Origin of the sequence: Corynebacterium sp. HMSC065D07 (genome assembly GCF_001810695.1) — a bacterium.
GTDB classification, from domain to species: Bacteria; Actinomycetota; Actinomycetes; order Mycobacteriales; family Mycobacteriaceae; genus Corynebacterium; species Corynebacterium hesseae.
The window spans coordinates 1-55,996 of sequence record NZ_KV802452.1 but is presented as its reverse complement, the minus strand read 5'-3'; the positions used below and the strand labels follow the sequence as shown (position 1 = coordinate 55,996).

General features: G+C 61.5%; 50 protein-coding genes and 5 tRNA genes (1 of these 55 cut by a window edge). 35 read left to right on the top strand and 20 right to left on the bottom strand.

The annotated features are described in order from the left end of the window. On the top strand, positions 1–753 hold the 3' portion of the coding sequence (locus tag HMPREF2760_RS06935) for a pyruvate dehydrogenase (protein WP_070546757.1). Its footprint begins 993 nt before the window's first position; only the last 753 of its 1,746 coding nucleotides appear in the window; the start codon falls outside the window, past its left edge; it ends in the stop codon at positions 751–753. 66 nt (positions 754–819) lie between these two features. On the opposite strand, the gene HMPREF2760_RS06930 is transcribed toward HMPREF2760_RS06935, so the two are convergent. Then, a complete protein-coding gene (locus HMPREF2760_RS06930; protein WP_070596935.1) occupies positions 820–2,109 on the bottom strand; it encodes an MFS transporter in 1,290 nt (429 codons plus the stop codon). 80 nt (positions 2,110–2,189) lie between these two features. Between HMPREF2760_RS06930 and HMPREF2760_RS06925 the strand changes: the two genes are divergently transcribed. The 3 genes from HMPREF2760_RS06925 (at position 2,190) to HMPREF2760_RS06915 (ending at position 5,263) form a co-directional block, all read left to right on the top strand. Continuing rightward, positions 2,190–2,963: a MerR family transcriptional regulator gene (locus HMPREF2760_RS06925; protein ID WP_070596934.1), complete on the top strand. Its 774-nt coding sequence runs from the start codon at positions 2,190–2,192 to the stop codon at positions 2,961–2,963. A 132-nt stretch (positions 2,964–3,095) separates the two neighbouring features. Continuing rightward, entirely contained in the window at positions 3,096–3,800 is a 705-nt protein-coding gene (locus tag HMPREF2760_RS06920; RefSeq protein ID WP_046649284.1) for a response regulator transcription factor, read from the top strand. An 11-nt stretch (positions 3,801–3,811) separates the two neighbouring features. Beyond that, on the top strand, positions 3,812–5,263 hold the full coding sequence (locus HMPREF2760_RS06915; RefSeq protein WP_070596933.1) for a sensor histidine kinase: 1,452 nt from the start codon (positions 3,812–3,814) through the stop codon (positions 5,261–5,263). Positions 5,264–5,287: 24 nt separating this feature from the next. Here HMPREF2760_RS06915 and HMPREF2760_RS06910 read toward each other — a convergent pair whose 3' ends face one another. Next, the gene (locus HMPREF2760_RS06910) at positions 5,288–5,716 is read right to left on the bottom strand and encodes an HIT family protein (protein ID WP_046649286.1); all 429 of its coding nucleotides are present in this window, start codon (positions 5,714–5,716) and stop codon (positions 5,288–5,290) included. A 34-nt stretch (positions 5,717–5,750) separates the two neighbouring features. Between HMPREF2760_RS06910 and purD the strand changes: the two genes are divergently transcribed. Together purD and purB are read left to right on the top strand one after the other, a co-directional pair. Next, entirely contained in the window at positions 5,751–7,025 is a 1,275-nt protein-coding gene (gene purD, locus HMPREF2760_RS06905) for a phosphoribosylamine--glycine ligase (protein WP_070596932.1), read from the top strand. Positions 7,026–7,064: 39 nt separating this feature from the next. After that, a complete protein-coding gene (gene purB, locus HMPREF2760_RS06900; RefSeq protein ID WP_070596931.1) occupies positions 7,065–8,504 on the top strand; it encodes an adenylosuccinate lyase in 1,440 nt (479 codons plus the stop codon). Between the two features lie 195 nt (positions 8,505–8,699). Here purB and HMPREF2760_RS06895 read toward each other — a convergent pair whose 3' ends face one another. Further along, on the bottom strand, positions 8,700–9,968 hold the full coding sequence (locus HMPREF2760_RS06895) for a hypothetical protein (RefSeq protein WP_070596930.1): 1,269 nt from the start codon (positions 9,966–9,968) through the stop codon (positions 8,700–8,702). After that, complete coding sequence (locus tag HMPREF2760_RS06890) at positions 9,968–10,774, bottom strand: serine/threonine protein kinase (RefSeq protein WP_070596929.1); 807 nt, start codon at positions 10,772–10,774, stop codon at positions 9,968–9,970. Before HMPREF2760_RS06890 ends, HMPREF2760_RS06895 begins: the two co-directional genes overlap by 1 nt. Positions 10,775–10,838: 64 nt before the next feature. Between HMPREF2760_RS06890 and HMPREF2760_RS06885 the strand changes: the two genes are divergently transcribed. From HMPREF2760_RS06885 to HMPREF2760_RS06875, 3 genes are all read left to right on the top strand, one after another. Next, entirely contained in the window at positions 10,839–11,696 is an 858-nt protein-coding gene (locus tag HMPREF2760_RS06885) for a phosphoribosylaminoimidazolesuccinocarboxamide synthase (RefSeq protein WP_070596928.1), read from the top strand. A gap of 9 nt (positions 11,697–11,705) precedes the next feature. Beyond that, positions 11,706–13,814, top strand: a complete 2,109-nt coding sequence (locus HMPREF2760_RS06880; RefSeq protein WP_070596927.1) for a S9 family peptidase — start codon at positions 11,706–11,708, stop codon at positions 13,812–13,814. 106 nt (positions 13,815–13,920) lie between these two features. Continuing rightward, positions 13,921–14,607: a DUF2334 domain-containing protein gene (locus HMPREF2760_RS06875; RefSeq protein WP_070562266.1), complete on the top strand. Its 687-nt coding sequence runs from the start codon at positions 13,921–13,923 to the stop codon at positions 14,605–14,607. Positions 14,608–15,313: 706 nt separating this feature from the next. On the opposite strand, the gene HMPREF2760_RS06870 is transcribed toward HMPREF2760_RS06875, so the two are convergent. Together HMPREF2760_RS06870 and HMPREF2760_RS06865 are read right to left on the bottom strand one after the other, a co-directional pair. Then, the gene (locus HMPREF2760_RS06870; RefSeq protein WP_070562262.1) at positions 15,314–15,730 is read right to left on the bottom strand and encodes a hypothetical protein; all 417 of its coding nucleotides are present in this window, start codon (positions 15,728–15,730) and stop codon (positions 15,314–15,316) included. Positions 15,731–16,137: 407 nt separating this feature from the next. Further along, positions 16,138–18,966 carry an ExeM/NucH family extracellular endonuclease gene (locus HMPREF2760_RS06865; RefSeq protein WP_070596926.1) on the bottom strand — a complete coding sequence of 943 codons (2,829 nt, stop codon included), beginning with the start codon at positions 18,964–18,966 and terminating at the stop codon, positions 16,138–16,140. A 230-nt stretch (positions 18,967–19,196) separates the two neighbouring features. Here HMPREF2760_RS06865 and purS point away from each other — a divergent pair, with 230 nt between their 5' ends. The 4 genes from purS to HMPREF2760_RS06845 all read left to right on the top strand — a co-directional run bounded on the left by purS (position 19,197) and on the right by HMPREF2760_RS06845 (position 23,229). Further along, the gene (gene purS, locus HMPREF2760_RS06860; protein ID WP_070522888.1) at positions 19,197–19,427 is read left to right on the top strand and encodes a phosphoribosylformylglycinamidine synthase subunit PurS; all 231 of its coding nucleotides are present in this window, start codon (positions 19,197–19,199) and stop codon (positions 19,425–19,427) included. Further along, positions 19,427–20,089, top strand: a complete 663-nt coding sequence (purQ, locus tag HMPREF2760_RS06855) for a phosphoribosylformylglycinamidine synthase subunit PurQ (protein WP_070532362.1) — start codon at positions 19,427–19,429, stop codon at positions 20,087–20,089. The genes purS and purQ overlap by 1 nt, the downstream gene beginning before the upstream one ends. 27 nt (positions 20,090–20,116) lie before the next feature. Continuing rightward, the gene (gene purL, locus HMPREF2760_RS06850) at positions 20,117–22,414 is read left to right on the top strand and encodes a phosphoribosylformylglycinamidine synthase subunit PurL (RefSeq protein ID WP_070596925.1); all 2,298 of its coding nucleotides are present in this window, start codon (positions 20,117–20,119) and stop codon (positions 22,412–22,414) included. Between the two features lie 128 nt (positions 22,415–22,542). Then, on the top strand, positions 22,543–23,229 hold the full coding sequence (locus HMPREF2760_RS06845; protein ID WP_070562247.1) for a DUF3800 domain-containing protein: 687 nt from the start codon (positions 22,543–22,545) through the stop codon (positions 23,227–23,229). 189 nt (positions 23,230–23,418) lie between these two features. On the opposite strand, the gene HMPREF2760_RS06840 is transcribed toward HMPREF2760_RS06845, so the two are convergent. Continuing rightward, the gene (locus HMPREF2760_RS06840; protein ID WP_070522900.1) at positions 23,419–24,456 is read right to left on the bottom strand and encodes an alpha/beta hydrolase; all 1,038 of its coding nucleotides are present in this window, start codon (positions 24,454–24,456) and stop codon (positions 23,419–23,421) included. 290 nt (positions 24,457–24,746) lie between these two features. On the opposite strand from HMPREF2760_RS06840, the gene HMPREF2760_RS06835 reads away from it, so the two are divergent. Continuing rightward, complete coding sequence (locus tag HMPREF2760_RS06835) at positions 24,747–25,400, top strand: PAQR family membrane homeostasis protein TrhA (RefSeq protein ID WP_196189552.1); 654 nt, start codon at positions 24,747–24,749, stop codon at positions 25,398–25,400. A 43-nt stretch (positions 25,401–25,443) separates the two neighbouring features. On the opposite strand, the gene HMPREF2760_RS06830 is transcribed toward HMPREF2760_RS06835, so the two are convergent. From HMPREF2760_RS06830 to HMPREF2760_RS06820, 3 genes are all read right to left on the bottom strand, one after another. Then, positions 25,444–26,085, bottom strand: a complete 642-nt coding sequence (locus HMPREF2760_RS06830) for a DUF6891 domain-containing protein (RefSeq protein WP_070522903.1) — start codon at positions 26,083–26,085, stop codon at positions 25,444–25,446. Between the two features lie 95 nt (positions 26,086–26,180). Next, positions 26,181–28,265 (bottom strand): acyl-CoA dehydrogenase family protein, encoded by a 2,085-nt coding sequence (locus HMPREF2760_RS06825; RefSeq protein WP_070522906.1) that lies wholly within the window; start codon positions 28,263–28,265, stop codon positions 26,181–26,183. A 26-nt stretch (positions 28,266–28,291) separates the two neighbouring features. After that, a complete protein-coding gene (locus tag HMPREF2760_RS06820; RefSeq protein ID WP_070522909.1) occupies positions 28,292–29,590 on the bottom strand; it encodes an acetyl-CoA C-acetyltransferase in 1,299 nt (432 codons plus the stop codon). Between the two features lie 187 nt (positions 29,591–29,777). Here HMPREF2760_RS06820 and HMPREF2760_RS06815 point away from each other — a divergent pair, with 187 nt between their 5' ends. Both HMPREF2760_RS06815 and HMPREF2760_RS06810 read left to right on the top strand, forming a co-directional pair. Further along, positions 29,778–31,118, top strand: coding sequence for a 3-oxoacyl-ACP reductase (locus HMPREF2760_RS06815; RefSeq protein WP_070522912.1), 1,341 nt, complete (start codon positions 29,778–29,780; stop codon positions 31,116–31,118). Further along, on the top strand, positions 31,119–32,048 hold the full coding sequence (locus HMPREF2760_RS06810) for a MaoC/PaaZ C-terminal domain-containing protein (protein ID WP_070522915.1): 930 nt from the start codon (positions 31,119–31,121) through the stop codon (positions 32,046–32,048). A gap of 38 nt (positions 32,049–32,086) precedes the next feature. On the opposite strand, the gene HMPREF2760_RS06805 is transcribed toward HMPREF2760_RS06810, so the two are convergent. Then, a complete protein-coding gene (locus HMPREF2760_RS06805) occupies positions 32,087–33,121 on the bottom strand; it encodes an acyl-CoA thioesterase (RefSeq protein ID WP_070522918.1) in 1,035 nt (344 codons plus the stop codon). A gap of 33 nt (positions 33,122–33,154) precedes the next feature. Between HMPREF2760_RS06805 and HMPREF2760_RS06800 the strand changes: the two genes are divergently transcribed. The 3 genes from HMPREF2760_RS06800 to purM are packed head-to-tail and all read left to right on the top strand — an operon-like array spanning position 33,155 to position 36,154. Further along, positions 33,155–33,559, top strand: coding sequence for a sterol carrier family protein (locus HMPREF2760_RS06800; RefSeq protein ID WP_070522921.1), 405 nt, complete (start codon positions 33,155–33,157; stop codon positions 33,557–33,559). 34 nt (positions 33,560–33,593) lie between these two features. Further along, positions 33,594–35,087 carry an amidophosphoribosyltransferase gene (gene purF, locus HMPREF2760_RS06795; RefSeq protein WP_198530965.1) on the top strand — a complete coding sequence of 498 codons (1,494 nt, stop codon included), beginning with the start codon at positions 33,594–33,596 and terminating at the stop codon, positions 35,085–35,087. 14 nt (positions 35,088–35,101) lie between these two features. Next, complete coding sequence (purM, locus tag HMPREF2760_RS06790; RefSeq protein ID WP_070522927.1) at positions 35,102–36,154, top strand: phosphoribosylformylglycinamidine cyclo-ligase; 1,053 nt, start codon at positions 35,102–35,104, stop codon at positions 36,152–36,154. 107 nt (positions 36,155–36,261) lie between these two features. On the opposite strand, the gene HMPREF2760_RS06785 is transcribed toward purM, so the two are convergent. Then, positions 36,262–36,489, bottom strand: a complete 228-nt coding sequence (locus HMPREF2760_RS06785; protein WP_070522931.1) for a DUF3073 domain-containing protein — start codon at positions 36,487–36,489, stop codon at positions 36,262–36,264. A 186-nt stretch (positions 36,490–36,675) separates the two neighbouring features. Further along, positions 36,676–37,737: a CAF17-like 4Fe-4S cluster assembly/insertion protein YgfZ gene (locus tag HMPREF2760_RS06780; protein WP_070522935.1), complete on the bottom strand. Its 1,062-nt coding sequence runs from the start codon at positions 37,735–37,737 to the stop codon at positions 36,676–36,678. Positions 37,738–37,767: 30 nt separating this feature from the next. On the opposite strand from HMPREF2760_RS06780, the gene HMPREF2760_RS06775 reads away from it, so the two are divergent. After that, on the top strand, positions 37,768–38,655 hold the full coding sequence (locus tag HMPREF2760_RS06775; RefSeq protein WP_070522936.1) for an aminodeoxychorismate lyase: 888 nt from the start codon (positions 37,768–37,770) through the stop codon (positions 38,653–38,655). A gap of 17 nt (positions 38,656–38,672) precedes the next feature. Here HMPREF2760_RS06775 and HMPREF2760_RS06770 read toward each other — a convergent pair whose 3' ends face one another. After that, positions 38,673–39,347: a heme-binding beta-barrel domain-containing protein gene (locus tag HMPREF2760_RS06770; RefSeq protein WP_070522940.1), complete on the bottom strand. Its 675-nt coding sequence runs from the start codon at positions 39,345–39,347 to the stop codon at positions 38,673–38,675. Between the two features lie 63 nt (positions 39,348–39,410). Here HMPREF2760_RS06770 and HMPREF2760_RS06765 point away from each other — a divergent pair, with 63 nt between their 5' ends. Further along, the gene (locus tag HMPREF2760_RS06765) at positions 39,411–40,451 is read left to right on the top strand and encodes a diacylglycerol/lipid kinase family protein (protein WP_070522944.1); all 1,041 of its coding nucleotides are present in this window, start codon (positions 39,411–39,413) and stop codon (positions 40,449–40,451) included. A 67-nt stretch (positions 40,452–40,518) separates the two neighbouring features. Here HMPREF2760_RS06765 and HMPREF2760_RS06760 read toward each other — a convergent pair whose 3' ends face one another. Continuing rightward, on the bottom strand, positions 40,519–41,364 hold the full coding sequence (locus HMPREF2760_RS06760; protein WP_070522947.1) for an LmeA family phospholipid-binding protein: 846 nt from the start codon (positions 41,362–41,364) through the stop codon (positions 40,519–40,521). 33 nt (positions 41,365–41,397) lie between these two features. Between HMPREF2760_RS06760 and mshD the strand changes: the two genes are divergently transcribed. The 5 genes from mshD to pstB all read left to right on the top strand — a co-directional run bounded on the left by mshD (position 41,398) and on the right by pstB (position 46,551). Next, positions 41,398–42,312, top strand: a complete 915-nt coding sequence (gene mshD, locus HMPREF2760_RS06755; protein WP_070522950.1) for a mycothiol synthase — start codon at positions 41,398–41,400, stop codon at positions 42,310–42,312. 186 nt (positions 42,313–42,498) lie between these two features. Further along, entirely contained in the window at positions 42,499–43,608 is a 1,110-nt protein-coding gene (gene pstS / locus HMPREF2760_RS06750; protein ID WP_070522954.1) for a phosphate ABC transporter substrate-binding protein PstS, read from the top strand. A 149-nt stretch (positions 43,609–43,757) separates the two neighbouring features. Further along, complete coding sequence (gene pstC / locus HMPREF2760_RS06745; RefSeq protein ID WP_070522957.1) at positions 43,758–44,807, top strand: phosphate ABC transporter permease subunit PstC; 1,050 nt, start codon at positions 43,758–43,760, stop codon at positions 44,805–44,807. A gap of 13 nt (positions 44,808–44,820) precedes the next feature. After that, on the top strand, positions 44,821–45,738 hold the full coding sequence (gene pstA, locus HMPREF2760_RS06740; RefSeq protein ID WP_070522961.1) for a phosphate ABC transporter permease PstA: 918 nt from the start codon (positions 44,821–44,823) through the stop codon (positions 45,736–45,738). A 39-nt stretch (positions 45,739–45,777) separates the two neighbouring features. Continuing rightward, positions 45,778–46,551, top strand: coding sequence for a phosphate ABC transporter ATP-binding protein PstB (pstB, locus tag HMPREF2760_RS06735; RefSeq protein WP_070522964.1), 774 nt, complete (start codon positions 45,778–45,780; stop codon positions 46,549–46,551). Positions 46,552–46,669: 118 nt separating this feature from the next. Here pstB and phoU read toward each other — a convergent pair whose 3' ends face one another. Then, a complete protein-coding gene (gene phoU / locus HMPREF2760_RS06730; protein ID WP_070522967.1) occupies positions 46,670–47,398 on the bottom strand; it encodes a phosphate signaling complex protein PhoU in 729 nt (242 codons plus the stop codon). A 66-nt stretch (positions 47,399–47,464) separates the two neighbouring features. Next, the gene (gene dusB, locus HMPREF2760_RS06725) at positions 47,465–48,610 is read right to left on the bottom strand and encodes a tRNA dihydrouridine synthase DusB (RefSeq protein WP_070522970.1); all 1,146 of its coding nucleotides are present in this window, start codon (positions 48,608–48,610) and stop codon (positions 47,465–47,467) included. A gap of 176 nt (positions 48,611–48,786) precedes the next feature. Between dusB and HMPREF2760_RS06720 the strand changes: the two genes are divergently transcribed. Continuing rightward, positions 48,787–50,289 (top strand): acetyl-CoA hydrolase/transferase family protein, encoded by a 1,503-nt coding sequence (locus HMPREF2760_RS06720; protein WP_070522973.1) that lies wholly within the window; start codon positions 48,787–48,789, stop codon positions 50,287–50,289. 90 nt (positions 50,290–50,379) lie between these two features. After that, a tRNA-Lys gene (locus HMPREF2760_RS06715) sits at positions 50,380–50,452 on the top strand. A gap of 66 nt (positions 50,453–50,518) precedes the next feature. Here HMPREF2760_RS06715 and HMPREF2760_RS06710 read toward each other — a convergent pair. Beyond that, positions 50,519–50,851, bottom strand: coding sequence for a metal-sensitive transcriptional regulator (locus HMPREF2760_RS06710; protein ID WP_070532400.1), 333 nt, complete (start codon positions 50,849–50,851; stop codon positions 50,519–50,521). 83 nt (positions 50,852–50,934) lie between these two features. Between HMPREF2760_RS06710 and HMPREF2760_RS06705 the strand changes: the two genes are divergently transcribed. The 5 genes from HMPREF2760_RS06705 (at position 50,935) to HMPREF2760_RS06685 (ending at position 51,894) form a co-directional block, all read left to right on the top strand. Further along, positions 50,935–51,010 (top strand) — tRNA-Glu (locus HMPREF2760_RS06705). 34 nt (positions 51,011–51,044) lie between these two features. Continuing rightward, positions 51,045–51,121: transfer RNA gene (locus HMPREF2760_RS06700), tRNA-Asp, on the top strand. A gap of 251 nt (positions 51,122–51,372) precedes the next feature. Beyond that, positions 51,373–51,446 (top strand) — tRNA-Asp (locus HMPREF2760_RS06695). Between the two features lie 20 nt (positions 51,447–51,466). Next, a tRNA-Phe gene (locus HMPREF2760_RS06690) sits at positions 51,467–51,539 on the top strand. Between the two features lie 52 nt (positions 51,540–51,591). Continuing rightward, positions 51,592–51,894: a GNAT family N-acetyltransferase gene (locus tag HMPREF2760_RS06685; protein ID WP_070522980.1), complete on the top strand. Its 303-nt coding sequence runs from the start codon at positions 51,592–51,594 to the stop codon at positions 51,892–51,894. Positions 51,895–51,906: 12 nt separating this feature from the next. Here the strand turns inward: HMPREF2760_RS06685 and epsC are convergent, their stop codons facing one another. Together epsC and cysK are read right to left on the bottom strand one after the other, a co-directional pair. Then, the gene (epsC, locus tag HMPREF2760_RS06680; protein ID WP_070522984.1) at positions 51,907–52,470 is read right to left on the bottom strand and encodes a serine O-acetyltransferase EpsC; all 564 of its coding nucleotides are present in this window, start codon (positions 52,468–52,470) and stop codon (positions 51,907–51,909) included. A gap of 120 nt (positions 52,471–52,590) precedes the next feature. Next, a complete protein-coding gene (cysK, locus tag HMPREF2760_RS06675; protein ID WP_070563979.1) occupies positions 52,591–53,526 on the bottom strand; it encodes a cysteine synthase A in 936 nt (311 codons plus the stop codon). Positions 53,527–53,782: 256 nt separating this feature from the next. On the opposite strand from cysK, the gene ramA reads away from it, so the two are divergent. After that, entirely contained in the window at positions 53,783–54,622 is an 840-nt protein-coding gene (gene ramA / locus HMPREF2760_RS06670; RefSeq protein ID WP_070522991.1) for an acetate metabolism transcriptional regulator RamA, read from the top strand. A 21-nt stretch (positions 54,623–54,643) separates the two neighbouring features. Further along, a complete protein-coding gene (gene murA / locus HMPREF2760_RS06665; protein WP_070523021.1) occupies positions 54,644–55,912 on the top strand; it encodes a UDP-N-acetylglucosamine 1-carboxyvinyltransferase in 1,269 nt (422 codons plus the stop codon). Positions 55,913–55,996 lie beyond the last annotated feature (84 nt).

Here is a 55,996-nt window from a genome sequence, read left to right as displayed (position 1 = left end):
GACAAGATGCTCAAGAAGCACTACGACAAGCTGCATCACGTCGTTGAGGCCTACACCTCCGGCGTCGAGAAGCACACGCCGATCCACCCGGAGTACATCGCCGACCTCATTGACCAGCAGGCCGATGAAGACGCCATCTTCACCGTCGATACCGGTATGTGCAACGTGTGGGGCGCGCGCTACATTACTGCGAACGGTAAGCGCGAGCAGATCGGTTCCTTCCGCCACGGCACCATGGCCAACGCCCTGCCGATGGCCATCGGTGCGCAGGCGGCGCACCCGGACCGCCAGGTCATCACCTTCTCCGGCGACGGCGGGCTGTCCATGCTCATGGGCGAGCTGCTCACGGTGAAGCTGCACAACCTGCCGGTGAAGATGTTCGTGTTCAACAACTCTTCCCTCGGCATGGTCAAGCTGGAGATGCTGGTCCAGGGCCTGCCGGAGCATGAGACCGACCACGAGCACGTCAACTACGCCAAAATTGCGGAGGGTGCGGGCATCAAGCACTTCCGCATCGAGGATCCGAAGGACGCGCCGCGCCTCATCAAGGAGGCCTTGGCCTACGACGGGCCTGCGCTTATCGACGTCGTCACGGACCCCAACGCCCTCTCCTTGCCGCCGACGCTGACCTTTGAGCAGCTGCTCGGATTCTCTAAGGCGGCAACCCGCACCGTCTTCGGCGGTGGCGTGGGCCAGATGCTCTCCATGGCGAAGTCCAACCTGCGCAACATTCCGCGCCCGCAGGACTTTTAATGTGTCGGCGTTAAGCGCCGCACATTAAAAGGGACCTACACCCTGCGGTTCCACCCCGCGAAAGCGTTATGCCTTCGCGGGGTCTTTGACTGGGATGAGGACCAGCGCGCCAACGAGCAAGACTAGCCCGATGGCGAGCACGCCTCCCCGGTCGCCCTGGCCCAACAGTGAGACGAAGACACCGAAGAGGAAGGGCGTCAACCACGCCACGGCCCGCCCGGTCGTGGCGTAGAGGCCAAACATCTCGCCTTCGCGCCCCGGCGGGGCCACACGCGCCAAGAAGCCGCGGGCGGAGGCCTGGGCCGGTCCGACGCAGAGACACAGGATGAGCCCGCAGATCCAGAAGGCCGTCGGCCCCTGCGCCACGAACATGATGCCGGCCATGAGCGTCAAGATGGCCAGGCAGGTGAGAATGATGGCTTTGGGCCCCACGTGGTCGTCGATAAGCCCGCCCGCCACCGCGCCCAGCGCGGCCGCAACGTTGGCGGCAACACCGAAGATGAGGACGTCGCCAGGCGAAAGTCCATAGACGGATACGCCCAGCACGGCGCCGAAGCTAAACACCGCGGACAGGCCATCGCGGAAGATGGCAGAAGCGAAGAGGAAGGCAAAGGCATTGCGGTCCTCCCGCCACAGCGTGTGCACCGTCCGCCACAGCTCGCGGTAAGACTCCGCCACACCGCCCGCCGCTTCACCCGACGGGGCAATCTCCGGCACGCGCAGCAACACGGGGATGGCAGACAGTCCAAACCACGCCGCCGAAAGCAGCGCCACGAGTCGAATATTCCAGCCGCCCTCCGTGGATAGTCCTAGGCCGCCGCCCTCGCCGGAGACGAAGCCGAAGTAGCAGATGAGCAGCAGCACGATGCCACCGAAATAGCCTGCCGACCAGCCCAGACCAGATACCCGGCCCACTTTGTCCTCGGTGGCCACCTGGTTGAGTTGGGCAAAGTAGTTGACCTCCGCGAATTGGATGGTCACCGAACCTACCGCTAGGCCGATGAGGCCGAGCCAGAAATACACTGGCGCGTCGTTGCGGATGAAGAACAGGCTGGCCATGACCAGGAAGGTCAGCAGCGACCAGAAACCCAGCGCGCGCCGCCGCGTGCCCAACCGGTCCGAGCGCTTCCCCATCACGGGGGTCACCGCAAAGATCACCAGGCCCGCCACCGTCATGGACCACGACAGCCACTGCGCCGGGGTGAACTGCGAGTCAATCTGCTGTCCCACCGAATCGGTGAGATAGACCGAGAAAATAAACGTCACGAGCACTGCGTTGAAGGCGGCCGAACCCCAATCCCACAGGGCCCAAGCAGCCACGGTGAGGCGGTCAGTGCGTTTCGAGGCGTGCGTCATGCTTCATTATCGTAGGCAAAAACACCTGCCGAGTGGATGGAGTTGCACTTAACGCGACGTCAACTTTTAGGCTCAACGACATGCGTAACGACTACAGCATCGGCGATGTGGCCGGCATTTTGAAAGTCACCACCCGCACCCTGCGGCACTGGGATGACATCGGCCTGCTTAGCCCCCAGTGGCGCACCGGGGGCGATCACCGCCTCTACACCGAAGATGACGTGCAACGCGGGATGGACATCCTGATTTATCGCAGCGTCGGGATTGAGCTGAAAGACATCGCAGTGCTTCTCGACGCCCCTTCCGCAGCCACCCTGGCCCGCCTCCGCGCCCAACACGAGGCCTTGCAGAAGCGGCGAGCCGACGTCGACGCCATGTTGTACGCAGTGGAAAGACCAATTGAGGAGACTGAAATGGATAAGAACCTAAGCCCCAGCCAAAAAGTGCGGAACCTGGGTGACGCATGGCCCCAACTGCAGGAAGAAGCCCACGAGAAGTGGGGCGACAGCAAAGAATGGGCGGCCAGTGCGGCCGTCGTGGAATCGATGGGGAAGAAGGACTGGGAGGGATTCTCCGTGGACCATGAGAACTTTGCGTCCGAGCTAGAGGAGGCCGCGGACGCAGGACTTGAACCGGGCGGCGAGGAGGCGAAGGAGATCGTCGACAAGCACCGCGCCCTCATCGCCCAGTGGTACCCGGTGTCGAGGTCCAAGCAGGTGATCCTGGCGCGCATGTATTGCGAGGACCCGCGGTTTAACGAGACCTACCGCGGTAACGCCGACTATTTACGCCAGCTGATTGAGGCGCAAGCCCAGGCGGAAGGGGTGGATCTGGACAATCTCGCCTGGGACTAGTCGGTTCACAGCGCACGTACAGACTCCGCTCAGTACCCTTGGAAGCCAGAGTGCAATACTTCTCACCTTGAATGAGATATCCCTGGCGCCACCAGGCGTTAAGAGAAGCGGAGAAAGGACCAAAGCGGGACCATGGATGATTCGAAGGACGTCAAGGTACTTGTCGTCGATGACGAGCCCAATATCGTTGAGTTGCTCACCGTCTCCCTAAAGTTTCAAGGTTTCGACGTACACAGCGCCAACTCCGGCAACGAGGCCCTGCGCATCGCGCGTGAGATCAATCCAGACGCTTACATCATGGACGTCATGATGCCGGGCATGGATGGTTTTGAGTTGCTGGGCAAGCTGCGCGCGGAGGGCCTCGACGGCCCCGTGCTCTACCTGACCGCCAAGGACAGCGTGGACCAGCGCATCCATGGCTTGACCATTGGCGCGGATGATTACGTCACCAAGCCCTTCAGCCTGGAAGAGGTCATCACCCGCCTGCGCGTGATTCTGCGCCGCGGTAACGCGGTGGATGACCAGGACGGCGACGCCACCATGACCTATGCCGACCTCACCCTCAACGATGACACCCACGAGGTCACCAAGGCAGGGGAGATCGTGGAGCTTTCGCCCACTGAGTTCAACCTGCTGCGCTACCTCATGCAGAACCGCGAGGTCGTGCTGTCCAAGTCTAAGATCCTGGATAATGTCTGGCACTACGACTTCGGCGGCGACGGCAACGTGGTGGAGTCTTATATTTCTTACCTACGCCGCAAAATTGATACCGGCGATACCCCGCTTATTCACACCGTCCGCGGTGTCGGTTACGTGCTGCGCATGCCGCGCTCGTAGGCTCATCCACTATGAGCGAACCCACCGCGAATATTCAGGCCCCACAATCCGGGGTGACGCTGGTGCGGGATAAAGCCCCGCGCCGGCGTATGCAGCGCCCGAAAGCGCTGCCCCTGCGCACGTGGCTACTTGTCCTCATGGTGCTGGTCTCGGGACTTGGCCTGGCCATGTCCTCCCTGGCGGTGTCGTCGATCATGCGTAACGTGCTCTACACCCGAGTGGACACCGAGCTTAACGACGCCCATAGTTCCTGGGCCAGCAACCTTGACGAGTCCTTTTATATGCCGCAGGACGGAAGCCGCCGACCCCCGACGGACTATGTGGCGCTGGCGTACTATCCCGATGGTTCCGTGGTGACCACGCGGCCGATGGCCGCGTTGCCCGATGCGCGCAACGTGATCGTCGGCGGGGAACCCACCACCGTGCGCTCGATTCAGGGCGAGACCGAATGGCGGGCCGTGGCCAAGCTCCAACGGGATGGTTCCGTGGTGGTCGTCGCCAAAGACATGACGACGGAGAACTCCATCCTGAAGGGGTTGGCGATTGTCCAGGTGATCATCGCGGCCTTGGTCATGCTGATCATCGCGGTGGTGGGCATGTGGCTGATCCACCGGGCGCTGCGGCCGCTGCGGGTGGTCGAGAAGACGGCTTCGCAAATCGCAGCGGGCAATTTGGACAAGCGCGTGCCGGAGTGGCCGCTGCACACTGAAGTGGGGCAGCTGGCCGGAGCGCTCAACGTCATGCTGGGGCAGCTGCAGAATTCCGTTGTCGATGCGCAGGAAAAAGAACAGCAAATGCGCCGCTTCGTCGGCGATGCCTCCCACGAGCTGCGCACGCCGCTGACCAGCCTGCGCGGCTACACGGAGCTGTACCGCTCGGGGGCTACCCAGGACGCGGAGTTTGTCTTCAGCAAGATCGATGCCGAGTCTAAGCGGATGTCGTTGCTCGTGGAGGATCTGCTGGCCCTGACGCGCGCGGAGGGCTCACGCCTGGACATGCGCGAGGTTGACATGCTGGAACTTGTGCTGTCAGTGGGTTCCTCGGCGCGGGCGGCTTTTGCGGGCCGCACCATCAACGTCAACAACGAGGCCTCCGGGATTCCAATGGTCAACGGAGACCCGGATCGCCTACACCAGGTATTGCTTAACCTGGTGTCCAACGGTATCCGCCACGGCGGCGAGGAGGCGTCGGTGACGCTGACCTTGCGCGACGACGAGGAGCACGTGCTTATCGACGTTGCCGATGACGGCAAGGGCATCTCCCCCGAAGACGCGGCCCATATCTTTGAGCGCTTCTACCGTGCAGACACCTCGCGCACCCGCGATACGGGTGGCTCGGGTTTGGGCTTGGCCATCGTGAAATCACTCGTCGAGCAGCACGGCGGTTCAATCTCCGTGGATTCGGAGCTGGGCAGCGGAGCGGTCTTCACTATCTGCCTGCCCAAGGCGGCAGCTAGTGCCTAGCTGCCGAAAGGTAGCAGTCAGCTCTTAGCTGTCGCGGCGGCCATCCTCGTCCGTGCCGAGGTGCTGGCGGATGCGCGCGGCGGCCTCGTCCATGGCGGCGGGGTCGGTGGCGTCGGCAGCGAAGGCCTTGGCGAAGTCGTAGTCTTCCATCTTCTCGGTGGGGAAGAGGTGGATGTGGGTATGGGGAACGTCGAAGCCAGCGATGATGTAGCCGGTGCGTGGGGTGTCGAAGGCCGTCTTGATGGCGCCACCGATCTCTAGAGCGATCTCGTTGAGGTGTGCCCAGGTTTCTGAATCGAGGTCAGTCCACTTATCGACCTCTTCGACCGGCACCACCAAGGTGTGGCCATAACGCAGCGGCTCGATGGACAAAAACGCCACGCACTTCTCGTCGCGGTACACAAAGCGAGCAGGCAGCTCGCCCTCGATGATCTTTGTAAATACGGAAGACATGGCCCCTAGGCTACCGCCAGTTAAGATAGACGGCATGCGCATTCTCGTTATCGGCTCGGGCGGCCGCGAACACGCCCTGCTCACCGGCCTGAAAGCTGACCCTTCTGTTACCGATCTGCACATTGCCCCCGGTTCCCCGGCGCATAAGATGCAGGCCACCGTCCACCCGGAGTATTCCCAGGTGGACGATCCTGCACGCATGACGGAGCTGGCAGTGGACATCGCAGCGGACCTCGTCGTCATTGGACCGGAGGTGCCGCTGGTGAAAGGCGTGGCGGATGCACTGCGTGAGCGCGGCATCGCGGTCTTCGGGCCGTCGGCAAGCGCGGCACAGATCGAAGGTTCCAAGGCCTTTGCTAAGGACGTGATGGCGGCCGCCGGCGTGCGCACCGCCCGCGCGGAGCAGCTCGCCCCCGGCACCAGCGATGAGGACATCGAGGCCGCCCTCGATCGTTTCGGCCCGCACTTCGTGGTTAAGGACGACGGCTTGGCCGGCGGCAAGGGCGTCGTGGTGACCGAGTCCCGCGACGCGGCCCGCGCGCACGTTGATGCGGTTCACGCCGTGGGCAACCCGGTGCTGCTCGAGTCCTTCCTCGACGGCCCGGAGGTCTCCCTGTTCTGCTTGGTGGACGGCGAGACCGTCGTCCCGCTGCTCCCAGCGCAGGACCACAAGCGCGCCTACGACAACGATGAGGGCCCCAACACCGGCGGCATGGGCGCCTACACCCCGCTGCCGTGGCTGCCTGCCGACGGCGTCCAGCGCATCGTCGACGAAGTCTGCGTCCCCGTGGCTAAGGAAATGGTCAAGCGTGGCACCCCGTACTCTGGCTTGCTGTACGCCGGCCTGGCGTGGGGCAAGGAAGGCCCAGCCGTGGTGGAATTCAATGCCCGCTTCGGTGACCCGGAAACGCAGGCGGTGCTCGCTTTGCTGAAGTCTCCGCTCGGAGAGGTCCTGAATGCCACCGCTACCGGACAGCTAGCGGAGCTGGCGCCGCTGGAGTGGGAAGACGGCTATGCCGTCACCGTGGTGCTGGCCGCCGAGGGCTACCCGGCTTCGCCGCGCAAGGGCGATCCGATTGCCTCGCCGGATCTTGATGATCCCACCCGGGTTCTGCACGCCGGTACCACCACGGGGGAGGGAGGCTACGTCTCCAACGGTGGTCGCGTCCTCAACGTTCTCGGCCGTGGTGCCACCCTCGCTGATGCCCGCGCAGCCGCCTACGAGGTTCTCGGCGGCATCGAGCTGGAAGGCGGCTTCTTCCGCACGGACATTGCACTGCCGGCGGAGAAGGGTCAGATTAGCATCTAATCCCCTGATAATGCCTCCTTTGGGGTGCGGCGTGGAATAATGAGCGACGTGGCTGAAAAGAAGAACATTTCCAACGTCCTGTCCGCTCGATACGCCTCCCCAGAGATGGCTGAAATCTGGTCCCCGGAACACAAGATCATCCTGGAGCGCCAGCTGTGGATTGCGGTGATGACGGCGCAGAAGGATCTTGGCGTCGACATCCCTGCCTCGGCTATCGCCGCTTACGAGGCGCAGGTTGAGAACGTCAACCTCGCCTCCATCGCGGAGCGTGAGCGCGTTACGCGCCACGACGTCAAGGCGCGCATCGAGGAGTTCAACGCCCTAGCCGGCTGCGAGCACATCCACAAGGGCATGACCTCGCGTGACCTGACGGAGAACGTGGAGCAGCTGCAGATTCTGCGTTCTTTGGAGCTGGTGCGCGATAAGGCCATCGCGGTGGTCTCGCGCATTGGTGAGCGCGCGGCGCAGTATCAGACGCTGGTCATGGCGGGTCGTTCCCACAACGTCGCTGCCCAGGCCACGACCCTGGGCAAGCGTTTCGCCTCCGCTGCCGACGAGCTCCTGCTGGGCATCGAGCGCGTGGAATCGCTGCTGAGCCGCTATCCGCTGCGCGGCATCAAGGGTCCGATGGGCACCTCGCAGGACATGCTCGACCTCATGGGCGGATCCGAAGACAAGCTCGCCGCGTTGGAGACCCGCATTGCGGATCACCTGGGATTCTCCCGAGTCTTCAACTCGGTGGGCCAGGTCTACCCGCGCTCCCTCGACTTTGATGCTGTTTCCGCGCTGGTGGAGCTGGGCGCTGGGCCTTCCTCGCTGGCAACGACCATTCGCCTCATGGCTGGCAACGAAACCGTGACGGAAGGCTTCAAGGAGGGCCAGGTTGGTTCCTCCGCGATGCCGCACAAGATGAATGCCCGCTCTTGCGAGCGCGTCGGTGGCTTCCAGGTCATCCTGCGCGGCTACCTGACGATGGTGGCGGACCTGTCCGGCCAGCAGTGGAACGAGGGCGACGTGTTCTGTTCGGTGGTACGCCGCGTGGCGCTGCCCGACGCCTTCTTCGCTATCGACGGCATGTTTGAAACCTTCCTCACCGTGCTCGACGAGTTCGGCGCTTTCCCGGCCATGATTGACCGCGAGCTGGAGCGCTACCTGCCGTTCCTCGCCACCACCCGCATCCTCATGGCGGCGGTGCGCGCGGGCGTAGGCCGCGAGACCGCGCACGAGGTCATCAAGGAAAATGCTGTCGCCGTGGCGCTCAACATGCGTGAGAATGGCGGGGAGCAGGATCTGATTGAGCGCCTGGCTGCCGACGAGCGCCTGCCGCTCGATGCCGCCGCCCTCGAGGCCGCGCTGTCGGACAAGCACGCTTTCATCGGCGCTGCCGAATCGCAGGTGAGCCAGATTCTGGGCCGCATCAAGGCGATTGCTGATCAGCACCCGCAGGCCGCCGCCTACACCCCGGGCGAGATCCTCTAGCCCACGCGGCCAGGGGGCATCCAGTGATCTGGGGCGACCGGGCGTGGTACGTTTTCGCAGACAATCCCTCTCAAACGCGAGTTTTCGGGGCGCTATTTACGAAAACGTACCTCGTTGGCCCGGTCCATGTACGTTTCGATCAAATAAGGTTGCCCAGATCGAATTTTCTGGCCCTTATTTGATCGAAACGACCATCTAGTCACGTTCTGCTTTATCCGGCGCGTTGTCCGCGCCCTTCGTTGCGGACTCGATGGCGCTGCGGGTTGTACCCCAGGCTTGCCGGGCGCGGTTGGTTACGGTTTCGCGGGCTTCTAAGGTGCGTTGCTGCGCAACACCAGCGGCTTCGCGGGCCATGTTGGTGCCGGTGGCAGTCAGCTCGCGGAAAGCATCGATGCGCCGGACGGGCTCTAAGCCCTCGGTTCCTTCGACGGCAAGGTTGGCAGCGTCGGCGAAGTCACGCAGTTGGGCAAAGAAGTGGTTGACCTCCGCTACGGCGCGGGGAGAGTTCCAGTCGATGGCTTTGCGCAGCGTCGAGAAGCTGCCCAGCTCGTGGGCAATGTGGGCGATGCTGGTGAGGTCTTCCAGCAAACGAGCGGCGCGCCTCTGCCGCGCCCGAGCAACAGCCGCGGCGTAGTCTTTGGCCACCTCGCCCTCCACGGCATTGGCGCGGCTGAGCTGAAGCACATACATCTGGTTCTGCAGTTGCACGGTTCGGGCAAGCTCGTAGAACCACGAGCCTGCGTCGTCGTTAGTCTTCTGGAAGGTCGCGCGCACCTTCCCGGGCGAAGTCTTTGACCTCGCCATCGTCTCCGCCACGGCCCGCAGGTGTCGCAGTACCTGGCCTTGCAGCTTAGCCAGGTCCGCAGTGAGGTGGGCGATGGTTGCCCACTGCGTATCGGTCACTTCAGCGGTGTCCTCGAGGACGAGGGCGGCCTCCGCCAGCATCTCCGCGACGCCATCAATCTCACCAGCCAGCGAATCCTTCTGGAAGCGCAGCACCTCATCGAGCTTGGCGTCGATATGCTCCAGGTAAGCCTGCATCTGCTCCATCTGCTTCTCGACGCCCGCCTGCTGCATCATCGACGCCAGCACCATCGGAGCCGCCGGCGTGAGCAGGCCGGCCTTCTCAAACTGCAGGTGCTTCAGCAGGCTTCCACCATTGCGCGAAGCAACGCCGCGGCCGACATCCTTGGTGCGGATTACACCGGCGCGGATATCCCCCGGCTTGATGCCCATGCGCTTGAGGTACGCAGCGGACTCAGTATCGAGCTTGAGCCACCGTCCAGATTCCTTCTGGTAGTCCTCGATACCTGCGAGCACCTGACTCGCGCGGCGGAGGAGCTGGGGAGTGACGGGAGAGAGCTCCGCCTGGTCGGAAAGCCGTTTCAACTCGGATTCGGGGCCGATAACAAGTGCGCCTTCCTCACCGGTAATGACGGTTAGCTCGGCGTCGCTCTCAGCCATTAGGCCATCCCGGGGAGGCGCAGAACCGGCAGCTCAAAGCCGCCGAAAGAGGCGCCGTTGGAGGCGAGGTAGCCGCCGATCACCAGCACGGTGAGCACCGTCATGACGCCGAGGACCGCCGCGCCCGTGGACGAGGTCTGCTGCTGCGTCGTCTGCCCCGGAATGGGCAGCTCGGGCACCGGCTGGATGCCCTCCTGAGCGCCGCGCCCGCGCAGCTCCTCTACACACTCCGCGAAGGACTGCGACTGGGCGGCGTTGAAGGCGTTGACGGCTTCCTTTTCTTGCATCTGGTTCTCCGCCAAGGCGGCGCGCAGCTTCGGGCTGAAGTCGCTGCCCGTCGACAGCAGGGGAGCCGGGCCCTTCTCGGCCCGGGCCGCAGCTGCATTGATGGAGTACTCGGCGTCCTCCGGTAGCAACACCGACTCGTCTGCGACGAGCTCTTCCGGCGCAGACGCACCGACCATGATGATGAGCATATCCGCGCCCGTGTAGCCGGCCTTGCTCAGCGCGGCCACCGTCGCCGCATAACCCGGTGCCTTGCTGATGTCGCGCGAGGTGTACGCGGAGAAATCAAGCTTCGGGAACTGCGCTTGAATCTGCTCCGAGGTCGCCTTGATCGTGGCAATGTACCCGGCTCGGACGTCGCGGGCCAGCGCGCGGTCTGACTCCGACGCCGATATGGAACACAGCCACTGGCCGTGGGCGGACTCGCGCGCCGAGACATCGGCGGCCTGCGCCGCCGGCACGCTGAGGGCGCCGCATACTAGCGCAGCGGAGGTTAAAAGGGAGGTCAGGCGAGAGTGCACGGGCTTAGCTCCTCGGGATTGGGATGTATCTTGAAGCAGTCTAGACGGGTCTAGGATGTATGTCATGCGTCCAGAACTTTCTTCCTATACCCACATCGCCTCCGGCAAGGTGCGCGATATCTACGAAATCGACGACAACACCCTGCTCATGGTCGTCTCCGACCGTATTTCCGCCTATGACCACGCCCTTGAGCCCGCCATTCCGGACAAGGGCCGCGTGCTCACAGCGACCTCGAAGTTCTTCTTCGACGTCATTGATTTCCCTAACCACCTCGCCGGCCCGCTCGATGATGAGCGCATCCCCGAAGAGGTACTCGGCCGCGCCATGGTGGTGCAGAAGCTCGACATGCTGCCCTTCGAGTGCGTCGCCCGCGGCTATCTCACCGGCTCCGGGCTGAAGGAGTACAAGGAATCCGGCAGCGTGTGCGGCGTCGAGTTGCCCGAGGGGCTGACCGAAGCTTCCCGCCTGCCCGAGCCCATCTTTACCCCGGCCACCAAGGCGGAGCAGGGCGACCACGATGAGAACGTTTCCTTCGACGTCGTTGTGGACAAGCTCGGCCGCGAGCGCGCCGAAGAGCTGCGCGAGGCGACCCTGCGCATCTATGCCACAGCAGCCGCGTTGGCGGAGGAGAAGGGCATTATTTTGGCGGATACGAAGTTCGAGTTTGGCGTCGATAAGCACGGCACCTTGGTCTTGGCCGATGAGGTCCTCACCCCAGACTCCTCGCGCTACTGGCCGGCCGATACGTACGAGGAAGGCAAGGTTCAGCCCTCCTTTGATAAGCAGTACGTGCGCGATTGGCTCACCGACTCCGGCTGGGACAAGGAGTCCACGCCGCCGCGCCTGCCGGATGACGTTGTCCAGGCCACCCGCGCGCGTTATGTTGAGGCTTTTGAACGCCTGTCCGGAACCACTTTTTAAGGAGGCTGAATGAACGCACCACACGCAGCGAAACGCCCGGTCACCCGTGAGTTCCATGGCCGCAGCTTCATCGATAATTACGAGTGGCTGCGCGCGAAAGACGCCCCGGAGACCCGCGAATACTTGGAGGCCGAAAACGCCTACACCAAGGAGCGCACCGCACACCTGGACACCTTGACGGAGAACATCTTCACTGAGGTCAAGTCCCGCATCAAGCAGACGGACATGTCCGTGCCCCAGCGCCGCGGTAAGTACTGGTACTACGGGCGCACCGAGGAGGGCCAGGAGTACGGCTACAGCTGCCGCATCCCGGTGTCGGAAGGCTCCGATCCGTGGACTCCGCCGACCATCCCGGAGGAGGGGGCGCCGGAAGGGGAGCAGGTGCTTCTCGACGTCAACGCGCTCGCCGAAGGCCACGACTTCTTCGCCCTGGGCGCGTCCACGGTGAGCGATTCCGGTGATTTGCTGGCCTATTCGGTCGACGTGGCCGGCGATGAGCGCTTTGAGCTTTTCATCAAGGACCTGCGTTCAGGCGAGCTGTTGGAGGATCGTCTGGAAGGCATCTTCTATGGTGCGACGTGGGTGGGGGAGGAGTTCATCTTCTACACCACCGTGGATGATGCGTGGCGCCCGGATACGGTGTGGCGCCATCGCGTGGGAACCCCGCAGTCGGAGGACGTCGTGGTCATGCGCGAGGAAGACTCACGTTTCGGCATTGGCCCGGGTACGACCCGCAGCGAGAAGTACATCGTGATCGTGTCGAGTTCGAAGATGACGAGTGAAGCCTGGGTGCTCGAGCAGGACAACCCGGAGGGTGAGTTCCGCTGTTTGTGGGCGCGTGAGTCCGGAGTGGACTACGACGTCGACCACGCGGTCGTGGACGGTACCGACTATTGGGTGGTCACGCACAACGCGACCGGCCCGAACTTTGAGTTGGGCTATTGCCCGGTCAGTGAGGAACTTCCCTCTTTGCGTGAGCTCACCGTGCTCATGCCTCACGATAATGAGGTTCGCTTGCAGGGCGTTGATTGCTACCGCGACCACATCGTTGTGGCCTACCGCCGGGGCGGCATCGGCCGGGCTGCGATTATGGATGTGCGGGAAGGCTGGGCGCGCCTCAGCGAGCTCAACTTCAACGAAGAGCTCTATACCGTCGGTGTGGCCGGCAACCCGGAGTGGGATGCGCCGGTGCTGCGCGTGAGCTACACATCCTTTATCCAGCCCGCACAGCTCTTTGATTACCGCGTGGCCACCGGTGAGTACACGCTGCTCAAGGAACAGGAAGTACCAGGCGGCTATGACAAAGACGAATACGTGGCCTACCGCGTCTGGTCTGAAGCACCCGATGGGACGAAGGTGCCGGTGTCCATCGTGCACCGCGCGGACCTGGACCGCACGCAGCCGAACCCGACGTTGCTTTATGGCTACGGGTCTTATGAGGCGAATATGGACCCGTACTTCTCGGTCTTCCGTTTGTCTCTCATGGACCGCGGCATGATCTTTGCCATGGCGCACGTTCGCGGTGGCGGCGAGATGGGCCGCAACTGGTACGACGACGGCAAGATGCTGGCCAAGAAAAACACGTTTACGGACTTCATTGCGGTGGCGGATGACCTCATCGCGCGCCGGGTGACTACACCGGAGACCTTGGTGGCTGAAGGCGGTTCCGCCGGTGGCCTGCTCATGGGCGCGGTGGCGAATATGGCACCGGATAGGTTCAAGGCCATCGAGGCTAACGTGCCCTTTGTGGATCCGCTGACCTCGATTCTCATGCCGGAGCTGCCGCTCACGGTGGTGGAGTGGGAGGAATGGGGCGACCCGTACCACGATCCGGAGGTCTACGACTACATGGCCTCCTATGCGCCGTACGAGAACATCGCTCCGCAGGAGTATCCGAATATTCTGGCGTTGACCTCGCTCAATGACACCCGCGTGCTGTATGTTGAGCCGGCGAAGTGGGTGGCCAAGCTGCGTGACGTTGCCACCGGCGGCGAGTTCCTCCTCAAGACGGAGATGGCCGCGGGCCACGGTGGTGTGTCCGGGCGCTATGCCCAGTGGCGGCAGGCGGCTTTTGAGTACGCGTGGTTGATCAACCAGGCCACGGGTGTCGCGGCCTAGGGACCGCTTACGGCGTGTGGCTAATCAGCCGCACGCCGCCCATGTGGGGGAGCGCCGAATCTCTCTCAGCGCGCGCCGGGGCGGTGGCTGTGCGATAATTTTCCTTATGCATGGCCACCTTCTGGTTTCGATTTCCAGTATTTTTGATGACACCCGAAGCCAAGCCTCCGATCTGCTCAAGCAGTTCGATAAAGCTGACGTTCCTGTCTCTTTGCTGGTGGCGCCGCACATCGACGGCAATTGGCACCTAGCTAAAGACACAGCGACGCAATCCTGGCTTCGCGAGCAGGCCGAATCGGGCCGCGTGCTTATTCTCAATGGCTTTGACCAAGCGGTCCAGGGCCGCCGTGCGGAGTTCGCCAACCTGGATGCGCACGAGGCACGTCTGCGCCTAAAGGGCGCGACGCGACAGATGGCCAAGATCGGCTTTGAGCCGACCATTTTTGCACCACCGCGCTGGCGAATGTCGGAGGGAACACTAGAAGTCCTTCCCGAGTTTGATTTCGACTTTGCCGCCTCCACCCGTGGCATCCACGACCTTCGCACAGGCGAGCTCCACCAAGCCCGCAACTTGTCATTTGGTGAGGGCTTCGGTTCGGCCAAGTGGTGGCGCCGCAACATTATTCGCGCAGCAGAGCGCTCTGCACAGCGCGGCAACACCGTGCGCCTGTCAATCTCTGGCCGCAACCTCGATGACCGCAAGGTAGTTGCTGATTTCCTCAAAGCCGCCGAGCGCGCCATGGCAGCTGGTGCTCGACCCGCCGACTATTCCGTTTTCACGCACGCCGAATAGCCCACCAACCTCTTTTTCTTTGGGGTGTGGCCGAATTAGACGCGGTGTAGGTTTGTGAACCCGTCGGGTGTGCTGGCTGCGTGTTTCACGAGCGCAATCCCCGAATTGCGGTAGCGGACGTAGGTTTCAATTGCCCCACCCGCAATCGGAGCGAGAAAAGCCTCTCTGATGAGGAGCTTGACCTGGCTGAGCAGAGACGAACTTAGCGAGTATTCCGGCGTCGCGGGTCAGTGAGTAAGTGGCAGGGAGCTCCGTCAGTAATGCTGGCGGGCGTCCGGCTGCACTGTTGGCGGTGTCTAGCGCTTACTCGGTACTACATGGGGGTGTTGGAGGCGCTACGACTCGGTGGCGTTGCGTCAACTTCTACTTGGAAAAGCTAGTTCTTGTGGCTAACTTCAAACAGATCATCGCGATGTGCATTGAAGGTGATGGGGTCTTTACAGGTTTACAGCCAACTGCCCGTGTAAACACATGCAGATAAGCGTTTGGCGCTCTTGGGGCAGAGGTTTAAAAGCGTTCATTTGTTTGAAAATGATGTTTTGCTGCTGTCATTAAATGCGCAGCTTCTCATACGGGCGCGTACGAAGGTACGGTTCCCTCTCGAATTAGGTGTGGTTCATTGAAAAGCGTGTGCCCACAGGAGGTTTCCCTGGGGGCACACGCGTGTTTCTCTTAGCTCTTTAGAACCAAGAAAGCTAGGGCCAATCTACTTAACAACAATCTTTACCATTACCGGCTCGTCATTCACCGTTACTTCCTGGCTGCCCTCGAGCGCTCGCGCGGAGGAAAGGCTGGAAAGCCCCGAACAAGATGCGTTGATGGTATGCGAACCAGGTTCCAACGCGTAGAAGTACACGCCTTTGGCATTAGTCGTGTGTACCTTTTCCTGCGAAAGGCCAATAAGCTTACATTCGCCTGCCGGGTTACCACTGGAGGTTACAACGCGAATCGTTGATTCTCCTGCATTAGGCTTGGTCTGCCCATCGTTGGGGAGGCCTTGGCCGACACTGATTGCAACAACTAGGGAAATAATGCCCAGAACGGTACCAATGAGTCCGAGAAGATTACTGGGGTTATTAATGAGAGCTTGAATCTGAGCTGGAACCGGGATCTGTGGTTGCATTGTTTTGGATCTCCTTAATGTCATTGAAGGTATTTAGCATGCTTGGGCTTATACGTAGGGCACTGTTTTCAGGGCAGCCGAGATCGCTGATGCCATGCGTGTGAATGCCGATGGCAGCGTTGTCTGTGGCATAGACCGGAGAACCGCTTTGTCCGCCTGTGGTGTCTAAGCTATAGCAAAGTCGAGTTTGGGTTCCTGGATGAAGGATTCCGAAGAGAGAACTTCATGAGTGTCCTTTGCAGGAGAGAGAAGATTTGTGGGGTGAGCTGGGGTAAGTCCCATTCACCTTGTAGTGAATTATGAGGCATCGAAAAAGGGGCTGCAACCGTCAGGCGGTTTGATGTTGCCTTGTGCTCCCCCCCAATAGGGGAGGGGAGGCCGCGTGTTTCATCGGGTCCGGCTGGTCTCTATTCAGATTCGGTTGGGGCACAGGCCGCGCCGATGATGCCAAGCGCAGCCAGCAGGCCGAGGCCACCAGCAGCGTACTGAGCTTCGCGCGGGATGTTGCGGGTCATCGACTCAATCTGCTTCCGGACAGGCTCGAAGCCCGGGATGTTGAACTGCGTGTTGGCAAACCCAAGGAAGGCAACCGGAATGGCGAGGGCTGCGGGGATGGTGAGGCCGAGGGCAGTCGGCAGGCAACGCTCGCCGGCAGAAGAACTGGAACTGTGAGTGGGCTTGGTGCCAACCTTGTCGTCATCGTCGGTCTGATCTGGCTCCTCCGCCGGATCTGGTTCCTCCGACGGGTCCGACTCTTCGGGGGTCTCGCAATCCTTGAGCTCGTCCGCAGAACGTTTCACCGCCGCAAGGTTAAAGCCCACCTTGACCGGGTCGTGGTCGGAGGAGCGGTAGGGGTTATCGGCCTCGAAGACATCGCCGCCGGTGTAGTTGCGGCGGGAGTATTCCATGGCGATGGGCTCGTCGGAGTTGATGTTCCAGGTCTGTGCGGCCTGCGCGTCGACGTGCTCGTTGGCCAGGATGTGGTCCAGGGAGCCGAGGCGGCCGGAGAACTGGTAGGAGGCCACGTTCTGCCAGTCCTCTTGCGCATTGAGCTCTTCCACCGGGATGGTGTAGCCCGCATTGCGGAAGACGGAGATGGCATCTTCCTTGGAGTAGGTGTTCAAATCACCCATGACAAAGGTGGCCTTCTTCTGCCACTGCGGTTGCTTGGCCAGCCCGTCGAGGACGGCCTGGGCGTGGGCGTTGCGCACGTTGGGGTTGTTGCCTTGGCCGTCGCCGGTATCGGCATCACCGTTCGCTACCGATCCCTTGGATTTGAAATGGTTGGTCACCACCACGAAGGAATCGGGACCTTCAACAGCGCACCTATCGGAAACAGGCTGGAACTCCGCGGCGAGCGGGGTGCGGGCGGTGCCCTTGAAGCGGGCGTCCTCAAGCAAGGTGGCCTCACCCACCGGCTTAACGCGGTCCTTCTTGTAGATGATCGCGGTGCGGATGACGTCCGTATCGGCTGACGCGTTCGCCGGGGCCTTGACGTAATCCCACTTCTCAGAACCCGCGCGGGAATTGAGCTCACCCACGAGGTACTTCACGGCGTCATCGTAGGAGCCACCCACGGTATTCGCGGCATTCTCGATCTCAGACAGGCCAATGACATCGGCATCAAGGCCCTCCAGCGCGGTGAGGATCTTGCCCTTCTGGTCGTTGAACGCGGATTCGGACCAGGCGCCACGGAAGGTCCCGCTATCGGAGCCCACGCCGTTGCCAAAGCGGTCCTTGTAGGATTTTGCGCCGTTATCCTCGCCCAGGTTGATGAAGAAGTTCAGCACGTTAAACGCCGCCACGGTGTAATCGCCAGCCACCTGCGGGGCCTCTGGACGGGCCGGGTCCCACGTAATCGGCAGGTCCGCGGCGGCAGAGTCACCGGTGATCATCGCGGTGGGCTGGAAGCGCCACTGGTTGTGGCCGTAGCCCAGGATGACACCAGAGTCCGCGAACTCCACCTGGTTCGTGGTGCGGATCGTCTTGACCTCCGAGCCGTTCTGCATGATGTAGGGCAGCTTCGTCGAGGCGCCATCACGGGAGAAGTCGCGCGTGGAGCCGTCGTCCAAAATGACGTACTTCGCCGCGTTAGCAGCCTCCATGTCCTTTTGTTCTTGGGTGCCCGGGGAGACGATGTCGGTGGGCTGACGCAGAGCCTCGGTGCCTGGAGCCAAGCCCAGCTCGCCGTAGCGGTTGAGACCGTAATTGTCGGTCACGGTGTGCACGCCAGGCTTGAGCAGCATGGACTCGAGCTTCTCGCGCTCCTCATCGCCTTCCGGAAGGGCATCGATGGCGAGCGGGGTGACGGCGGGGAGGGCGTCGTCAAGCGTGGAGCCGGCGCTCAGGGCAATCTGGGTCTGCCCAAAGTACTCATCAACGGTGCCGGTGACCTCGACGGAATCCCCAATTTCTGGGTAGAAGCCGGTTCCACCGGTGTAGACGAAGACGGCCTCGGAGGCCCCGGTCGGCGCGGTCTGGCCCGTGCCCGGGGTCTGGATGGTGAAGCCGTTGAGGGACTTCTCGCCCTGCCACACCGCGGTCACCACACCTTGGGTGGTGACGTTCTGGCCCTTGAGCGGGGACTCCGCGCCGGTGCCCTGGATCTCCGGGATGGTGACGGTGGAACCCGGCTCGGCCGGGGACGGGTCCGGTTGCGGGGCTGCGCCGCCGGCAGACTTCGGCGTCGGCGCTGCACTGCTGAAGTCAGCAGCGTTGTTATCGGTGTCGGTGCCCTCGGCGTCGCGCTGCGCAGAGGTGGAGTTGTTCAGGGCTTGGGCGGGGGAGCCCTCGCTTAGCGACGCCTCTCCGTACCCCACGAGGTCCACCTCGGCCCCGGAGGCGTCGTAAAGCTTCACCGATCCTTTGGAGCCGGACAGGTTCAGGTTCCCCTCTGCATCAGGGGAAGGAAGCGGCTCCCCGGTGTCGCCGCCACCTTCCTGGATGAGGAAGTAGCCCCCAGCCGGGAGGGAGCCGGATAGCTCGTGCTTTCCGCCTGAGTTGCCAGAAGCGGATAGGTACTCCACGGACCAGCCAGTGAGGTCGAGGTCAGCGGAGGTGGGGTTATAAAGCTCGATGAAATCCTTAGTAAACGCCGCCCCCTTGTTGCCGCCGCCACCGTAGACCTCAGAGATAACGGCGTTGGAGCCGTCCGCCGCCGCACCGGCCTGAGGTGCGACGATGCAGGTAGAGACAAGAGCAGCGATGGCGAGTGAGCCAATGCCTTTGAGATGCATGAGAGGTTCCTTGGATAGGTGAGAACAGGACAATGCATCTCGTTCTACCCGGGTTTCGCACCGAGTGATACCGGAGCGCACTAGGTGAGCTGGGGGTTAAGGTGGGATTCCCCAAGAATTCTTCAGCCGTTTGGTTTGAATTCATCACCCCCAAAGATTCCGAATCTTTCTTGCCGGCGGGATAGACTGGCGGGGCACCTATACTCACGCACAGTAAGGCAAAAATTTTCATGGCTCGTGTAGTTGTCAATGTCATGCCCAAGGCCGAGATTTTGGACCCGCAAGGTCAGGCCGTTGTTCGCGCGCTGGGCCGCCTGGGGGTTGCTGGTGTCAGCGACGTGCGCCAGGGCAAGCGCTTTGAAATTGAAGTCGATGATTCGGTCAGCACCGAGGAGCTGGAGAAGGTTGCTTCCACCCTGCTGGCCAACACCGTGATCGAGGACTACGAGGTCATCCAGTAATGAAGATCGGCGTTATTACCTTCCCCGGCACGCTTGACGACGTCGACGCGGCCCGCGCCGCCCGCACCGCCGGCGCCGAAGTCGTGTCCCTGTGGCATGCGGACGAGGACCTGCGCGGCGTCGATGCCGTCGTGGTTCCCGGCGGTTTTTCCTACGGTGACTACCTGCGCTCCGGCGCGATTTCGGCGCTCGCCCCGGTGATGCGCGCGGTCGTCGATGCCGCTAACAAGGGCATGCCGGTGCTCGGCATCTGCAACGGCTTCCAGATTCTGACGGAGGCTGGCCTGCTGCCCGGCGCCCTGACCCGCAACCAGGGCCTGCATTTCCACTGCGTGGATACCTACCTCGAGGTGGAGAACGCACAGACCTCCTGGACCAGCGAGTTTGCGCAGGGGCAGCGCATCCTCATCCCGGCGAAGCACGGCGAAGGCCGTTTCCAGGCGGATGCGGAGACCGTGGAGCGCTTGGAGGGCGAGGGCCGCGTGGTTTTCCGCTATACCGATAACTTCAACGGCTCCATCAATGGCATTGCCGGCATCACCAACGAGGCCGGCAACGTGGTGGGGTTGATGCCGCACCCGGAGCATGCCATCGATCTTCTCACCGGCCCGTCCACCGACGGTCTGGGTTTGTTTGTGTCCGCCCTCAAGGTCGTCGCTTAACCCGCGCCGACGGTTAAAGGAGAAACAATGACCGTACACAACGACACCGTCGAGCAGGCATCCGCGCAGCCTGAACTGGACCAGCCCTACCGCGAATTGGGCCTGAAGGATGACGAATACGCGCACATCCGCGAGATCCTGGGTCGCCGCCCGACCGATGCCGAGCTGACCATGTACTCGGTGATGTGGTCGGAGCACTGTTCTTATAAGTCCTCCAAGGCGCACCTGCGCTACTTTGGCGAGACCATGACGGAAGAGATGGGCTCCAAGATCCTCGCCGGCATCGGTGAGAACGCCGGCGTGGTGGACATCGGAGACGGCAACGCCGTGACCTTCCGCGTGGAAAGTCACAACCACCCCTCCTACGTGGAGCCGCACCAGGGCGCCGCGACGGGCGTGGGCGGCATCGTCCGCGACATCATGGCCATGGGCGCGCGCCCGATTGCCGTGATGGATCAGCTGCGCTTCGGCCCGGCGGATGCGCCCGACACCAAGCGCGTTCTGCCGGGTGTTGTCGACGGCATTTCGCACTACGGCAATTGCTTGGGCTTGCCCAACATTGGCGGCGAAACCGTTTTTGATGAATCTTATGCTGGTAACCCGCTGGTCAACGCGCTATGCGTGGGCACGCTGAAGGTCGAGGACCTTAAGCTGGCCTTCGCTTCTGGTACCGGAAACAAGGTGATGCTCTTTGGCTCGCGCACCGGCCTCGACGGTATCGGTGGCGTGTCCGTGCTGGCGTCTGACACCTTCGAGGATGGCGCGGAGCGCAAGCTGCCAGCCGTTCAGGTGGGTGACCCGTTCGCGGAGAAGGTTCTCATCGAGTGCTGCCTGGAGCTGTACAAGTCCGGCATCGTGGTGGGCATCCAGGACTTGGGCGGTGCGGGCTTGGCCTGCGCCACCTCCGAGCTGGCTGCGTCCGGCGACGGCGGCATGGAGATCAACCTGGACAACGTCCCGCTGCGTGCGAAGAACATGACCGCAGCAGAGATCCTCGCTTCCGAGTCCCAGGAGCGCATGTGCGCCGTGGTGACCCCGGAGAACGTGGAGAAGTTCAAGGAGATCTGCGCGCACTGGGACGTCACCTGCGCCGAGATCGGTGAGGTCACCACCGGCAAGCACCTCATCATTCGCCACCAGGGCGAGGTCGTCGTCGATGCCCCGGCACACACCATCGCCAACGAGGGCCCGGTGTACGACCGCCCGTACGCACGCCCGGAGTGGCAGGATGCGCTGCAGGAATTCGAGGGCGTCGAAAAGCAGGACATCACTGTGGCGCTCAAGAAGCTCGTGGCCTCCCCGGCACTGTGTTCACGTGATTTCATCACTGAGCAGTATGACCGCTACGTGCGCGGCAACACCGTGCAGTCCCACCACGCGAACGCTGGTGTTCTGCGCATTGATGAGGAGACCGGCCGCGGTATCGCGGTGTCGGCTGACGCGTCTGGCCGCTACACCAAGCTGGACCCGAACATGGGCGCACGCCTGGCTCTGGCGGAGGCCTACCGCAACGTGGCCGTCACCGGCGCCCGCCCGGTCGCCATCACCAACTGCCTCAACTATGGCTCCCCGGAGAACCCGGACGTCATGTGGCAGTTCCGCGAGTCCGTGCACGGGCTTGCCGACGGCGCCGTGGAACTCGGCATCCCCGTCTCCGGTGGCAACGTCTCCTTCTACAACCAGACCGGCGAGGAGCCGATCTTGCCGACGCCCGTCGTGGGCGTCCTGGGCGTCATCGATGACGTCCACGCGTCCATTGGCAACGAGCTCGGCCTCGTGGAGGAACCGGAGGTGCTCGTTCTGCTGGGTGAGACCAAGGATGAGTTCGGCGGTTCCATCTGGCAGCAGGTGAGCGCTCATGAGCAGGGCCATGAGGCGAAGAACGGGCTCAACGGCTTGCCGCCGCAGGTCGACCTGGCTAATGAGCAGCGCCTCGCTGACTTCTTCGTGGGCAGCGAAGGCTTGACCGCCGCTCACGATATCTCCGAAGGTGGCCTCGCCGTCACCGCGTTCGAGATGGCCAAGCGCAGCGGCGTGGGCTTGAGCCTGGATCTGTCCAAGGTCCATGAGGATGCCTTCGTGGCTGCCTTCTCCGAGTCCGCTTCCCGCGTGCTCGTGGCAACGACCGCTGACCGCGTCGACATGCTGCTGCACCGCGCTGAGGAGTGCGGTGTGCCGGCCGTCATCATCGGCCAGACCACCGATAACGGCGAGTTTGAGCTCGGCGGCGAGTCCATTGCTGTCTCCGAGCTTCGTGAGGCCTGGGCAGCAACCCTGCCGGACCTCTTTGGCCACGCGGTGGGTGCCAACTCCGTCGTGGAGTAGACCTCACGCACAGAACTGCAACCGGGCGGGGTTCTCGCCAAGGCGAGGCCCTGCCCGCACTGTCTAATTGCTCCAGTCAGCGTTGTAGACTATTAGTAATAGCTGCGTACGGGGGCCGGGGAACAGAGATGGAAGACGTGAAGAGAAAAAGAGCTTTGTATGTTTTTCTCGATGAGTCGGGGGATATGCAGTTTGGTGCAAAAGCCTCCACGCACTTCCTAATCACAGCATTTTGCACTTTCAATCCAGCAGGCACTGCGATAGGACTGCAAGCGCTGAAGTATGAACTTATGGCAGCGGGGAGTAAAGACCTTGAGTTTCATGCAACAGAGAATTCGAAGGGAACGCGAAAGCGGGTAATAGACCGAATTAATGAGCTTGATCGGTGCCGTGTCCACACGATCTGGGTGGATAAGCGAATGACGCATCCGACTTACCAGTCTCCACCGCAGCTTTTAGGGCTCTTTGCTGGTGCAATGGGGAAGTGGATTAATGCGGTGTGGGGAGACTCAGAGGTAAGCCAAGTAATCTTGATTTTCGACTCGGTTCTTACAGGCAAAGAAAGATCGGCATTTGAAAAGAGGATAAAGCCTCTGTTGAAAGGTCTACAGCTAAAGTTCCGTGTGCTCTTTCATCCAGTAAAACAGGATTTGAACGGTCAGATTGCTGACTACTTTTCTTGGTCCTGGTTTCAGAAAATGGAACGAGGCAAGGGACAGTACGTTCAAGCACTTTCGCAGCGGCACAATTGGGATCAATTCAATATGTTTTCGGCGGGAAAGACCTATTACTGGAGTGGCCCGGTCCGAAAATAAGCGACCGCCCCACCTACCGGCGTAAGCCGGAAAGCCTTCAGGGGCTCTTTCAGTGGGGCGGAACCTTTCGCCTTGAGTTTAGACCTTCATCGTGTGGGGAGGCAAGGGAGCTATTAGGAAATGCCGAAGGCAGGAGCGAGGGGCCGGCCCCGCCCGCCGTGAGGCGGCAACCTCCTAGGAACCAACCAATTAAGCGCCGATGGTGCGGGCGATGGTCTGGTCCCAGCTCAGCTTCATCTGGTGGGAGAAGAGGTTGAAGGTGTGCGAGCCCTGGGGGCTGAAGTAACGGTTCACTCGCACCCCGGCATTGCGGGCGTTGCGGGTGAATTCCTCTGAGCACTGGTTAGCAACCGTCTCTACCGCGCGGGGTCCGAGCCATTGGCCGGGGTTATTGGTCCCATCGATGGGACCCGGGGTGCCGGAGGCCGAGCCCACGAAGACCTCGACGTCGCGCAGGCGCCCAGGGTTGGCGTTGGGGTCGTGCTCGAACCACTGCGGGGAGCCCGGCAGGCCCCACGCATTGAAGGAGGATCCGCCGCCATAGGCGATCATCGCGGTGGAGGTGGGGAAGCCAATCGCACCGGAGCGCACCGGGCAGCCGGAGTAGGAGGCTGCTGCTTTGTAGCGCTGTGGGGCGTGGCCGGCGATGTCGAGTGCGGCGCCGCCCGTGGAAGAAATGCCGCCGATGGCATCGCGGCCGGTGCCGTGGAATTCGGCGTCGATCAGCGGGGGCAACTCAGCGGTCATGTATGTGTTCCACTTGTTGACACCCAGGATGGGGTCCTCGGCATTCCAATCGGTGTAGAGGGAATAGGCGCCGCCGAGCGGCATAACGACGTTGACGTTCTTGCCCACGGCCCAATTGCGGATATCAGAGTGGGTCATCCAGTTCATGCCGGCCTGGCCGCCTTCCACTCCGGGCAGCAGGTAGAAGGAGGGGCGCGGCTTATCGCCCTCGGGGAGCAGGACGTTATTAGAAATCACCGCACGGTTGGCAGGGGACCACACGTCTACCACCCAGTGGTTGCCACCCATGTGGCGCTTTGAGGTAATGAAGGCCTTGTCACCGAGCCAGGGCTGCGGGTTGGTCACGCGCGAGGAAACCTCGCCGATGGTGCTGGACTGTGCGGAAGCGGAGCCGACGCCTGCCGACGCCGCCCCCAGCGCCACCATGGCAGCTGCGAACAGCGCCGCGGTGCGGCGAGAGCGTGAGACAAAGGAAAGCATAATGTGGGTAGTTTACGTGGCCAGCGCCCTCGAACTGCAAATATTGGAAGAAAAACTGGTGAAAACTGTTGCTCCACCCTTGTCTGCCACAATGCTCGTCCGTATAGTTACGGGTACGTAAGTTTTGGGAGTGAATGCGTTATACGCATGACCCGCATCTCAGGCAAGGCAAGGCCCCCACTATGAACGCACCCAGTGCTCAGAAATCGTCCCCGCAAGAATTTCCAGTTGAAGAAGGCTCTGTGCAGGAAAGCAGCACGATAGAGCAGCTCATCCAGCGAACGTACTGGATGGCGGACCGCGGCCCGCGCCCATTAACGCGCGGCTGGGGGCACTTCTTTGCGGCCATTGCCTCCCTGATCGCATCGACGGTTCTGATTACCTTTGCGTGGATGACGCTGCCGTGGTGGCAGGGGCTCGCGGTGACGGTCTACGGCGTCGGCGTGGTGGGCCTCTTTACGGTCTCGGCGTTGTACCACCGCTGGCCGTGGGTGTCTATGCGTGCGGTGCAATGGTGGCGGCGTGCTGACCATGCGACGATTTCGGTGTTTATCGCGGCGACCTACACGCCCTTGTGCGCCATCGTGCTGGAGCCAACGCAGGCGTTATGGATGCTGACCTCGGCGTGGGTGGGCGCCATCATGGGCGTCATCTTGAATCTGGTGTGGATTAATCACCCACGCTGGCTGGACGTGGTGGTTTACCTCGTGCTGGGCTGGCTCATCCTGCCGCTATTGCCGAACCTGTGGCAGTCCGCAGGACCGGCTGTGGTGTGGCTTCTCTTTGCCGGCGGCGTGGTCTATTCAGTGGGTGCGTTGATGTACGGCTTCAAGTGGCCGGGGCGCAACGCGCGCTGGTATGGCTACCACGAGCACTTCCACACCGCGACGATTGCCGCGGCGGTGGTGCACATGGTAGCCATCTGGATGGTTGTTGCGGGCTAGCCGAATACGGGGGCTAGCTTCACGGAATTTATGGGGATGGAGCTTATTCAGCGTCGGTGAGGTCCTCCGCGAGGGGGAATTCGACGACTAGGCCTTGGCACAGCACGCGTGCGTTAGGGTTGCCATCCCACGTGGGATTAAAGCCAACCGCACGCAGCGCTTCGACGAGTAGCTCGCCAACGGCCACAGGTGTGCTGAGCTCGGCATCGGTTCTCATGGTGCCGAAACCAAAGAAGAGGTCTCCGGTGTGGATTAACCTGTCGACGTCCTGCATGTGGCAATAAACATATCCTGCGGCACCGTCTTCTTCCGCCTTTTCGGCGCCGCATTCAGCGCCGTCGGAGGCGTCCCAGCCCTCGTCGAAGCTGAAGGCTAGGTTGCGCTGTTGCAGCTCATCACGGAGGGCGTCGAGGCGCTGTGCGTCTGCGGACTTCTCTGTGACCTTCTGTGCGTACTTAGCGGCAACTTCGTCAATGATGGAATCGAAATCTTCCGGGAAGGGATCCGTGCGCACTGTCGTCCACTCGGAAGGATCGTCGAGAAGCTCAATAAAGTCGTTGTGAATGTCCTGGCGTGAATGGCCGTGGCACAGATGCAGCGAGATGTCGTTGCGAAGGGTTCCGGAGACCAAGATGTCTTCGGAAGGCGGGAAGGAACTGGAGAACATGGAGTGTGGTGTGGTCATGCCTGTGGATGGTAGATGCGTGATGCTGACAGTCGTTGAAAGCAGGGAGGGCACCCCGCCAGGTGGCGGAGGTGACCTCGAGATGCGTGGCGTGACTAGACGTGGAGCGGATCCACACCGGCCTCGGTGAGCATCGGGATGTTGTGTACCTCAGGCGGAACGCCGAAGGCATCCACGAGAACGACGGACCATGGTGCGAGCGAATCGACGAGGTCGTTGATAGCAGCGCGGGCGGCCTTCATGCGGCCGGCCGGAATCAGGTTGTGCTCCTGGTACCAGCCCGCGTGCTGAACCAAGGTGTCGAAGACGAAGAGGTGGCGCAGCTGCTCGAAGACCTGGCGTGCCAGCGAACCTTCCTCAAGGCGCTCTTCTGCCTCAATCATGGCCTGGACCAACAAGGTATCCACGCGGGCCCAGCCGGCGGCGATGAGGTGATCCTGGCACTGATCCACGATGGCGGCGGCCTGCACCTTATCGGCCTTGCGAGCCGGCTGGATGCGGCGCACGAGGGAGAAGAGGATGGACTGGGCGCGATCGTCGATCAGCTTGGCCTGGTAGGTGGCGTCGAAAAGCGAGGCCTCTGAAGGATTCACGCGGTCCACCAGGCCTTGCAGGCGAGTAGTGAACCCGTAGCGGCGGCGAACCACATCGGTGGCGGTGGTAGCCGCGTACTTCACGGTGTCCCACGGGCTCATGTCATTCATCGCGCGACCATAGGCGGTGAGCAGGTTCTTGCCCACCATCTGAATGAGCACAGTGTTATCGCCCTCGAAGGTAGCGAAGACATCGGAATCGGCGCGGTAGGTGGTCAGGCGGTTCTCGGACATGTAGCCGGCGCCACCGCAGGCCTCGCGGCACTCTTGGATAGTGCGGGTGGCGTGCTGGGTCTGCGCGGATTTGATGGCAGCTGCCAGGGATTCCATCTCACGGGAGGCAAACTTCTGCTCTTCGGTCGGCTCCGTCACAGACCAGGTGCCAGCCTCGTGCTGATCGTTTTGCTCCTGGTAGCGCTCCAGAATTTGGTTGTAGAGCAGGTGCAGCGCGTATGTACGGGCCAGCGGAATGAGCAGGCGGCGGCGGTGCTGGCGGTGCTCAATGAGGCGCTTCTCGGCGCCGGTCGCGCCCTCGAACTGACGACGGCGGTTGGCGTAGCGGATGGCGATGTCCAGGGAAGCCTCGGTGGCGGCGCCCGCTGCGCCGGATACGCCGATGCGGCCGCGGATGAGAGTGCCCAGCATGGTGAAGAAGCGAGCATTCTTGGACTCGATGGGGGAGGAGTACTTGCCCTTCTCGTCCACATCGGCGAAGCGGTTGAGTAGGTTCTCGCGCGGCACGCGGACGTTGTCGAAGCGCAGGGTGCCATTATCGACGCCTACCAAACCACCCTTGTGGCCATGATCGCCCAAGGCAACGCCCGGCAGTTCGTTGCCTTCCTCGTCGCGGATGGGGACGATGATGGCGTGGACGCCGTGGGAGCGGCCGTCGCTATCCGGGGTGATGAGCTGGGTGAAGACGACTGCGGCGCGGCCATCCTTGGCGGCGTTACCGATGTAGTTCTTCACCGCGGAATCGGAGGGGGTGTTGATGATGAACTCATCGGTCTCCGGGTCGAAGGTGGCGGTGGTCTCGAGGGATTGCACATCGGAACCATGGCCGCGCTCAGTCATGGCGAAACAGCCCGGCAACTCCAGGCTGGCGGCCTTCTCAACCCACTCGAGGTGGCGCTCGGTGCCTAGCTGATCCAGCGCTCCACCCCACAGGCCCCATTGCACACCGGACTTAATCGCCAGCGAACCGTCGACCCACGCCAAGCCTTCGAGGGTGAAGGTGGAGAGATTTGGCTTGCCGGCACCGCCGTGCGCGCGGCGCAGGCCGTGGTTGAATCCGCCGAAGTCACGAACCTTGGAGAGGTTCTCAAAGGTGTGTTGGCGCTGCTCCGCCATGGGCAGATCCGGGTTCGGGAAGAGCGAAGGATCGTTGAGGAAGGTGCGCAGCTCCTGGCGGAAGGCGGCGTGGGGGCCGTCGAGAAGCGCGGCAAGTTCGGTGGCAACAGCAGGCTTCGGGGTGGTCGGCAGGCGGTGTGGGCTGCGGGCTTCGGCCTTGGGGGCGTCGGTGGAGGCCTGGTTGTTGAGCTCCGGGGAGATGGACTTTTTGTCAGCGGAAGACTTGGTCAGTGGCATGAGTGGTCCTTTCTGGGAGGCTTTTCTTAACGTTCGACGATGGCTGCGACGCCTTGGCCGCCGGCGGCGCAGATGGAAATGAGGGCCCGTCCGCCGCCGTTTTCTTCGAGAATCTTGGCGGTGGTGGCGAGGATTCGGGTGCCGGTGGCGGCGAAGGGGTGGCCGGCGGCCAGGGAGGAGCCCTTGACGTTGAGTTTGGTGCGGTCGATGGGGCCTAGTGCGGACTGCAATCCGAGGCGTTCGCGGCAGTAGGTCTCGTCCTCCCATGCGGACAAGGTGGCCAAGACCTGGGAGGCGAAGGCCTCGTGGACCTCGTAGAAATCGAAATCTTGCAGGCTTAAGTTGTTGCGCTCGAGCAGGCGCGGAACCGCGTAGGTGGGGGCCATGAGTAGGCCGTCGGGGCCGTGGACAAAGTCGACGGCCGCGGTCTCTGAGTCCACGAGGAAGGCGCGGGGCTCGATGTTGTGCTCGGCCGCCCATTCCTCGGAGCTGAGGAGGGCGACGGAGGCGCCGTCGGTCAGCGGCGTGGAATTGCCTGCGGTCATCGTGGCCTGCGTGCCGTGTTGCTCGGCATCGCGCTTGCCGAAGACCGGCTTGAGCTTGGCCAAGGACTCCAGGGAGGAATCCGGGCGCAGGTTGGTATCGCGGTTGACGCCGAGGAAGCCCGTAGTGAGGTCATCAAAGAAGCCCTCCTCCCAAGCCTTGTGGAGGTTCTGGTGGGAGGCGAGCGCCAACTCATCCTGGGCCTCGCGGCTGATGTTCAATTCGCGGGCGGTGATGGCGGCGTGATCACCCATGGAGAGTCCGGTGCGCGGCTCACCGTTCTGCGGCTGTTCCGGGGCCAGCTGCGAGGGACGGATAGAGCCGATGAGCTGGGCGCGCTGCGCAGCGGTCTTGGCGCGGGTGAGGTTGAGCAGCGTACGGCGCAGCGTGTCATTGACGGCCAGCGGGGCATCCGAGGTGGTGTCCGTTCCGCCCGCGATGCCGGTGGAGATTCGGCCTTGGGCAATGGCATCACCGACGTGGATAGCTGCCGCAAGAGAAGTGCAGCAGGCCTGTTGTACATCGATGGCGGGGGTCGTGGAGTCGAGGGCGGAGCCTAGAACGACCTCGCGGGTGAGGTTGAAATCGCGGGAGTGCTTGAGCACAGCGCCGGCGGCGACGAGGCCGAGACGTTCGTCGTGAAGCCCGTAGCGTGCGACGAGTCCATCCAGCGCACTGGTGAGCATGTCTTGGTTGGACGCGTGGGCGTACTGCTTATTGGAACGAGCAAATGGGATGCGGTTGCCACCCAGGATGGCTACGCGGTGCGGGGGGTTGGTCATTAAAAAGCTCCTTCGCGAGTGGTCTCGTGCGAATCATCCCAGCGGGAGGGGGGTAGCAACCCGGCTGTTCGTTTCGCGTCACAACTAAAGTGATATTGTTAGTTCTATCACTCAATTAACTAACCTTGCAACCAGCTCAACAAAGCTCGCAAGGTTGTGAAGAATCGAGAAAGGAACATGCCAGCCTATGCCGAACGTCACAATTGCTGAGAAGCTCATCAACTCACCGCTCGCCGCCAAAGCAGGAGTACCCCAAGGTCATCCCCTGCGCCGCCACAAGGCTGGGGAACCAGCGCTCGATGGCCCCATCGTCATTGGCGGCCAGGGGCGCATCGCTGAGTTTCTGAGTTCTCAGCTAGCCGTGGACTACCAGGTCATCAATGCTTCCGCGGAGGCGAAGCGGGCCGCCCTCGTCTTCGACGCCACCGGCCTGGAGACCCCAGAGCAGCTGCGTGAGCTCTATGACTTCTTCAACCCGCAGATGCGCAACCTTCTGCCGTGCGCGCGCTTGGTGGTCATCGGTACCACCCCGGAAGCTGCGGACACTATCGACGCCCGCATTGCCGCCCGCGCACTCGAAGGGTTCACCCGTTCCCTGGCCAAGGAAATGCGCAAGGGCGGCACCGTGAACTTGGTCTGGGCAGACCCCGCTGCCACCGCAGAGGTGGAGTCCACGCTCCGCTTCTTCCTGTCTGGGAAGTCGGCCTTCGTGGACGGGCAGGTTGTGCGCGTCAGTGCCCAGGGACACGATTCTCCGGCGGCCAATGGCGAAGCGCAGAACTGGGAGCAGCCGCTCGACGGGCGGCTGGCGGTGGTGACCGGTGCTGCCCGTGGCATCGGCGCCACCATTGCTGAGGTGCTGGCGCGCGATGGTGCGAGCGTCATCTGCATCGACGTCCCGCAGGCCAGCGAGCACTTGGCCAAGACCGCGAACAAGGTCAAGGGCACCGCGCTGCCTCTCGACGTCACCGACCCCCAAGCCGCAGACAAGATTGCCCAGCACGCGCAGGAGCGCCACGGCCGAGCCATTGACGTCATCGTCCACAACGCCGGAATTACCCGTGACAAGCTGCTGGCCAACATGAATGAAGGCCAGTGGGACTCTGTTCTTGCCGTTAACCTCTTGGCGCCGGTTCGCATTACCGAAAGCCTCTTGGAATCCGGTTCCCTCGCCCCGGGTGCCGCTGTGATTGGTGTGTCCTCCATGGCTGGCATTTCCGGCAACCGCGGCCAAACCAACTACGCCACAACCAAGGCCGGCATCATTGGCCTCGTTGATTCCTTGCGCTCAGTGTTGGCGGAGAACGGCTCCACCATCAACGCCGTGGCGCCGGGCTTTATTGAAACCGCCATGACCGCGGCGATGCCGACCGGGCCGCGCGAGATCGGCCGCCGCCTGAACTCACTGCAACAGGGCGGTTTGCCTGTCGACGTCGCGGAGACCGTCGCCTTCTTCGCCTCGCCGGCCTCCGCGGCGGTGAGCGGCAACACCGTCCGCGTCTGCGGTCAGAACCTCATGGGAGCCTAAATGAACGTCACCACACTCAACGAGATTCCGGACCTTCCCGCCCTGTACCGCAGCCTCATGCTGGGTGCGGTCCCCATCCCCGGGCTGGGGGCGGGCAAGCGCAAGGTTGAGGACCCGCAGACCGCGTACCGCGTCGACAGCGTAGGCGTCGACACCGAGCACCTGGCTCGCTACTGCCAGGCCACGGGCCTGCGTCTGAGTAACGAGCTGCCCGCTACCTATCTCTACGCGCTGGCCTTCCCGCTTGCCATCAAGGTCATGGCAGCACCGGACTTTCCGTTCCCAGCCGTGGGCGTGGTGCATCTGTCCAACCGCATCGAGCAGAAACGCCCGCTGCGCGTCGACGAGCGCTGTGACATCGCCGTGCACGCGGAAAACCTGCGCCCGCACCGCAAAGGGTTGGTCATCGATATGGTGACCACGTACAGCGTTGGCGGCGAGGAGATCTGGCGCCAGACATCAGTCTTCCTAGGCCAGGGGGCGAAGTTCACCAAGGACACCCCGCGACAAGTGAGAACACGTCCGGAGGCTGAGCGCTTCCTCGACTTCCCCGGCGATGAGGCGGGAACGCCTGCGGCAACGCTGCGCTTTAGCCCCGAAAGTACCCGCGTCTATGCCGCGGCATCGGGGGATAAGAACCCCATTCACGTGTCTGCGGTGGGTGCCAAACTCTTCGGATTCCCCGCGCCCATCGCGCACGGCATGTACACGCACGCTCGCATGCTGTCGGTGCTCGACGGCACCCTCCCCGGTGCTGTGCGCATCAGCGCGGACTTCTACAAGCCCGTCATCCTTCCGGCGACCACGGGAGTTTACGTAGCGCCCGGCGGCACCACGGACAGCGGTGGTGAAGCCCGCACCGTCACCTTGCGCAAGGCCAAGGACCCAAGCTCCCTCCACGTGGCGTGCCGGGTTGAGCCTCTACAGTAGGCGCGGCCCAGTGGATGAGCCTCGGGCTCATCCTTTTGTTAATCCACGTGCTGGTGCTTTGGTGCCACCACCAGTGGCTTCGGGGAGTATTTGCCGCGCAGTCCGCGAAGGATGCCGGCGTGCTCCCAGAGGCGCTTGTCTTCCTCGGTGCGGGGAGTGAATTGGCGGGCAGCTAGCGGCTGCCAGTCAGCGTCCATCGCCATGTAGGAGACGGTGGCGTGGATGGCGGTCTCCAGTTTTTCGCGGCCGCCGCGCGGGTTGCCTGAGCGCACGTGGACGGACATCTGCATCGAGCGGGTATCCGTGCGCATCATGCGGGCATCCACCTCGATGAGATCTCCAATGTGGATTGGCCGGTAGAAGCGGATTCCGCCGGCATAGACCGCGACGGTGTGCTCGCCGGACCACTCCATGGTGCAGGCAGCGCCCGCCTCATCAATCCATTCCATGGCGGTGCCGCCGTGGACGTTGCCGCCCCAGTTGACGTCGGTGGGCTTGGCCAAGAAGCGGTTGACCATGCGGGGAGCGTCGGACGGGCCGTCATAAGTCTGCTTTTCCATCTCCGCTTCGATGGCTTTGCGCAGCTCGATGCGGGACTCTGCAGCCTCCCATACGCGCTGGTGCTCAGTGGAATCCGGAACGAGCGGCGGAACGGCCATCGACTTTCCGGTCTCAGTGTCCTTGGCCACGAAGATGACGAGGCAGTCGCAGGCGCGTGTGAAGATGCCATCGCGCGGGTCAGCGGAGAGCACTTCGTTGACGATGTGCATGGAGGACCGCCCGGTCATCGCGATGCGCGAGCGTACCTCTACCAAGTGGCCCGAAGGGATCGGGCGCGTGAAGTGAATGTGGCCCACGTAGGCCGTCACGCAGTAGGTACCGGACCATTGAACCGCGCACGCATAGGCGGCCTTATCGATCCATTCCAAAACACGCCCGCCGCCGATGCCTTGGGCGCCGGCGATGGTGAGATCTGTCGGGGCGGCCATAAACCGCAGCGTGATGGAGGGGGACTTCCCAGTCGGGACAGGCTTCTTTTCTTCCGAGGAGCTTGGTGGCATGGTTGGTGACATGGATAACAAAGTATCAGGGAGTGTGCATAGCGTATGAAAAAGGCCGTTGATGCCGCCACCACCCGTGCCGCCGTCGAAGCGGTGGCGGAGTGGATCCGTGACCCTGAGAGGACCGAAAAACCAGGTCGCTCTGCTCTGGCGAAGGCCACCCGCACAACAGCCCGCCTGGTGGAGGCGGACGCGCCGGGACATTCCGTGGAGTTGCGGGTCCCCCCATTCGTGGCAGTCCAGTGCATCGCCGGTCCCCGCCATACCCGGGGTACCCCTCCGAATGTGGTGGAGATGGATCCCCTGACATGGCTGCAGCTGGCAACGGGAGTCATTGGCTGGGAGCAGGCGCTTAACGCCGGCCGCGTGGACGCCTCCGGATCCCGCTCCCACGACATTGCAGCCTGTTTGCCCGTGATTCCGTTAGTTTTCACAGGCCCAAACAGCTAGGATTGGCGCCGTGGTAGCTGAACACGTCCAGAGCATGACTAAGCCCTTGTCGACGGATCCCAGCCTGGATCCGGAACCCCGCGAAGAATGCGGAGTTTTCGGTGTTTGGGCACCAGGAGAAGAGGTTTCGAAGCTAACCTACTTCGGGCTTTTCGCCCTCCAACACCGCGGACAGGAGGCCGCCGGTATCGCGGTGGGCGATGATGATCGCATCGTCGTCTTTAAGGATATGGGCCTTGTCTCCAATGTCTTCGATGAATCAATCCTGAGCTCGCTGCATGGAAACGTGGCCGTCGGCCACACGCGTTATTCCACTGCAGGCGGCAAGGAATGGTCGAATGTGCAGCCGATGTTTGGGACGTCCCCCAGCGGTGTTGACATCGCGCTTGGCCACAACGGAAACCTAGTAAATTACCTGGAGCTGCGCGCAGAGGCCGTGCAGCGCGGGCTGATTAAGCCACAGGAAGAGTCCGTCTCGGATTCCATGTGCTTGTCCATCTTGTTGGCGGACGGCGTCAACGAGGACAACACCGTCTTTGATTCGGCCCTGCACTTGTTGCCTACCGTAAAAGGTGCCTTCTGCCTCACCTTCACTGACGGGCACACCCTGTATGCGGCGCGTGACCCACATGGCGTGCGCCCGCTTGCCCTGGGCAGGCTCAACACGGGCTGGGTGGTAGCCAGCGAGACCTGTGCGCTCGACATCGTCGGCGCGCAGTTTATCCGGGAGATCGAACCGGGCGAGCTCGTTGCCATCGATGAGACCGGAATCCGCTCCGAGCGCTTCGCCGAGACCAAGCGCCATGGTTGCGTCTTCGAATACGTCTACCTAGCGCGGCCCGATACGAATATCAAGGGCCGTTCTGTCAACGCCACGCGCGTGGAAATTGGGCGTCGTCTAGCGCGCCAGTACCCGGCACCCGATGCGGACATGGTGATCCCCGTTCCCGAGTCTGGCAACCCGGCTGCCGTCGGTTATGCTCGCGAATCCGGGCTGACCTTCGCGCACGGCTTGGTGAAGAACTCTTATGTGGGCCGCACCTTCATCCAGCCCACGCAGTCCCAGCGCCAGATGGGTATTCGCCTCAAGCTTAACCCGCTGCGGGAGGTCATTGAAGGCAAGTCCATCGTCGTGGTGGATGATTCAATCGTGCGTGGTAACACGCAGCGCGCGCTGATCCGGATGTTGCGGGAAGCCGGTGCTGCCGAAGTCCACGTGCGCATCGCCTCCCCGCCGGTGAAGTGGCCGTGCTTCTACGGCATCGACTTCGCCTCCCCGGGCGAGCTCATTGCCAACGCCAACCCTTCCGATGATCCGGAAGAGGTAGCACAGACCATCTGCACCGCGATTGGTGCGGATTCGCTGGGATTTGTCTCCACCGATGAGATGGTGGCGGCTACTCAACAGCCGCGCAACGAACTGTGCTGCGCATGTTTCGACGGTAAGTACCCACTCGGACTGCCTGCCGGAAACCCCAATGCTGAGGCCGTGCGCACCCTGCAGGGCTCGACGACAACTAACGAATAAGGACTAAGTCACTCATGAGCGAGAACACGTATGCTGCCGCCGGCGTCAACATTGAGGAAGGCGACCGCGCAGTAGAGCTAATCACCCCCCACGCCAAGCGCGCCACCCGCCCCGAGGTTATGGGCGGGCTCGGCGGATTTGCCGGCCTATTCAAGCTGGGGGAGTACAAGGAACCGGTCCTTGCGGCTGGCTCTGATGGCGTAGGCACCAAGCTGGCTGTGGCCCAGGCCATGGACAAGCACGACACCATCGGCATCGACCTCGTTGCCATGTGCGTGGATGATCTTGTCGTGTGCGGCGCTGAGCCGCTCTTCCTGCAGGACTACATCGCCGTGGGCGAGGTAGTGCCGGAAAAGGTAGCAGAGATTGTCAAGGGCATTGCTGAGGGCTGCGTCCAGGCTGGTGCAGCGCTCCTCGGCGGCGAGACCGCCGAGCACCCAGGGGTGATGGGCAAGGATGAATACGATGTCTCCGCTACTGCGGTTGGCGTTGTAGAGGCTGATGAGCTGCTCGGCCCGGATAAGGTGCGCGAAGGCGACGTTCTCATCGCCATGAAGTCCTCCGGCTTGCACTCCAACGGTTACTCCTTGGCACGCTACGTGCTCCTGGAGCAGGCGGGTCTTCCGCTCGACGGCTACATGGAAGACCTAGGCCGCACCCTCGGCGAGGAACTTCTGGAGCCTACCCGCATCTACGCCAAGGACTGCCTGGCGCTGACATCGGAGTGTGCGGTGTCTACCTTCTGCCACGTCACCGGAGGCGGCCTTGCCGGCAACCTGGAGCGCGTCATCCCGGAGGGCCTGAGCGCTGAGGTGAGCCGCTCGACGTGGACTCCGGGCCAGATTTTCAAGACCATTTCTTCGGTGGGCAAGGTTGCCCTCGAGGAGATGGAGAAGACCTTCAACATGGGCGTTGGCATGATCGCCGTCGTTGCGCCGGAGGACCGCGAGCGAGCATTGGCTATGATGACCGCCCGCCACGTGGAGGCGTGGGAACTGGGCACCGTTCGTGCTGCCGAAGAGGGCGAGCCGCGCGTTGTCATGACCGGCGAGCACCCAGGGTTCTAAGTCCTGAGAAAAGGAACAAGGCCGGAGGCGCTTCCCCTTAAGTAGAGGGGAGACGGCTCCGGCCTTTCGCTTAGGTGATGTACAGGGTGGGACAGTGACTCGCGCGCCTAGCGCGCGTCGGAATCATCCTCATCCCACTCATCCGAGTCCCAGCGATCTGCGTAGTCCTCGTAATCCGCGTACTCCGAGTATGGGTCTTCGTCCTCGTTGTGGGAACGCTTGGAGTTCTGTGAGGCGAGCTCACGCTGGAGCGAATCCAGATCCATCTCGGGCGAATTGTACTTCAGCTGGCGTGCAACTTTGGTCTGCTTTGCCTTTGCGCGTCCGCGTCCCATGTGCATGACCCCCTTGAGGTGTGTAGGGCGGTCCAGGGATTCTTGGCCGCCCCATCGTCTTAGTCAGATATGTGTATGTTCCTGTAAGACACCATAGCCTGTGTGAAGAAAAAATTCCGAACTACCCCCAGTGGTGCGTGGAAAAGTGCGCTAGCCCGCGGCCAACGGGCAGTGTGCATTTCGCCACTATTTTCCGCGCAGCCGGTCCACAGCGGCGCGCCCGGCCTTGGGGCCCTCGTCGGCGGGAATGGAGTCCGGCTCGACCGATGCCGCCACTGGACCAATGCTCAGATCCCCGTGGTTGAGGGCGCTGCGTTTCACTAGACCAAGCGCGATGGGGCCATAATCGCAATCCTCTACCACGGTGCCGAGCTTGCCGACGCGCCGTCCCCCCAGCGAAATATCCGCCCCGCTTACGGGGAGCTCCGGAGCGGAGCCGTCGAGGTACAGCATGATCAACAGGCGTGGAGAGCGCCCGAGGTTCTCTACGCGCGCGACCGTCTCCTGCCCGCGATAGCAGCCCTTCTCCAAGTGGACGAACGCGGGGTTATCATCGCTGCGTCGGATCCACTGGGGAACCTCGTGGGCGATGGTTTTCGCATCGAGGTCAGCGGCCAATTCTGGTTCGCGTGCGCGCACTCGTTCGGCGGTATAGGCCATGAGCCCCGCTAAACTTCCGCCTTGCTTTTCCAACTCTGCGACTGCTGTCTCCAGCTCACCCCGCGGCACGAGGAAATCCTGGCGCGGGCAGCCCGGCCAGTGCACGCAGCGCTCCATCACGGCGTTGGAAGGCTTCTGTAGCGGCTTGCCCAGCACGGTGATGATCGCCGCGTCCGCTTCCTCCACGGTGACCTGGGACCAGAAAATCATGGCGGTGAGGAAGTCTCGCAAAGATTCGAACTGGGCCGGTGGCACATCGAGGTAGAAGGTTTCTCCGTCGAAGGACAGGTCGATGTGGTGTAGGACGTGGCCCTGCATGTCTAGATCAAGGGCGCCGGCAGAGAATCCGGCGTCCACGTCATCGAGCTTCTGGCTCAGGAGGTTGTGCAGGAAAGCCCGGGCATCGGGCCCGGAAACGGCAATGACCCGGCGTTGGGAACGGTCGATGATGGCGGAACCTGTCTCCACCGCGCGCTGCTCCACGAGGGGGTTGCCGTAATGCCAGGGGATACCGGAGACGTCGACAAGCGTGGTGCCCTGGAACTCAGCGGCCCCGGGCCGGGAAAGAAGTGGCGAAGTATAACTCACGCCCTCCGATGGTAGGGCATAATCGGGTCTATGAGCCTTCAGCGTAGGAAAGAGCCGGTCATCTACGTCGTGGAACCGTTTGGAGGGTCGGTGCGGCGTCATATGCCGAACCTACCGTTGGTCTATTGGGACGATGCTGCGGTCACACGCGGTGATGGTATCTTCGAGTCCCTCCTCGTGCGTGACGGCAAGGCGGCCAATTTTCATCGCCACGCGGAGCGCTTCCGGCATTCCGCGCGTGCTCTCGATCTTCCGGAGCCACCCATCCACAAGTGGAAAGAAGCCACCGAGCTGGCCATCGCGGACTATTGTGGTCCCGCCGCCGGGGAAGGCGAGGACGGTTTAGCGCGAGAGGCCAAGTGCACGTGGACCTATACCCGCGGGCGGGCCTCGACTGGGGTGCCCACGGCATGGGTGGTGGTTCAGGAGATTCCGGATGACGTTGTGGCGCAGCGTGATACCGGCGTCAAGGTGATGAGCACGCCGCGTCTGTGGCAGGTGGCGGAAGAGTTGCCGGCGAAGACGCTGAATTATGCGGCCACGATGGCCACGCTGCGCCTGGCCCGCGAGCGTGGATTTGATGATGTGATTTTTACCGATCCCGATACGGGGCTGGTCTTGGAAGGGGCCACCTCCACCGTGGTGGCGGTCAAGGGTACAAAGCTGCGCACCCCGGCGGGCAAGGGAATACTGCCTGGCACCACGCAAGCTGCGCTTTTTGAGTATGCCTCTGAACAGGGATATCGCTGCAAGGCGAAGGAGCTGAATCTGCGCTACCTCGAGGAGGCTGACTCAGTGTGGCTCGTCTCCTCGGTGCGCACTGCGGTGCGTGTGACGCGCCTGAATGAAAAGAAGCTCAAGGCGCCGGCGAACGCGGAGAAGATACGCGCGCTGATCGACGCCGCCCTGGCACGCTAACTTCGCCGCATTGCTAGTTAGCCAGCCACACGGGTGAGCTCGGCGGACATGTAAGGGCGCATTTCGCCGTCGACAAGCCGCTCATCCACCCAGCCGAGGTTGTTGTTCGGCATGAGGCCATACATGCGCTTGCCGGGGCCGAGGTTGGCGGGGCCGGTTTCGGTGACCATCGTGGACGCGGACTCGAGCTGCCAGGCGCGCTCGTTAAACAGCGAACCATAGAAGATTTCGTTGATGCCGTTGGACGAGGTATAGGTCATCTCAATCTCGTCCTTGAGTGAGATGCGCCAGAACCCGGACTCGCGGACATCGGGGCCAACCGGGTTGCCCTCGGAATCAATCTTCCAGGTGCGGGACGTATAGGTCAGGTAATTCTCACCGTCGTGGGCGATGATGAGCTGCTGGCCAAAGGCGTACTGTTCACCGTCGGTGCTGTGGGCTTGGCCTTCCCCTTGCCATACACCGACGAGGGGGAGAAGCCCGAGCAGACCATCGTGCAGCGACGGACCCTGGCGCAAGTTCGCCGTCTCATCCGGCAGGGGATTATCTGCTACATCAACGGTGGGAATGTTGCGGGAGGCTGCATCCTTCCATGCCTCCGCTGCCTGGTTGACGGCCGCGTTGCCGTCTACCTTGGTGTTCTCCGGGTGGGTGTTTTCCGTGTTTTTCTCGCTATTTGTCTGTTCGCTCATGCTGCCCCAGCGTAGTCGTGGCAGCGCCGCGGAAACCACTAGGCTCCAGTAGTCTAGGGAGCCATGCGCGCTTTGCTGATTTCAAACCCTAATTCTACGAGCCAGAATGCGGCTCTCTTCCGAGAGGTTTTGCCCGTCATTCGGGAGGTGGATGGGTTGCAGCTGCTTGCTCGCTTCACGCACTACCCGGGCCACGCAGAAGACATGGTGCGCGGTATGACCCGGGAGGACTTTGACGTCATCCTGGTCTTCGGCGGCGATGGCACGGTCAATGAGATCGTCAACGGGTTGCTCGGCCCGGCGAATTTCGCCCAGCGCCCTAGCCCTCAGGAGATCCCGGCGCTAGCGGTGATCCCTACTGGTTCAGCAAACGTCTTCGTCCGCGCCCTTGGTTTCCCCAATACCCCCGTCGAGGCGGCGCACGTGCTGGCCCGGATGCTGGAGCGAAACACCCGCCGCACCGTGTCGTTGGGTATGTGGAATGACCGGTGGTTTGCGGTCAATGCTGGTTTCGGGCTGGATGCAGACGTGCTGGCTCGCGTGGACCGTGCACGGGAGATGGGCTTTTCAGCCACCCCGCTGCGCTACCTGGCGGTGGCCTTTCAGGCCTATCAGCGCGCCCGCATCCGCCCACCGCGCATTAATGTGCGTGCGCGCTCGAGCTCGGGCGAAACCTTCGCGGCCGATGACGTTCCCGTCATGTTCACCTCCAACACCAACCCGTGGACCTTCCTGGGGCCGCTGCCGGTGGTGACCAATCCGCGCAATTCCTTCGATCAGGGGCTTGGCCTTTTTGGTGTGTCGGACCTCGGCGGGATTGATGGCCTCGTGGGCGTTCTCCACCTGTTCGGCGTGGATCACCGTCACTGGTTGAATAAGGTCACGGATGCCCGCACGCTGCATTTTGAGGATGCCGTTGAGGTGGACCTGGTCTGCCCCAAGCCGCACCGCTTCCAAGCGGACGGGGAGTCGGAAGGCACCTTTACGGAGGTGCACTTGGAGTCGGAAGCAGACGCGCTGGAAGTCTTTGCTCCCATCGACCCAGCCCCGCCCATTCACCGCAGCTTCCGCCGAGTCCTGCGAGATCTCATCCGTATTAAGTAGCCGGCGGTAGTAACAAGTCTGCGGTGCGGGTACCGCTGGTGCACCGTCGGCTTAGTTTTGCATCGGCTTAGTTCTGCCTGTTTTGGCGCCAGCTCGGCGGCGTCGTCGGCGCGCTGCCCACTTCGTTGGCGGTGTCTTGCGCTTTTTGCGCGGCATCCTCGACGGCCTTCTCCTCCGAACCATCGATCTCCAGCGGGGAGAGTTGTGCTGTTTTTAGCGTGATATTGCGTCGCTGTACCTCGAAGGTGATGGAGCCGCCGTGTAGTTTCACGGAGGTGGCTTGAGAAGGCAACGGGAGTTGGCGCGTGTCCAAGACCAGGCCGAAGGCCTTTTTCAAGCGTTCGTCATCAGTCCCGTAGACACTCATGCGAAACTCTGGGCCGACGAGGCGCAGCGTCACCGTCGCGGTGGACTTGGTGGTATCCCCCGGCAGCGTGCCAGTGAGCTCAGCCTCGGCGGAGGGCCCGCCGGTGGGGGACATATTATCGGGGTTGGCAATGGAGAGGTCAGTAATACCCAGCATGCGGCCCAAGGCCACTCCGTCGAGGCTGATGCTGCGCGTATAGGTGGATACCGGTGAGCCTTCCAGTTCGCCGCTGAAGAGTTGTTCGGGGTTAATTGTGATGTCGCGCAGTGTTGTGGAGGCATTGACCATGCCGAGTTTCGGAACTTCCACGTCGGAGGAGTTGACCTCCAGGTATGGAATCTCTTTGGTTAGCGCGGCAAGGGAGAAGGGGACGCCGCCGATGTAGACATTCGGGGTGTTTTCCAATTGGGAGCTGGCTTTGGCTTTCTGGGCCACGGTGTGTTCTGCGTGCATCGCCACCGCTGAATCCGCCAGCCATGCTGTCAGGGCCACACCCGCAACGGCGGCAAGGCGTACGGCAGTGCGGTTGAGGTAGATGACAGTCACCCCTCTATTACTACCGCACGTAGGGTGGGAAGCATGAATATTGAGACCAAGACTCTGCCACTGAACCCAGATGTGGCCCAGCGCGTGGAGGAGCTGGCCACTGCTGCTGAAGCTCACGACGGCTTTGCGCCCCTCTCCGAGCAGTTTCTTTTAGGGCTCAGGGATGAACGCCTTGGGCACCATCATCTTCTCGCAATTGAAGATGGTGCGGTAGCTGGCGTGGCTGCCCTCGATGGGCAGACTGTAGAGCTCTTTGTTGGCGTGGAACACCGTGGGCGAGGGGTAGGGCAGGCGCTTGTCGACGCCCTCCCAACCTCCCCCCAAATCTGGGCCCATGGCAATCTTCCCGCTGCGCAAGCGCTGGCGAAGCGCAACGAGATGGACGTCGTCAGGCGCCTGCTTGTCATGGCGATTGAGGGGAAGGACTTGCGCGCGGCCGAGGAAGCGCCGGCAACGGTTGATGGCCTAGAGATTCAGACCTACGCCGAGTCAGTGGAGCGCTTCGGGCGCGAGCACGTCGAGGCGGAATGGGTACGCACCAATAACGAAGCCTTCTCCTGGCATCCGGAGCAAGGAGGCTGGGATCTGGAGCGCCTGCACCGCGGGATGGAGGCAGAGTGGTTCGATCCGGCCGACGTGCTTTTCCTGTGGGATTCTCCGAATGACTCCCACAGCCACCCGGTAATGGCTGGCTTCCACTGGCTGAAGTGGCACGACGAGGCTACCCCAGCCTTCGGTGAGGTCTATGTTGTGGGATTGGGTGAGGACTATCGCGGGCGCGGGCTCGGTGGACCGCTGCTGAGCGCTGGGCTGCAGCGCATGGCGGCTAAAGGTGCGGACAAGGTCATCTTGTATGTCGAGGCTGATAACGCTCCGGCGGTAAAGGCCTACGAGCGTTTGGGCTTTGGCATCGCTGAGGAACACTGCGTCTGGGCGAAAAGTGACTAGCCTCACCGGCTTTTGGTACAAGTTCACCGATTGTTCATCTCTTGATCCCTGTGGGGTTAACCCGCCCTGTATAGCTTTACAACACGTGAGTTAATCGCGCTCGTCTCAAGAAGATCGCTCAAAGAAGAGTAGAGGGCGATTTGCTCGGACAATCATTCTCTTGTATCCGCACCGGAAAGGTTTCCCGTGATCCGCAACTTCAAGCGCACCGCCGCTATCTTCGGCATCGTCGCCGCCACCTCCACTGCTCTCGTTGCCTGCTCTGAGTCCAACGAATCTGGCTCCGCTGAAGGCGGTTCCGATGGGGCAGAGGTTTCCGGCGACCTCTCTGGTGAGGGCGCATCCTCCCAAAAGTCCGCTATGTCCGTCTTTGAGAAGGCATTCCTGGAGGCATACCCGGATGCTAACTTCTCCTACACTTCTTCCGGCTCCGGCGCTGGTGTGAAGGCTTTCAACGGCGGCACCGTTGACTTCGCCGGTTCTGACTCCGCTCTGAAGGAAGATAAGGGCGAGGTTGAGGCCGCCAAGGAGCGTTGCGGTGGCAACGACGCATGGCACCTGCCGACGACCATTGGCCCCGTCGCCATCGCCTACAACCTGGGTGACACCGAGGTCAACCTCTCCACCGAAACCCTCGCCAAGATCTTCAAGGGCGAGATCACCAAGTGGAACGATGACGCCATCAAGGCTGAGAACGAGGGCACCGACCTTCCGGACAAGAACATCACCGTCATCTTCCGCTCTGACGAGTCCGGTACCTCCGATAACTTCCAGAAGTTCCTGAAGTCCGCTACCGGCAACTGGGACAGCGAAGGCAAGCAGTTCCCGGATTCTGTTGGTGAGGGTGCTAACGGTTCCTCCGGTGTGGCTGACCAGGTTGCCTCCATCGAGGGTGCTATCACCTACGTTGAGGCTGGCTACGCTCATCAGAAGGAAGCCGATGGCGTCAAGATTGCCAAGATTGACTTCGGCAACGGCCCGGTTGAGCTCAGCTCTGAGTCCGTCGGTGTCGCTCTCGACCACCTCGCTTTCAAGGAGACCAACTCCGAGCACGACATGGTCGTTGACTCCGACAAGCTCTTTGCTTCCAAGGATGAGGGCGCTTACCCGCTCATCCTGACCACCTACAACATCGTCTGCTCCGCTGGCTACGACGAGGAGACCTCCGCTCTGGTGAAGGCCTTCTTTAACACCGTCCTGGACAATCAGTCCGAGGAGCTGGAGAAGGCAGGCTTCATCCCGGTTTCCGGTGACCACCTGGAGCGCCTGAAGGCAGCCGTCGAGGCTATCCAGTAAGAGCGCGTTACTACGCGGGTTTCTTTGAACCCCCGTAGCGTCCGTTTGAACACACACTTCCGCCCCCAACCCGCCCTTCACGAGCGCTTTGGGGGCGGCAGCATGTCCCGTATTTTCATTGTTTCCGTTGAAAAGGATTCCCTAGTCTCATGGCAGACAACAATCTCACCACAGCGTCGTCCGTGAAGGAGGATGCCGTTTCAGCGACCCGCCCTAGCGCGCATGCGTCCGAGGCGGACGCCACCTCTACGCCCGCCGTCAAGTCCGGTGTGAAGCGCCCTGGTGATCGCATTTTTGAATTCTTGTCCACTGCGTCCGCAACGCTGATCACGGTGATGATCGCTGCCATCGCGGCCTTCCTGATCTGGCGTGCGGTTCCTTCTCTGTCCGTCAATGAGGGTGGCATTCTGGGCTTCTTCACCTACGGTGACCGTTGGGAGACCAACGACACCGATGCTATGAAGTTCGGTATCCCGACCATGTTCGGCCACACCGTCTTGATTTCCATCGTGGCTCTCATCATTGCGATGCCGGTCGCGCTCGGTATTGCCATCTTCCTGTCCAACTACGCGCCGGCCAAGCTGGTCAAGCCGTTGGGATTCTTGGTAGACATGCTCGCCGCCGTGCCATCCATCGTGTACGGCCTGTGGGGCTGGCAGGTGCTCGGCCCTGCGCTGTCCGGCTTCTACACCTGGCTGCACTCCTGGGCTGGTGGCTTCTTCCTCTTCAAGGTCTACGACAACTCCCCGAACTTTGCGACGGGCCGCAACGTCCTCACCGGTGGCATTGTTCTGGCGGTGATGATCCTGCCGATCATCGCTGCCACCGCCCGCGAAGTCTTTGTGCAGACCCCTCCCGGTCAAATCGAGTCCGCCTTGGCCCTCGGCGCCACCCGGTGGGAAGTCATCCGCATGACGGTTCTCCCCTTCGGCATGTCCGGCTACATAGCCGGCTCCATGCTGGGTCTGGGCCGCGCGCTGGGTGAGACCATGGCTCTCTACATGGTTGTCTCCCCGCTGGTGGACTTCCGCTTCTCGCTGTTCGACGGCGGTACCACCTTCGCAACGGCCATTGCCCTGGCGGCTGCTGAGTTCGGTAATGAGATGCGTGCCGGTGCGTATATCGCCGCTGGCCTCATGCTGTTCCTTCTGACCTTCTTGGTCAACGCTATTGCCCGTTCCATCGTGAAGAGCAAGTAAGGAGGGCTCAGAGATGACTACGACTACAACTTCCAACTCTGTCCCGGCATCTTCCGGCCCGACCTTCCTGGATATCTCCTCGAGCCGAAAGACCACCAATACTGTTGCCACCGTTCTCGTGTGGGCAACGATGATCATCGCCATGATTCCGCTGCTGTGGGTTCTCTTCGAGCTCATTTCTCGCGGTTCGGGCGCTATCCTGAGCCCCGAATGGTGGACCCACTCCCAACGCGGAATCCTTGATACCGAGGCCGGCGGCGGTGCGCTCCACGCTATTATCGGTACCTTTGTGCAGACCGTCATCGCGACCGTCATTTCCGTTCCGATCGGCATTTTCACCGCGATTTACCTGGTGGAGTACTCCCGCGGTGGAACGCTGAGCCGTCTTACTACTTTCATGGTGGACATCCTCTCCGGTGTGCCTTCCATTGTTGCGGCCCTGTTCATCTTCGCCATGTGGATTACTCTGTTCGGCTTCAAGCGTTCCGGTATGGCGGTGGCGCTATCGCTTGTGCTCCTGATGATTCCGATTGTGGTCCGCAATACCGAAGAGATGCTCCGCGTGGTCCCGATGGATCTGCGTGAGGCTTCCTATGCTCTCGGTGTGCCGAAGTGGAAGACCATCGCGCGCATCGTTCTGCCGACCGCACTGTCCGGCATTGTCACCGGCATCATGCTGGCCGTGGCCCGCATCATGGGTGAGTCCGCGCCGGTGCTGGTGTTGGTGGGCTCCACCTCCTCCATCAACTGGGACGCACTCAAGGGTGCGCAGTCCTCGTTGCCGTTGATGATGCTGGATATGTACAAGTCCGGCGCTGATCCGGCCGTCCTGGACAAGCTGTGGGGTGCCGCCCTTACGTTGGTTCTCCTCATCGCGATTCTCAACATTGGCGCGCGCATCGTTTCGGCGAAGTTCTCCGTCAAGAAGTAACCGTATTCACTTTCTACCTACCCCATAGGAGCACTACTCATGTCCAAGCTTGAGCTCAACGACGTGAACATCTACTACGGTGACTTCCACGCCGTACAGAACGTCAACATGCAGATCCCGGCGAAGGCCGTGACTGCCTTCATCGGCCCTTCCGGCTGTGGTAAGTCCACAGTCCTGCGCACCCTGAACCGCATGCACGAGGTCATTCCTGGTGCTTATGTCAAGGGTGAGATTCTCCTGGACGGCCAGAACATCTACGGGCCCAAGGTCGATCCGGTGTCCGTTCGCAACACTATCGGCATGGTCTTCCAGAAGGCCAACCCGTTCCCGACGATGTCCATTGAGGATAACGTTGTTGCCGGCCTGAAGCTGTCCGGCGAAAAGAACAAGAAGAAGTTGAAGGAGGTCGCCGAGAAGTCCCTGCGCGGCGCCAACCTTTGGGATGAGGTTAAGGACCGCCTGGACAAGCCGGGCGGCGGCCTGTCCGGCGGTCAGCAGCAGCGTCTGTGCATTGCTCGCGCGATTGCCGTGGAGCCGGAAGTCCTGCTGATGGACGAGCCCTGCTCGGCGCTCGACCCGATTTCCACCTTGGCCGTGGAGGACCTGATCCATGAGCTGAAGGAAAACTTCACTATCGTTATTGTTACTCACAACATGCAGCAGGCAGCCCGCGTGTCGGACAAGACCGGCTTCTTCTCCCTGGAAGCTACCGGCCGGCCTGGCCACCTGGTGGAGTTCGATGACACCACGAAGATCTTCGAAAACCCATCCAAGAAGGATACCGAGGATTACATCTCTGGCCGCTTCGGCTAAACATGCGCTTCGGCTAAACACTGACAGCGCCGAAAGCCGGCACCTCTTCTAAAGGTCTAGAAGAGGTGCCGGCTTTGTGCATGCACTGTGCGCTAGGTGTGGCGAGCAGTAGGGGGGGCTAGCGGTGAAACTGGCGCTCCAGCTCCGCCATGCGGGCCTCCAGCTCAGCCTCTCGTTGCTCCTGATCGCGCTTGCGCATGTAGCGGTCGGGGTCCAAGCCCGTTGCCAGGTAAATGATGCGGCCGGCAGCTGCTGCGCAATGATCGGCGAAACGCTCGTAGTAGCGCGAAAGCTGCGAGGTTTCCACGGCCTGGCGCACCGTTCCTTTCCACTCCCGCTGCGTCAACATACGAAGCAGGTGTTGGTTGATGTCATCGACGGCGTCGTCGTCCTCGGTCAAACGGAGCGCCAGCTCCGGATCGCGGGTGATGAGGATGTCTTTGAGGCCTGAGGACATGTCGAGAACGAGACGTGTGTATTCCTCGAAATAGCCCATAATGTCTGACGGAACAACTGATTCAGGGTGGCGGCGGCGGGCGCTGGTGGCAATGTGCTGAGACAAGCGGCCCATGCGGTAAAAGTCTTCCACAATATAGATGGAAGCTATGACCTGGCGCAGATCCTTGGCCATCGGGTTTTCCAAGGCCAGAAGGGACACCGCACGGTCTTCGCAGCGCGAGCGGACTTCATCCAACTCATCGCGCAACGACAAGGCCTCTTCGGCTGGTTGCAGGGAGGATTCGATTAATGCCTGAGAGGCAAGAGTCATCAGCTTATGAACCGCAGTGCTCATGATGATGAGGTCATGGGCAAAGTTGTCCAACTGTTCACGGTAGGCAGCGCGCATGTCACGTACTTTAGCTGAACAATTGGTCTAGTGCCTGTCGAGCGACACAAAAGGGAATTTTCGTGGCTAGCCGCCGGAATGCATAATCTCCGCGCCTTCCGGCACGGTTGCATCCTCCGGATCGTCGAGCCACCCCTCGGGAAGGACCACTTTGGCGGGGGATCCCTGGCGTCCGCGGGCGCCATCGGCGTCGTCGGCAAGCGCAGGCGAATCAGCCCACGGCTCGAGCAGCTCCCGGAGAGCGTCGAGGGAGTTCACGCGGGACAGGCCAGCACGGACCTGACCTCCCACGGGAAAACCGCGTAGGTACCAGCCGATGTGCTTGCGGATATCGCGGCTGGCCTGGTCCTCGCCCTCGTGCTGCGCCAGCAGTTCTGCGTGGCGAATCATAATCTGCGTGACCTCACCCAACGTGGGCTCGGCCGGCACCGGCTCGCCACGAAGGTGGGCGGAGAGCTCCGCGAAGAGCCAAGGACGACCCAGACAACCTCGTCCCACGACGACGCCGTCGCAGCCCGTTTGTTCCATCATGGCGCGGGCATCCGTGGCCTTGAAGATATCGCCGTTACCCAAGACAGGGATACCGGTATGGGCCAAGTGCTCCTTAAGGCGCGCAATTTCATTCCAGTCCGCATGGCCCGAGTAGCGTTGCGCGGCGGTACGGCCGTGGAGCGCGACTGCCGACGCCCCTTCTTCCACCGCAATGCGGCCGGCGTCGAGGTGCGTGTGGTGATCCTCGTCGATGCCCACGCGCATTTTTACGGTGACCGGGATATCGGTGCCCTCTGTGGCCTTGACCGCTGCGGCGACGATGTTGCCAAAGAGGCGGCGCTTATAGGGGAGTGCGGAGCCTCCGCCGCGGCGCGTGACCTTGGGAACCGGGCAGCCAAAGTTCATATCGATGTGGTCAGCCAGATTCTCATCCACGATCATCTTCGCCGCCTTGTAGGTGTACTCCGGATCGACGGTGTACAGCTGCAGCGAGCGCGGATTCTCCTGTGGATCGAAAGTGGTCATGTGCAGCGTCTTGGGATTTCGCTCTACCAAGGCGCGGGCGGTAACCATTTCGCAGACATAAAGGCCGGAGACGGTGCCGGTCTTCGCTATCTCTTGCTCGCGACACAGCACGCGAAAGGCCACGTTGGTCACGCCCGCCATGGGGGCGAGGACAACGGGGGAGTTGAGCTGGATTTTTCCGATAGCAAGAGTCACGCCGCCAATTGTGCGCGGAAAGAGCCTGGGGTGGCAAATTCTTACGAGGAAAGTGAGGGGTGCACACAGTTTGGGGCAGAGTGCGGTAAATCCTCCACCGATTCGCTAGTGTGGTGCATGTAACTAACAGGAAAGGACCGTAACGTAGGTCGTTTCTGCACATAAAAGGAGGACTAATGTCTGAGAGAATTGCATACGCACCGTTTGAGAAGCTCGTGATGAGCGCTGACGAGGCCGCAAAGTTCGTCAACCACGGTGACCGTGTGGGAATCTCCGGCTTTACCGGCGCTGGCTACCCTAAGGCGTTGCCGACTGCCATCGCGGAGAAGGCGAAGGCAGCTCATGAGGCGGGCGAGGAGTTCAAGATCGATGTTTTCTCCGGTGCCTCTACCGCTCCGGACTGTGATGGTGTGTTGGCTGAGGCAGACGCCATCCGCTTCCGCTCTCCGTATAACTCTGACCCGGTTTTGCGCGGCCGCTTCAACGACGGCTCCGCCCTGTACCAGGACATCCACCTCTCGCACTCTGGCCAGCAGGTGGAAGAGGGCTTCTACGGTGACTTCCAGGTAGCCATTATTGAGGCCGTTCGTATTGATGAGAACGGAAATATCGTTCCGTCCTCCGCCGTGGGCAACAACCTCGAATACATCGATGCCGCCGACAAGATCATCATTGAGATCAACGAGTGGCAGTCCCTCAACCTCGAGGGCATGCACGATATCTACAAGATCGAGAAGCTGCCGAACCGCCAGCCAATCCCGATTACCAAGCCGGCTGACCGCGTCGGTACCACCTACATCGAGATTCCGGAGGAGAAGGTCGTGGCTGTGGTCAAGACCAATGCCCCGGACCGCAACGCTCCGTTCAAGGCCCCGGATGAGGTTTCTGAGAAGATTGCTGCGAACTTCATCGAGTTCCTCGAGGGCGAGGTTGCTGCCGGCCGCCTAGAGTATGACAAGTTCATCATGCAGTCCGGTGTGGGCAATGTCCCGAACGCCGTGATGGCAGGCCTGTTGGACTCCAAGTTCGAAAACATTCAGGCCTATACCGAGGTTATCCAGGACGGCATGCTGGATCTTATCGACGCTGGCAAGATGACCGTCGCCTCCGCAACCTCCTTCGCCCTGTCCCCGGAGTACGCGGACAAGATGAACGCTGAGGCTGATCGCTACGCCAAGCACATCATCCTGCGCCCGCAGCAGGTATCCAACCACCCGGAGGTTATTCGCCGCGTGGGCCTGATTTCTTCCAACGGCATGATTGAGGGCGATATCTACGGCAACATCAACTCCACCAACGTCTCCGGCTCCCGCATCATGAACGGTACTGGCGGCTCGGGTGACTTCACCCGTAACGCCTACATCTCCACCTTCGTCTCCCCGTCGGTGGCCAAGGGCGGCGCTATCTCCGCTATCGTGCCTTTCGTTTCTCACACCGACCACACCGAGCACGACACCATGGTCATCATCACCGAGTATGGCGTTGCGGACCTGCGCGGTTTGGCCCCGAAGGAGCGCGTGGAGAAGGTTATCGCCGTGGCTCACCCGGATTACCGCCCGATGTTGGAGGAGTACTTCGAGCGCGCCAAGGCTAACAAGTTCCAGCACACCCCGCACGATCTGAAGACGGCCTTCGACTTCCAGGTGAACTTCATGGAGAAGGGTGACATGCGCGGCTAAGTCTTAGACCCGCAAGGTTGTGGCCCTTACCACTGAAGGTGAGGGCCATTTCCTTTTCTTTGGTGCCACCGGCTAGGATAGGTGAGCGTTGGGCCTTTAGCTCAGTTGGTAGAGCTACGGACTTTTAATCCGCAGGTCGTGGGTTCGATCCCCACAGGGCCCACAAAAAGAGCCGCCTTCGGGCGGCTCTTTTTTGTTTTGGGGCCCAAGCGCAGGGCTGGGTTCAGGGCTAGCTCTTCACGAGCTTCCTGATGGCCCGCATGGCCTCTTCGAGCTTCTCTGTGGCTACTTGGCCGTCCTCTGCGGCGGCTCCCGCTACACAGTGCTCTATGTGGTCCTCAAGCAGCGCTAGAGAGACATTCTCGAGTGCTGAGGTAACCGCCGAGATCTGCGTGATGATGTCGATGCAATATTGGTCCTCCGCGATCATGCGGTGGATGCCTCGGGTTTGGCCTTCGATGCGCTTGAGGCGAGCCAAGTACTTTGCCTTCTGCTCATCATCGGAGTTGTAGCCGTGCACACCCGGCTCGTGACAGGAACAGGTATCTCGCTGGTCAGCCATGGTTTTCTGCCTTTCTGCCAGGACGATTTGGTTAAGTGAGGATGTCTCCAGTATATTTTTACAAAGTTGCCTCAAGGCAACGGGCCCCCATCGTCTAGCGGCCTAGGACACCGCCCTTTCACGGCGGCGGCACGGGTTCGAATCCCGTTGGGGGTACCAACACTTTTGTGTTGGTGCACAAGAAAATACTTATGGCCCTGTGGCGCAGTTGGTTAGCGCGCCGCCCTGTCACGGCGGAGGTCGCGGGTTCAAGTCCCGTCAGGGTCGCCATATTTCAGCCTCGGAGCATTGTTTATAGAACATATGCCTCGGGGCTTGTGTCGTTTTATGGTGGTGTGTGGAGGCTCCTGCAACGTCGCAAATGGCGCATAGATCTGTATAGGTCTAGGCGCTGTGGTGACAGTGTGTATTGAGGGGCTGCATCACCGTGAAAACGGTGAATGACATGCTGATTTGGTGTGCTTATCTAGCTTTGTGTAGAGTACTTATTCGTGCCCAGCGCACAACAGATAATTGAAAATGGCCCTGTGGCGCAGTTGGTTAGCGCGCCGCCCTGTCACGGCGGAGGTCGCGGGTTCAAGTCCCGTCAGGGTCGCCGAAGTCCTCGTGGCTTCTGGCCAGATAGCTCAGTCGGTAGAGCACACGCCTGAAAAGTGTGGGGTCGCCAGTTCGATCCTGGCTCTGGCCACAAGACGGCCCCTTCCATTGGAAGGGGCTTTTTTGTTGCTCTTTTTGGTTTAATGGGCGGCATGACTACTTCAGTTGCGCACCAAACCGATCAATCCCGTTTCGTCATCACCGTTGATGGGGAAGAAGCAGGCTTCGCCGAATACAGTGATTCCGCTACCACACGGGAATTCACGCACACGGAAATCTTCGAGTCATTTCAGGGCCAAGGACTGTCCAAGCCGCTTATTAAAGCGGCACTGGATGATGACTCAACGGCCGGCCGCCAAGTCATTCCAACGTGCAGCGCCGTGGCGCGCTTCATTGAGAAGAATCCCGATTACCAGCGGCTGACTGCCCGTGAAGGCAGCCTGTAAAGGCACGGTCTATTAGATGTAGTAGTCCGGGTCCACCAGCTTGATGCGCTCATCCTTCTTGCGCGGGCGGTTGGTGGCCGGGATACCGATGGCAATGTGCTCCGGTGGCACGTCCTTCGTCACCACGGCGTTGGCACCCACAGCGGAGCCGTGGCCGACGGTAATCGGGCCGAGCACTTTAGCGCCCGCGCCAATGGTGACGTTGTCCTCAATTGTTGGGTGGCGCTTAGTCTGTGTCAGCACCTGACCACCGAGCGTGACGCCGTGGTAAAGCATGACGCCATCGCCAATTTCGGCGGTTTCACCGATGACGATCCCCATGCCGTGGTCAATGAAGAAGCGCCGGCCAATGGTAGCGCCGGGGTGAATCTCGATTCCGGTGAAGAAGCGGTTAAGCTGCGCCAAAATACGGGCTGGCCCACGCCATCCACGTTTCCACATGCGGTGGGCGATTCGGTGCGCCCAAATGGCGTGAAGGCCGGAGTAGACCACGGCATTTTCGACGTCGCCGCGCGCGGCCGGATCATGCTCGCGCGCGTTGGCGAGGTCTTCACGAATCATCTTCAAGATGTGCATGCGAACCATCCTATCTAGAAAGAAAAAGCGCCCCCTAGCACAGAGGGCGCTTTTATTCGGAGGGCTCACCACGGCGCCGTGCTTGGCGACGTCCCGTGGAAAGCCACGTTAGCGTTTTCCTTAGGCCTCGCGAATGTCCTCGAAGAGGATGGTGGAGACATAGCGCTCACCGAAGTCCGGGGCGACGACGACGATGGTCTTGCCCTTGAACTCTTCGCGCGCAGCCAGCTTGAGTGCCGCAGAGACGTTGGCACCGGAGGAAATGCCGACGAGCAGTCCTTCTTCGGTGGCCAGCTTGCGGGCAGTGGAAACGGATTCCTCGGTGGTTGCGGTGAGCACCTCGTTGAGGATCTCGCGGTCCAGAACCTCTGGAACAAAGTTGGCGCCGATGCCCTGGATCTTGTGGGGTCCAGCGTGACCCTCGGAGAGGACGGGGGAGTCGGCGGGCTCAACGGCGACCAGGTAGGTGTCGGGGTTCTGGGAACGCAGGTAGCGGCCCACACCGGTGACGGTTCCGCCGGTGCCGACGCCAGCGACGAAAGCGTCGACCTTGCCCTCAGCGTCGTCCCAGATCTCGCGGCCCGTGGTTGCCTCGTGAATCTTCGGGTTTGCCTCGTTAGCGAACTGCGAAGCCAGGATGGCGTTGGGGGTCTCAGCGATAATTTCGTTGGCCTTCTCTACAGCACCCTTCATGCCGGCAGCGCCCGGGGTGAGCACGATTTCAGCACCATAAGCGCGCAGCAGTACCTTGCGCTCGTTGGACATGGTCTCCGGCATGGTGAGGATGACCTTGTAACCCTGGGCGGCACCGACGAGTGCCAAGCCGATGCCGGTGTTGCCGGAGGTGGCCTCAACGATGGTGCCGCCTGGCTTTAGCTCGCCGGATTCTACGGCGGTGTCGACAATTGCCTTGGCAATGCGATCCTTGACGGAATTAGCGGGGTTGAAAGACTCAACCTTCACCAGTACCTCGGCGCCGAGGCCTTCGGTCAGGCGGTTGAGGCGGACAAGCGGGGTGCCGCCGATGGTGTCGAGAATATTGTTGTATACAGCCACGATGTGGACTCCTTGAAGATAAGTTCTGATGTACAGCAGACACTCTACACCGTGTCAATAGACCAAGTGGTATATAGATTCTGAACAGATCAGTCGGGCATGGCATGTGGGATTTGAGGCGTCTCATGAGGGCGAGGCGTGATTTAGAATTACCCCCGTCGGCCGGTTATACTTCGCAAATAGTGTTCGCCTACCCCCGTTTCAGGCGGGAAATGTGGGTGCACCTGCTGGTTACCCCCGAGTAAGAGAGAGTCTCATGGAGCCGCACCGACTCAAGGATGACGACGAAGCCGTACGCGCAGCGCTCTCGTCACTAAAGACCGCAACGGGAATCCCCGTCACGATGTACGGGACCTTGCTGCCGGACAATCGCCTGCAGATTACCCAGTGGGTAGGTCTGCGGACCCCGGCCTTGCAGAATTTGGTGATTGACGCGAACGTGGGCGTCGGCGGGCGCGTTGTCAGCACTCGCCGCGCGGTTGGTGTGTCCGACTACACTCGTGCCACCACAATTAGCCATGAGAATGATCGCCATATCCAAGATGAGGGGCTGCATTCGATCGTGGCGGTGCCGGTCACCGTTCAGCGTGAAATCCGCGGTGTCCTCTATGTTGGCGTCCACTCGCCGGTGCGCTTGGGCGACAAGGTAATCGAGGAAGTCACCATGACCGCTCGGTGCCTCGAGCAGGATCTGGCCGTTAATTCCGCGTTGCGTCGTGCCGACGGAGGCAAGGGCGGCGCTGCTCGCGGTCACGTGATGAACGGGGCTGAGTGGGAGCAGGTGCGCTCAACGCACTCCAAGCTCCGCATGTTGGCTAACCGAGTCAACGATGAAGACCTCCGTAAGGAACTAGAGGCTCTTTGCGACCAGATGGTCTCCCCGGTGCGCGTTAAGCAGTCCACCAAGCTTTCTGCTCGCGAGCTGGATGTTCTTTCCTGCGTGGCATTGGGGCATACCAATGTCGAGGCGGCCGAGGAAATGGGTATTGGCGCCGAAACGGTGAAGTCCTATTTGCGCTCTGTCATGCGCAAACTGGGTGCACATACTCGCTATGAGGCGGTCAATGCGGCCCGTCGTATAGGCGCGTTGCCCTGATCGTAGGTAAGTTGGGTGGGCGTGAAAGACCAATTTATTGTCTCCGGTGGGGCGCGCCTGCAGGGCACCGTCAAGGTGGACGGTGCCAAGAACAGTGTGCTGAAGCTGATGGCTGCGGCACTGTTGGCGGAGGGCACCACCACGCTGACCAACTGTCCTAAAATCCTTGATGTTCCACTGATGCGAAAGGTCCTTGAAGGCCTTGGCTGTTCAGTGGAAATCGATGGCCACACCGTGCAGATCACCACGCCGGCCACGTTGCATTCCAATGCAGACTTCGATGCGGTGCGCCAATTTCGCGCGTCGGTGTGTGTATTGGGGCCGCTGACGGCGCGTTGTGGTCACGCAAAGGTAGCTTTGCCAGGTGGCGACGCCATTGGTTCCCGCCCACTGGACATGCACCAATCTGGGCTAGAGAAGATGGGCGCTAGCACGCGCATCGAACACGGCGCCGTTGTAGCGGAGGCAGATCAGCTCCATGGCGCGAACATCAAGCTCGATTTTCCCTCGGTAGGCGCTACCGAAAATATTCTTACTGCTGCAGTCCTTGCGGATGGCGAAACCCAACTCCACAATGCGGCCCGCGAGCCGGAAATTGTGGACCTGTGCACGATGCTCAAGGAAATGGGCGCCGACATCTCTGGGGAGGGGACATCCACCATCACCATTCGGGGAGTGGACAAGCTGCAACCGACGGAGCACGAGGTTATCGGTGACCGTATTGTTGCGGGTACGTGGGCATATGCTGCCGTAATGACTCGCGGGGATATCACGGTGGGTGGCATTGCTCCCAAGCACCTGCACCTGCCGTTGGAGAAGCTAAAGTCCGCCGGTGCGGATATCGAGGACTATGTCAATGGTTTCCGCGTGCGCATGGACCGGCGCCCAACTGCAGTGGACTACCAAACGCTGCCGTACCCCGGCTTCCCCACGGATCTTCAGCCGATCGCCATCGGGCTCTCCGCGGTCGCGGAAGGTACATCCATCATCACGGAAAATGTCTTTGAGTCTCGTTTCCGGTTCGTCGATGAGATGCTCCGCCTTGGCGCTGATGCCCAGGTGGATGGACACCACGTGGTTATCCGCGGTCAAGAGCGCCTGTCCTCGACGCATGTCTGGAGCTCCGATATCCGCGCAGGTGCCGGATTGGTCCTCTCCGCTTTGTGTGCGGATGAGACGACCACCGTGCACGATGTCTTTCACATCGACCGCGGCTATCCCAACTTTGTAGAGAACCTGCAGGCCTTGGGCGCCACCATTGAGCGCACTCAAGAGGAGGAGCTCTACTAAGGAGCATTGCTTGGCGACGTCCGTATGTGGCGCACCTTTTTGGTGTGTCACCTGGGGATTTGTTGTTTGTTGGGGGTGTGCGTA

Excerpts from the sequence above, each read along its gene's own strand:
- HMPREF2760_RS06770 (WP_070522940.1), bottom strand. The coding sequence starts at position 39,347 with ATGAGCGAACAGACAAATAGCGAGAAAAACACGGAAAACACCCACCCG.
- HMPREF2760_RS06805 (WP_070522918.1), bottom strand. The coding sequence starts at position 33,121 with ATGTCACCAACCATGCCACCAAGCTCCTCGGAAGAAAAGAAGCCTGTC.
- HMPREF2760_RS06875 (WP_070562266.1), top strand. The coding sequence starts at position 13,921 with ATGCATGGCCACCTTCTGGTTTCGATTTCCAGTATTTTTGATGACACC.
- epsC (WP_070522984.1), bottom strand. The coding sequence starts at position 52,470 with ATGCACATCTTGAAGATGATTCGTGAAGACCTCGCCAACGCGCGCGAG.
- HMPREF2760_RS06800 (WP_070522921.1), top strand. The coding sequence starts at position 33,155 with ATGAAAAAGGCCGTTGATGCCGCCACCACCCGTGCCGCCGTCGAAGCG.
- HMPREF2760_RS06840 (WP_070522900.1), bottom strand. The coding sequence starts at position 24,456 with ATGCTTTCCTTTGTCTCACGCTCTCGCCGCACCGCGGCGCTGTTCGCA.
- HMPREF2760_RS06925 (WP_070596934.1), top strand. The coding sequence starts at position 2,190 with ATGCGTAACGACTACAGCATCGGCGATGTGGCCGGCATTTTGAAAGTC.
- pstB (WP_070522964.1), top strand. The coding sequence starts at position 45,778 with ATGTCCAAGCTTGAGCTCAACGACGTGAACATCTACTACGGTGACTTC.
- pstA (WP_070522961.1), top strand. The coding sequence starts at position 44,821 with ATGACTACGACTACAACTTCCAACTCTGTCCCGGCATCTTCCGGCCCG.
- HMPREF2760_RS06815 (WP_070522912.1), top strand. The coding sequence starts at position 29,778 with ATGCCGAACGTCACAATTGCTGAGAAGCTCATCAACTCACCGCTCGCC.
- HMPREF2760_RS06825 (WP_070522906.1), bottom strand. The coding sequence starts at position 28,265 with ATGCCACTGACCAAGTCTTCCGCTGACAAAAAGTCCATCTCCCCGGAG.
- phoU (WP_070522967.1), bottom strand. The coding sequence starts at position 47,398 with ATGCGCGCTGCCTACCGTGAACAGTTGGACAACTTTGCCCATGACCTC.
- purQ (WP_070532362.1), top strand. The coding sequence starts at position 19,427 with ATGAAGATCGGCGTTATTACCTTCCCCGGCACGCTTGACGACGTCGAC.
- purS (WP_070522888.1), top strand. The coding sequence starts at position 19,197 with ATGGCTCGTGTAGTTGTCAATGTCATGCCCAAGGCCGAGATTTTGGAC.
- HMPREF2760_RS06845 (WP_070562247.1), top strand. The coding sequence starts at position 22,543 with ATGGAAGACGTGAAGAGAAAAAGAGCTTTGTATGTTTTTCTCGATGAG.
- purL (WP_070596925.1), top strand. The coding sequence starts at position 20,117 with ATGACCGTACACAACGACACCGTCGAGCAGGCATCCGCGCAGCCTGAA.
- HMPREF2760_RS06920 (WP_046649284.1), top strand. The coding sequence starts at position 3,096 with ATGGATGATTCGAAGGACGTCAAGGTACTTGTCGTCGATGACGAGCCC.
- HMPREF2760_RS06710 (WP_070532400.1), bottom strand. The coding sequence starts at position 50,851 with ATGGCTGACCAGCGAGATACCTGTTCCTGTCACGAGCCGGGTGTGCAC.
- purB (WP_070596931.1), top strand. The coding sequence starts at position 7,065 with ATGAGCGACGTGGCTGAAAAGAAGAACATTTCCAACGTCCTGTCCGCT.
- HMPREF2760_RS06895 (WP_070596930.1), bottom strand. The coding sequence starts at position 9,968 with ATGGCTGAGAGCGACGCCGAGCTAACCGTCATTACCGGTGAGGAAGGC.
- HMPREF2760_RS06915 (WP_070596933.1), top strand. The coding sequence starts at position 3,812 with ATGAGCGAACCCACCGCGAATATTCAGGCCCCACAATCCGGGGTGACG.
- HMPREF2760_RS06865 (WP_070596926.1), bottom strand. The coding sequence starts at position 18,966 with ATGCATCTCAAAGGCATTGGCTCACTCGCCATCGCTGCTCTTGTCTCT.
- ramA (WP_070522991.1), top strand. The coding sequence starts at position 53,783 with ATGGAGCCGCACCGACTCAAGGATGACGACGAAGCCGTACGCGCAGCG.
- HMPREF2760_RS06685 (WP_070522980.1), top strand. The coding sequence starts at position 51,592 with ATGGGCGGCATGACTACTTCAGTTGCGCACCAAACCGATCAATCCCGT.
- HMPREF2760_RS06830 (WP_070522903.1), bottom strand. The coding sequence starts at position 26,085 with ATGACCACACCACACTCCATGTTCTCCAGTTCCTTCCCGCCTTCCGAA.
- HMPREF2760_RS06820 (WP_070522909.1), bottom strand. The coding sequence starts at position 29,590 with ATGACCAACCCCCCGCACCGCGTAGCCATCCTGGGTGGCAACCGCATC.
- HMPREF2760_RS06835 (WP_196189552.1), top strand. The coding sequence starts at position 24,747 with ATGGCGGACCGCGGCCCGCGCCCATTAACGCGCGGCTGGGGGCACTTC.
- HMPREF2760_RS06775 (WP_070522936.1), top strand. The coding sequence starts at position 37,768 with ATGAGCCTTCAGCGTAGGAAAGAGCCGGTCATCTACGTCGTGGAACCG.
- purM (WP_070522927.1), top strand. The coding sequence starts at position 35,102 with ATGAGCGAGAACACGTATGCTGCCGCCGGCGTCAACATTGAGGAAGGC.
- HMPREF2760_RS06870 (WP_070562262.1), bottom strand. The coding sequence starts at position 15,730 with ATGCAACCACAGATCCCGGTTCCAGCTCAGATTCAAGCTCTCATTAAT.
- HMPREF2760_RS06765 (WP_070522944.1), top strand. The coding sequence starts at position 39,411 with ATGCGCGCTTTGCTGATTTCAAACCCTAATTCTACGAGCCAGAATGCG.
- HMPREF2760_RS06930 (WP_070596935.1), bottom strand. The coding sequence starts at position 2,109 with ATGACGCACGCCTCGAAACGCACTGACCGCCTCACCGTGGCTGCTTGG.
- pstC (WP_070522957.1), top strand. The coding sequence starts at position 43,758 with ATGGCAGACAACAATCTCACCACAGCGTCGTCCGTGAAGGAGGATGCC.
- HMPREF2760_RS06885 (WP_070596928.1), top strand. The coding sequence starts at position 10,839 with ATGCGTCCAGAACTTTCTTCCTATACCCACATCGCCTCCGGCAAGGTG.
- HMPREF2760_RS06785 (WP_070522931.1), bottom strand. The coding sequence starts at position 36,489 with ATGGGACGCGGACGCGCAAAGGCAAAGCAGACCAAAGTTGCACGCCAG.
- HMPREF2760_RS06880 (WP_070596927.1), top strand. The coding sequence starts at position 11,706 with ATGAACGCACCACACGCAGCGAAACGCCCGGTCACCCGTGAGTTCCAT.
- HMPREF2760_RS06720 (WP_070522973.1), top strand. The coding sequence starts at position 48,787 with ATGTCTGAGAGAATTGCATACGCACCGTTTGAGAAGCTCGTGATGAGC.
- HMPREF2760_RS06810 (WP_070522915.1), top strand. The coding sequence starts at position 31,119 with ATGAACGTCACCACACTCAACGAGATTCCGGACCTTCCCGCCCTGTAC.
- purD (WP_070596932.1), top strand. The coding sequence starts at position 5,751 with ATGCGCATTCTCGTTATCGGCTCGGGCGGCCGCGAACACGCCCTGCTC.
- HMPREF2760_RS06910 (WP_046649286.1), bottom strand. The coding sequence starts at position 5,716 with ATGTCTTCCGTATTTACAAAGATCATCGAGGGCGAGCTGCCTGCTCGC.
- purF (WP_198530965.1), top strand. The coding sequence starts at position 33,594 with ATGACTAAGCCCTTGTCGACGGATCCCAGCCTGGATCCGGAACCCCGC.
- mshD (WP_070522950.1), top strand. The coding sequence starts at position 41,398 with ATGAATATTGAGACCAAGACTCTGCCACTGAACCCAGATGTGGCCCAG.